Here is a 54,682-nt window from a genome sequence, read left to right as displayed (position 1 = left end):
GCGAAGCTCGACGGAGTGGGGGTCGAACCTTACCCCGAATTACTCACCGCCCCAAACACCGGCGTCGCAATCCCTTCCATCCGCGCCTTGATCTGCAGCGCCACATATTTCGAGTAAAACCGCGACAGCGCCAGATTGCCGCCGTGGAACCACAGCGCGTCCTGCGCCGTCGGCTTCCACATGTTGCGCAGCTCGCCTTGCCAAGGACCGGGATCGCCCTTGACGCCGGAGCCGAGGCCCCAGCATGGCCCGACCTTGTCGGCGACCTCGCGCGAGACGATGGCCGCCACGGTCTCGTTCATCGACTGGTAGCCGGTACAGGCGACGATCGCATCGACGGCCAGCTCGCTGCGGTCGTCGAACAGGATGCCGGTCGGCGTCAATGAACTGATGCCGACGCCGCTCTTCACTTTGATCTCGCCATTGATGATCAGTTCGCAGGCGCCGACATCGATGTAGTAGCCGGAGCCGGTGCGGTAGGCCTTCATCAACAGCCCGGTCTCGTCCTCGCCGAAATCGATGGCGAAGCCGGCGGCGCGTAGCTGGTCGTAGAAGTCTGCGTCGCGTGCCTTGATCACCTCGTAAAGATCCCGCTGGCCCTTGGGTACAAGCGCGAACGGCGTGGACGCGACGATCAGGTCGGCCTTGTCGGTGCTGATGCCGCGCGCCAGAGCCTTTTCCGAGAAGATCTCGAAGCCGACTTCCATCAGAGTGTCGGATTTCACCACTGTCGTCGGCGACCGCTGGATCATGGTGACGTCTGCGCCGCTCTCCCAGAGGTCGACGCTGACATCGTGCCCCGAGCTTGCCGCGCCGATGACAGCGACACGTCTGCCGCGGAATTTCTCGCCGCTTGCATACTGGCTGGAATGCAGGAGTTCGCCCTTGAAGGTCTCGGCGCCGGGCAGCGCGATCTGGCGTGGCGGGCCATAGGCGCCGGTGGCAAAGACAATGTGCTTCGGCTTCAGCGTGATCTGCCGGCCGACGCGGTCGACCACCAAAGTCCACACCTTCTCGGCCTCGTCATAGCTGGCGCTGACGCATTTGGTGGCGACCCAGTAGTTGAGCTCCATCACCCTGGTGTACATCTCCAGCCAGTCGCCCATCTTGTCCTTGGGCGTGAACACCGGCCAGTTCTCCGGGAACGGAATGTAGGGCAGATGGTCGTACCAGACCGGATCGTGCAGCACGAGCGAGCGATAACGGTTGCGCCAGGAATCGCCGGGGCGCGCATTTTTCTCGATGATGATGGTGGGCACGCCGAGCTGCCTCAGCCGCGCGCCGAGCATGATGCCGCCCTGCCCGCCGCCGATCACCAGGCAATAGGGCTGCTCGGTGGCGCCGAGGTCACGCGTCTCGCGCGCCCGCGCCTCCGCCCAGGTTTCGCGCTTCGGATCGGCCTTGTGACGGATGCCTAGCGGCCGCGCCGGTCCCTTTTTCTCCTCGAACCCTTTGAGCTCCCGCACCGCCGTGAACAAGGTCCGGCAGCGGCCGTCCGTGAGGCGCACAATCCCTTCGCCCCGCGCGACCGACGTTTCGAACGTGAACCAGGCCTCGACGGTGCCCTCATCCGAGGTCGCCTCGCCAGACAGCGTCCAGTGTGAGGGCTTCGCTTCCGCCAGCGTCGCTTGCAGCATGTCGCGGATCGCACCGCGGCCTTCCATCGTGGTGATGTTCCAGGTGAAAGCCAGCAGATCGCGCCAGTAGCAATCCTCGACGAACAGGTTGGCGGCCGCCTCGGCGTCATCAGCTTCCAGCGCCCGTGCAAGCGCGCAAAGCCATGTCGCCGCCTGTTTCGATGGTGCCATGTCGAGCATCTGTTTTTCCCTCGTTTTGCGTTCCCATTGTTTCGAAAGACGGCGGCGCCGCAAGAGGGGTCGCGATATCATGGCCTCGGTTTCTAGCGGCCCGGAACGGAGCCATCTCCCGGAAATCTTTATAGGAATTTTATATCTTTCCTCCGCGGCCCGTCTCGAACCTTTATGGCGATCGGGTCCATATTCCACTTCGAGCAAAACGCTCCGGGCGCCGTAGCCATCGAAGCTACGGCGGGTCGTTCTCATGGAATTTACGGCCTGCCAGCAACTGACGCCAAGTACAAGCAAGGACCAACACAATGGACATTGTCGTCATCGGGATCGAGGTTTTGTTTTTCGCCCTTTCCCTCGCCTACATCAAAGCCTGCGACGCTCTTTAAGCGGAAGGATCGCAACATGTTTGTCGATTACATCCTCGGTGGCGGCGTGACCTTGTTCCTGCTCGTCTACCTCACATACGCCCTCGTTCGCCCAGAACGCTTCTGAAGCAAGGCACGGAAAGCCATGACACTCAACGGATGGATACAGATCCTGGTCTATTGCGGGATCGTCGTTTTGCTGGTGAAGCCGCTCGGCGGCTACATGTACCGCGTCTTCAATGGCGATCGCACCTTTCTCTCGCCCATACTCGGGCCCGTTGAGCGCGGCCTCTACCGCATTTCGGGAACCAGCGAGCTCGAGGAGCAGCACTGGACCGCCTATGCGGCCGGCATCATCTTCTTCAGCCTTGCCAGTTTCCTGGTGCTGTACTTTCTGCAACGCCTGCAGGGCGTCCTGCCTTACAATCCGGCCGGGATGGCATCGGTCGAACCCAATCTCGCCTTCAACACTGCCGTCAGCTTCGTCACCAACACCAACTGGCAGAATTACGGCGGCGAAAGCACGTTGTCCTACCTCGTGCAGATGGCCGGCCTGACTGTTCAGAACTTCATGTCCGCCGCCGTCGGCATTTCCATTGCGGTGGCGCTGATCCGCGGCTTCGCCCGCGCCTCGGCCAAATCGATCGGCAATTTCTGGGTCGATATGACCCGCTGCACGCTCTACATCCTGCTGCCGCTCAGCATCGTGCTCACCCTTGTCTATGTCTGGCTCGGCATGCCGCAGACGCTCGGGCCTTATGTCGACGCCACCACGCTCGAAGGCGCCAAGCAGACGCTCGCCCTTGGGCCGGTCGCCTCGCAGGTCGCCATCAAGATGCTCGGCACCAATGGCGGCGGCTTCTTCAACGCCAACGCCGCGCATCCTTTCGAAAACCCGGACGCGATCTCCAACATGATCCAGATGGTGACGATCTTCGCGCTGGGTGCCGCACTCACCAACGTCTTCGGCCGCATGGTCGGCAACCAGCGCCAGGGCTGGGCGATCCTGGCCACGATGGGTGTGCTGTTCATCGCTGGCGTCGTTATCTGCTACTGGGCGGAAGCCGCGGGCAATCCGCTGGTCCATGCGCTGGGCGTCGACGGCGCCAACATGGAAGGCAAGGAGAGCCGCTTCGGCATTGCCGCTTCGGCACTATTCGCCGTCATCACCACGGCTGCGAGCTGCGGTGCGGTGAACGCCATGCATGACTCGTTCACAGCACTTGGCGGCCTGGTCCCGATGCTCAACATGCAGCTCGGCGAAGTCATCGTCGGCGGCGTCGGCGCCGGCTTCTACGGCATCGTCATGTTCATCGTCATCACCGTGTTCGTCGCCGGCCTGATGGTTGGCCGCACGCCCGAATATCTCGGCAAGAAGATCGAGGCCAAGGAGGTCAAGATGGCAATGCTCGCCATCCTAGCTCTGCCGCTGGTCATGCTGGTCTTCACGGCAATAGCGGTCGTGCTGCCAAGCGCCGTCGCCTCGATGGCCAATGGCGGTCCGCATGGCTTCTCCGAGGTTCTTTATGCCTACACTTCGGCGGCGGCCAACAACGGCTCGGCCTTTGGCGGCCTTTCCGGCAACACGCCCTGGTACAACATCACGCTCGGCATCTCCATGTGGGTGGGTCGCTTCTTCGTCATCATTCCAGCGCTTGCCATTGCCGGCTCGCTAGCGACGAAGAAGACGGTTCCGGCTTCCGCCGGCACCTTCCCGACCGACGGCCCGCTGTTCGTCGGCCTGCTCGTCGGCGTCATCCTGATCGTCGTCGGCCTGACCTTCTTCCCGGCACTGGCGATCGGACCGATCGTCGAGCACCTGGCTGCCATCAACGGCCAGACATTCTGAGGCTTGTCATGTCCTGGTTCTACCCAAAACGCATGAAGGCCCGGCCGCGAGCCGGCCCACGAGCCGGCAATGAGGGGGAGGAAACGCCCCCTCCCTTCCCCAGCGTATCTACCTTCCTCGGCCTCGCGGCAGTCATGATCGTGATCTGGCTGCTGGCCTATGGTCCGCCGCCCCTCTTTTCGGCATCCGATCGGTCGGTGCCGGCCAACAGTTCAGATTCTGGAGCCATCAAATGAGCCAGTCCAAATCCGCGGTCATCATGGATGCCCGCATCCTGTGGCCGGCCATCGGCGGCGCCTTCAGGAAACTCGACCCCCGCACGCTGGTCAGGAACCCGGTGATGTTCGTCGTCGGCATCGTCTCGCTTCTTACCACGGTCCTGTTCGTCAAGGATCTCGTCACCGGCGGCGGCGATTTCGGCTTTACGCTGCAGATCATCATCTGGCTGTGGTTCACCGTGCTGTTCGCCAACTTCGCCGAGGCCGTCGCCGAAGGCCGCGGCAAGGCGCAGGCCGATTCGCTGCGCAAGGCGCGCACCGAAACCCAGGCCAAGCTGCTTGCCGGCGAAGACCGCTCCAGGTTCAAGCTGGTGCCCGGCACCAGCCTGAAGGTTGGCGACATCGTGCTGGTCGAAGCCGGCGACATCATCCCGTCCGACGGTGAAGTGATCGAAGGCGTGGCCTCGGTCAACGAGGCGGCAATCACCGGCGAGTCCGCACCCGTCATTCGCGAATCCGGCGGCGACCGTTCGGCGGTCACCGGCGGCACGCAGGTTCTGTCCGACTGGATTCGCGTGCGCATATCAGCCGCCTCCGGCCACACCTTCCTCGACCGCATGATCTCGCTGGTCGAGGGTGCCTCGCGCCAGAAGACGCCCAACGAGATCGCGCTCAACATCCTGCTCGTCGGCATGACGCTGATCTTCGTGCTGGCCACCGCCACGATCCCGAGCTTTGCCTCCTATTCCGGTGGCTATATCCCGGTGACGGTGCTGGTCGCGCTGTTCGTCACCTTGATCCCGACCACCATCGGCGCCCTGCTGTCGGCCATCGGCATTGCCGGCATGGACCGCCTGGTGCGCTTCAACGTGCTGGCCATGTCCGGCCGTGCCGTCGAAGCGGCGGGCGACGTCGATACGCTTTTGCTCGACAAGACCGGCACCATCACGCTCGGCAACCGCCAGGCCACCGAATTTCGGCCGGTCAAGGGCGTCACCGAACAGGAACTGGCCGATGCCGCGCAGCTCGCCTCGCTCGCCGACGAGACGCCTGAGGGACGCTCGATCGTCGTGCTGGCCAAGGAGAAATACGCCATCCGCGCCCGTGACATGGCAACCTTGCATGCCAGCTTCGTGCCCTTCACCGCGCAGACCCGGATGAGCGGCGTCGACATCGATGGCTCGTCGGTGCGCAAGGGCGCCGTCGATTCGGTTCTCGCCTATGTCAGCCAGTCGACATCGGCCACTCACGGCACGCGCCCCGGCAGCGACACCGTCAAGGATCTCCAGGCGATCGCCGACGAGATCGCCAAGTCGGGCGGCACGCCGCTGGCCGTCGAGCGTGACGGCCGCCTGCTCGGCGTCGTCCACCTCAAGGACATCGTCAAGGGTGGTATCCGCGAGCGCTTTGCCGAACTGCGCAAAATGGGCATCCGCACCGTGATGATCACCGGCGACAATCCGATGACTGCGGCGGCGATCGCAGCCGAAGCCGGCGTCGACGATTTCCTCGCCCAGGCCACGCCCGAGGACAAGCTGAAGCTGATCCGCGACGAACAGGCCAAGGGCAAGCTGGTCGCCATGTGCGGTGACGGCACCAACGACGCGCCGGCCTTGGCGCAGGCGGATGTCGGCGTCGCCATGAACACCGGCACGGTTGCCGCCCGCGAGGCCGGCAACATGATCGACCTCGATAGTGACCCGACCAAGCTGATCGAGATCGTCGAGATCGGCAAGGCGCTGCTGATGACGCGCGGCTCGCTGACGACCTTCTCGATCGCCAACGACGTCGCCAAATACTTCGCCATCATCCCGGCCATGTTTGCCGTCTTCTACGTTGCGCCGGGACATACAATCGGCCCCCTGCAAGCGCTCAACATCATGCATCTGGCGACGCCGCAGAGCGCCATCCTGTCGGCCATCATCTTCAACGCGCTGATCATCATCGCTCTGATCCCGCTGTCGCTTAAAGGCGTCAAATACCGCGCCATCGGCGCCGGCGCGCTGCTCAGCCGCAACCTGCTGGTCTACGGCCTCGGCGGCATCATCGTTCCCTTCGTCGGCATCAAGGCGATCGACATGATCGTCACCGGCCTCGGCCTCGCTTAAGGAAATACGTCCATGCTCACTCAGATAAGACCCGCTGTTATCATGATCGTCTTTTTCACCGTTTTGACCGGCCTGATCTATCCCCTGGGCATGACCGGCATCGCCCAGGCGCTGTTTCCGCACAAGGCCAATGGCAGCTTGATCGAGAAAAACGGCACGGTCATCGGCTCCGAACTGATCGGCCAGGGCTTTGCCGACGACAAGTATTTCCATGGCCGCCCCTCGGCTGCCGGCGACGGATACAACGCCGCAGCGTCCAGCGGCTCCAATCTCGGTCCAACCAACCCCAAGCTGATCGACCGCATCAAGGGCGATGTTGCAAAGCTGAAGGCGGAGAACCCGAACCAGCCGGTGCCGATGGATCTGGTGACGACGTCCGGCAGCGGCCTCGACCCCGCCATCAGCCCGGACGCCGCCTATTTCCAGGTCGCTCGGGTGGCCAAGGCCAGGGGCTTCGACGAAGCCAAGGTCAAGGCGCTTGTCGACAGCCATGTCGAAGGCCGCGAACTCGGCTTCCTCGGCGAGCCGGTCGTCAATGTGCTGGCGCTCAACCTGGCACTGGACGATACCAAGCAGTGAGAGACAATCTCTGAAGCCAGGGGCCAGGGATCGACACGATCCTCGGCGCCGTTCATGATCGAGCCTGATGCCGGACGCCAGAAGCAACTATACCAGACCCTCTCCGGACGCGCTGCTCGAGCATGCGGAACGGGAAGAGCGCGGCCGCCTGCGGATATTTCTGGGTGCTGCACCCGGTGTCGGCAAGACCTACGAAATGCTGATGGCCGGCCGCGCCATGCTTGCCGACGGCATCGACGTGGTCATCGGCATCGTCGAAACCCACGGCCGCAAGGAAACCCTGGCGCTGGTCGAAGGCTACGAGGTCATCCCGCGCCAGAAGGTCGACTACAAGGACCGCGTGCTGAATGAGATGGACATCGACGCCATCCTCGCCCGCCGGCCGGCGCTGGTGCTCGTCGACGAACTCGCCCACACCAACGCACCCGGCAGCCGCCACCCCAAGCGCTATCTCGACGTCCAGGAAATCCTTGCGCGCGGCATCGACGTCTACACCACGCTCAATATCCAGCATGTCGAGAGCCTGAATGACGTCGTGGCGCAGATCACCCGCGTCAGGGTGCGCGAAACGGTCCCGGACTCCATCATCGACCAGGCCGACGACATCGAGATCATCGACCTCACGCCCGACGACCTGATCAAGCGGCTGAAAGAGGGAAAGGTCTATTTCCCCAACACTGCCCAGCGCGCAGTCGAAAACTATTTCTCGCCGGGCAATCTGACCGCGCTTCGGGAATTGGCGCTGCGCCGCACCGCCCAGCGCGTCGACGAGCAGTTGCTCAACCACATGCAGTCGCACGCCATTCCCGGCCCCTGGGCGGCGGGCGAAAGGGTGCTCGTCTGCGTCGATGCGCGTCCGGGCGGAGCGTCTCGTGTCCGCTATGCGCGCCGGCTGGCCGACCGGCTGCGCGCACCGTGGACGGCGCTGCATGTCGACACGCCGCGTTCGGCCGCCATGTCGGAGGAAGATAAGGACCGGCTGGCCACGCTCTTGCGCCTGGCCGAGCAGCTCGGCGCCGAGGTGACGACCATTCCGGGCCAGAACGTCGCCCAGGACATCGTCCGCCACGCCATGGCCAACAACTTCACCCATATCGTCGTCGGCAGGCCGACCCGCTCGCGCTGGCGCGAACTGATCGAGGGTTCGCTCACCTACGATCTGATCCGCAATGCCGGCGATATCAGCGTCCATGTCATTTCAGGAACGGAGCGCGACCACGAGGCCACGTCGAGGGTCAAGGCGGCGGCCGAGCAGACGCCATTTCAAATCTGGCCTTATCTTTTCTCGACCGTCTATGTCGCCGGCGCGCTTGCCGTCAGCGCCGTTCTCGATCAGTTCCTCGACGTTCGCAACCTTGCCAGCGTGCTGCTGCTGGCGGTGCTGACATCGGCAGTGACCTTTGGCCTGTGGCCGGCGCTGTACGCCTGTTTCCTCAGCGCCATTGCTTTCAACTTCTTCTTTCTCGAGCCGCGCTACACGATGACGATCCGCGATCCGGAGAGCATCGTTGCCTTCGCCGTCTTCCTCGTCGTTGCCGTCATCGCCAGCAATCTGACGGCGCGTGTGCAGCGTCAGGCAGCCGCCGCCCGTTCACGCGCCCGGGCCACCGAGGACATCTACCTCTTTTCAAAGAAGCTCGCCGGCGCCGGCACGCTCGACGACGTTTTGTGGGCCACAGCCTTCCAGATCGCCTCGATGCTGAAGCTGCGGGTGGTGCTGCTTTTGCCGGAAGAAGGCACGATCACCGTCAAGGCCGGTTATCCCCCCGATGACACGCTGGCCGAGGCCGACATAGCGGCTGCACGCTGGGCTTGGGAACACAACCGGGCTGCCGGCCGTGGCGCCGATACCCTGCCCGGGGCAAGACGGCTCTACCTGCCCTTGCGGACCGGCCGTACCGCCATCGGCGTCGTCGGCCTCGACAATGACAAGCAGGGGCCGCTCTTGACGCCCGAGCAACAGCGCCTGCTCGACGCGCTGGCCGACCAGGCGGCGGTTGCCATCGAGCGCATCCAGCTGGTCGCCGATGTCGATCGCGCCAGGCTGGCGGCCGAGGCCGACCGCTTGCGCTCGGCACTGCTGACGTCGATCTCGCATGATCTGAAGACGCCGCTGGCGGCCATCATGGGCGCGGCCGGCACGCTCAGGGAATTTGCGCCGGCACTGCCCGAGAACGATCGGGCCGAGCTGCTGACCACCGTGCTCGACGAGTCCGAACGGCTGAACCGCTTCATCGCCAATCTGCTCGACATGACCAAGATTGAATCGGGCGCCATGGAACCGAATTTCGCCCTGCACTATGTCGGCGATGTCGTCGGCTCGGCCTTGCAACGGGCGCGCAAGATCACTGCCGGACACAAGACCGAGGTTGATATTCCGGCCGACCTGCCGATGCTGAAGCTCGATCCCGTGCTGTTCGAACAAATGTTGTTCAATCTGTTCGACAATGCCGCGAAATACGCGCCACCGGGATCGACAATCCGGCTGCAGGGCTGGGCCGACAATGGCTCCGTCGTGCTGCAGATCATGGATGAGGGACCGGGCATTCCGCCCGCCGACCTGGAGCGCGTCTTCGACAGCTTTTACCGGGTGCGCAAGCGCGATCAGGTCCAGGCCGGCACCGGGCTCGGCCTGTCGATCTGCCGGGGCTTCATCGAGGCGATGGGCGGCACGATCATGGCGGCGAACCGCAGCGATCGCCCGGGCGCAGTCCTCACAATCCGCATGCCGAGGTTGGTACAATCGTCCGATACGGACGTATCAGGTGTGGACGAGCAAGCATCTGGTGATCCGGCATGACAAATTCCAACGTCAGCATACTGGTCGTCGATGACGAGCCGCCGATCCGCAAACTGCTGCGCGTCGGCCTCGGCAGCCAGGGTTATGCGGTCAGCGAAGCGCCCAACGCCAACGCTGCGATCGAACTCGTCGACGCGCAAAAGCCGGATCTGATCCTGCTCGATCTCGGCCTGCCCGGCATGGGCGGCCTCGACCTCCTGCGCAAATGGCGCGGCGACGGCCTCGACGTGCCCGTGGTCATCCTGTCCAGCCGCACCGACGAAGCCGGCATCGTCGCGGCGCTCGAACTCGGCGCTGACGACTACATCACCAAGCCGTTCGGCATGAACGAGCTGGTCGCCCGCATCCGCGTCGCGCTGCGCCACAAATTCCAGCAGCAGGGCGAAAAGCCGGTGTTCCACACCGGCGATCTCAGCGTCGACCTGGTCAAGCGCATCGTCAAGGTCGAAGGCAAGGAGATAAAGCTCTCCCCCAAGGAGTACGACATATTGCGCATTATGGTGCAGCATGCCGGCAAGGTGCTGACCCACCATTTCATTCTGAAGCAGGTGTGGGGCGATTCGACCGACGTGCAGTATCTGAGGGTCTATGTCCGCCAGCTCCGGCAGAAGATCGAAAAATCACCCGACCAGCCGCGCTACATCACCACCGAAACCGGGGTGGGGTACCGGCTGCGCGAGGTTGAGTGACCGGACGTTTTCCGCTCAGTCCGCCGAGAGTTCCGCGGTCCGTGCCAGTGCGCCGCCGAAGCCGTTGAGCGGGATAGTGAAACTCACCGCTTGACCGGTGTCGGCCGCGAAGGCGTCGATCTTCAGCGTGGTGGCTGCCTTGAGCAGCGGCGTGACGCTGGCATCGAACGCCACCGGCACCAGGCAGCCGACGGCCTGGCAGGTGTTGAACGGCAAGCTGCCTTCCAGCTTCTGGTCGTCGATGGTCAGGCTGACTCCTTTGGCGAGCGCCAGGCCGAACGGCAGCGCCAGCGTTCCGGCGGCATCCTCGCCGCTCTTGCTCGACAGCTCGATCGCCAGCAGGCGCTGGTTGGACTGCTTGTTGAACTGCTGATGCGACAGGCTGCAAACCTTGGCCGTGCCGGTTACCTGGCAATTGACCGTCCAGTCGCCATGTGTCTCGGACAGCGCCGAGGCGCCGCCAGGCAATGTCGGGCCGGCAGCAGGGGCGGGCGCTGCGGCGGCAGGCGCCGCCTTGTCGGTCTTGGTTTGCGCCGCGACTGCCACCGGGCCAAGAATACAGATGCTGCCCAGTAGCGCCGCGAAATATACTTGCCTGCTTTTCATCAATATGCTCCCGATTGTGCCTCGAGTCAGCAGCGATTGAGCCCGAGATCCGCGCCCGATAGAGCGGTCAATCGATCTTTTCTGTCAAGTGCGGCCGGGCCGCTTCCTCAGGGATTTCGCCAACCCGTGGCAGATCGGCCCATGGCAGACCGGCCCATGGCAGATCGAGACGAACGCCCTATATAGAGAGGAGGTTATATCTGTACGGGAATGAACTGATGTCGACGCTTCGCCTATCGACAGTTCTCATGTCGGCAATGCTGGCGGCGGCAACGCTCGCCGGCATCATGCAATCTGCTGCGGCTCAGTCCGTCAATCCCAGCGCCAACCGGCTGATCCAGCAGAACCAGCTGCAGCAATTGCGCAACAGCCTGCAGCGGCAGCAGTTCCAGCAACAGCAGCAGCAATATCGCGAGCAGGACCGTCGGATCGTGCCGCAGCCGCGCCCCGAAGTGCCCGTCGTCCGGCAAGCTTGTCCGATTCAGATCGTCAACAACCAGATTGTGCGTGTTTGCCGTTGATATCGGTCGCTTGCGATTTACTTAGTCGACTTATTTACTAAAAATGCTCATTGCCTCGCGGGCATATCAGGGTTTGCAGGCGGCGTGCGGCGGTGCGCCCGCCGACCGGATTTTCAGCACATGGCGACGACGAAGAAAAAGGCGGTACGCAAGGCAAGGCGAGGCGAACGCATTCGCCAGGTCGCCGCCATTCCCTTTCGTCTGGACGTTTCAGGCAATTTCGAAGTGATGCTGGTGACGTCGCGAGCGACGAAGCGCTTTATCGTGCCCAAGGGCTGGCCGATGAAAGGAAAGAGCGGGCGCAAGGCCGCCACCATCGAGGCGCGCGAAGAAGCCGGCGTGCTCGGCAAGACCCGCAAGGCGCCTGCCGGCAGCTATTCCTACTGGAAACGGCTGGAGCACAATTTTGTGCGCGTCGACGTCGTCGTCTATCTGTTGGAGGTGTCCGAGGAACTGGCCAACTGGCAGGAGGCCAAGAGCCGCCAGCGGGCATGGCTCAAGCCGCAGGACGCGGCGTTGCTCATCGATGAGCCGGATCTCTCGACGCTGATGGCCAACCTGGCGCCGCCTCAGCCGGCAGTGCCGGACCCGGCCTGACCAACCTCACTTGCCCTCGTCCCCTTCAGCGGGACCCTCATCCCCCTCAGCGGGAAATGGCCGCAGCGGCGTGCCCGTATAGGCCCACAGCCATTCGCGCGGCAGCGGCCCTTTGTTGCGCTCGCTTTGCTGCGACTGTTCCCATGCATGCGCCAGGATGCCGACCGAGCGCGAGAGCACGAACAGGCCGCGCGTCAACGGCGGCGGAAAGCCGAGCTCGCCATAGATGACGGCGGTGGCGCCGTCGATGTTGAGCGGTATTTTCTTCCCCTTGCGCCGTGCCACCTCTGATTCGACGGCCTCGGCGATGTCGGCAAAGCGTCCGCTGACGACGCCGCGCGCGGCAAACTCGCGCGTCACTGCGATCAGGCGCGGCGCGCGCGGATCGACCGGGTGGAAGCGATGGCCAAATCCCGGCACATAGCCTTTCTCCTCGGCGAAGAAACGGTCGAGCCGTGCGGCTACGGCTTGGTCCAGCGCAACACCCTGGTCAAGTGCCACGGCAATGTTGCCATAGAAGGACAGCGCCTGTTCGCCGGCGCCGCCATGCACGTCACCCAGCACGTTGACGGCGGACGCCATGGCGCTGTTGATGCCGACGCCGCAGGTGATGGCCATGCGGGCAATGGCGATCGACGGCGCCTGCGGCCCGTGGTCGACGGCCGCCCCCAGCGCAATGCCGAGCAGCGCCGCCTGCTCCTTGCTCGGCAATTCGCCGCGCAGCATCAGCCAGATCGTTGCCGGAAAGCTGACGCGGCCGATCAGCTCCTGGATTTCATAGCCGCGCAGCCGGATGATGCCGGGGCTCATCTCGATGATGCCGGTCTGCCACCACTCCTCGCCGCGCTCGCGGCCGGTTTTTCTCTCGCTCACGCGCTTCTCCTGGCGCGCGGCGGCAGGGTGGAAAAAACCTCGTCCATATGCTCACCCAGCACCGGTGGCGGCAGGACCGGCAAGGGTGCCGCGCCATCGACCATGAAGCCGCCGCGCACCACGGTCAGCGGCTGCGCCATGCCGGGCAGACCCTGGAAACGCGTGGTCATGTCGCGCTCGACGACCTGGCGCTCGCCAAGCACCTGCGGGATCGTCAGCACCCGGCCCGCCGGCACGCCGGCGCGGTTGAATTTTTCCTCCCAGGCTGCGGCCGAGGCGCTCGCCAAGGCCGTCTCGATCAGCACCTTCAGCACAGCGCGGTTCTGCTTGCGCGTCTCGCGCTCGGCAAAGCGCGGATCGTCGGCCAGTTCCGGCTGGCCGATCAGCCGGCAAAGCGTGACGAACTGCTCCTGCTTGTTGGCGGCGATGTTGAGCAGGCCGTCGCCGGTGCGAAACGCGCCGGAGGGCGCAGCCGTCATGTTCTCATTGCCCATCGGCTGCGGCTCGACACCGGCGGTCAAATAGTTGGACACCGGCCAGCCCAGCGCCGACAGCGTGCATTCGAGCATCGAGACATCGAGAAACGCGCCCTCGCCCGAGGTCTTCTGCTTGACCAGCGCCGCGGCGATTGCGAAGGCCCCGACCAGCCCGCCCAGCGTGTCGGCGACGGGATAGCCGACCCGCAAGGGTGCTGTCTCCGGCGTGCCGGTGATGCTCATGATACCGGACAGCCCCTGGATGATCTGGTCGTAGGCCGGATTGTCGCGCATCGGCCCGCTCTGGCCGAAACCGGATATGGCGCAATAAACGAGACCGGGGCGGACCGCTTTCAGCACCTCATAGCCGAGACCCAGCCGCCCCATCACGCCCGGTCGAAAATTCTCGACCAGCGCGTCGGCCGAGGCGACGAGATCGAGGAAGCGTTCGCGGTCGGCTTCGCTTTTGAGATCCAGCACCACCGATCGCTTGCCGGCATTCTGCGCCAGGAACGACGCGCCCATGCCGGCTTTGTTGAGCGCCGGCGAGGCGCCGAGCTGGCGCGCCAGATCGCCGCCTTGCGGCGTCTCGACCTTGATGACATCGGCGCCGAGCAGCGCCAGCTGGTAGGCGCAATAAGGGCCCGCCAGCACATTGGTCAGGTCGAGGATGCGGATGCCGGCAAGCAGATCGGTCATGATGCTCCAGGTCGCTCAGGCATCGCCCGGCACATGCTCCGGCCCGCGCCGGCGCCGATGCTCGATGAAGGCCCAGATATGCGGACCGGCGAGCCCGATGAAGGCAAGGATCAGCAGCACCAGCGACAGCTTGTGTGTGTAGAACACCGACCAGTCGCCGTTCGAGATCGTCATCGCCCGGCGGAACTGCGTTTCGGCGAGCGGCCCCAGGATCATGCCGATGATGACCGGCGCGGTCGGGAAATCGAAGCGCCGCATCAGGAAGCCGGCGGCCCCCAGGAGATAGAGGATGACGAGGTCGATCGGCGATTGCGAGATGCCGTAGGTGCCGACGGTCGCGAACACCAGGATGCCGGCATAGAGCTGCGGCGCCGGGATTTTCAACAGCCGTACCCACAGCCCGATCAGCGGCAGGTTGAGGACGACCAGGATGACGTTGGCGATGAACAGGCTGGCGATCAGGCCCCAGACCAGATCGGCCTGCGTCGTCAACAGCAGCGGTCCCGGATTGATGCCGTAGCTCTGGAAGGCCGACAGCATGATTGCGGCGGTCGCCGAGGTCGGCAGGCCAAGGGTGAGCATCGGCACCAGCACGCCGGCGGCAGACGCATTGTTGGCGGCTTCCGGTCCGGCAACGCCCTCGATGGCGCCGACCGTGCCGAACTCCTCCTTGTGCTTCGACAGCTTCTTTTCGATGGCGTAGGACAGGAAGGTCGGGATCTCGGCGCCGCCGGCAGGCATGGCGCCGATCGGGAAGCCGATGAAAGCGCCGCGCAGCCATGGCTTCCACGAGCGCCCCCATTCGGCCGCGGTCATGTAGAGCGAGCCCTTGAGCGGCACGATCTCGTCCTTGCCGGCATAGCGGCGCGATGCCATGTAGAGCGTCTCGCCGACGGCAAACAGGCCGACCGCGGCAATGATGACATCGACGCCATCGAGCAGTTCGTTCATGCCGAAGGTGAAGCGCGGCTGTCCCGTCTGCAGGTCGACGCCGATCATGCCGATGACGAAGCCGAGGAACAGGCTGGTGAGGCCGCGCACCGATGACGAGCCGAGCACCGCCGACACCGTGATGAAGGCAAGCACCATCAGCGAGAAATATTCGGCCGGCCCGAAGGCGAGCGCGAACTTCACCACCACCGGCGCCAGGAAGGCGACGCCCATCGTGCCGATGGTGCCGGCGACGAAGGAGCCGATCGCCGAGGTCGCCAGTGCCGCGCCGCCGCGACCCGAGCGGGCCATCCTGTTGCCTTCCAGCGCGGTGACGATGGTGGCGCTTTCGCCCGGCGTGTTGAGCAGGATCGAGGTCGTCGAGCCGCCATACATGGCGCCGTAATAGATGCCGGCGAACAGGATGAAGGAAGCCTCCGGCGCCACCTGGTAGGTGATCGGCAACAGAAGCGCGATGGTCAGCGCCGGCCCGAGGCCGGGCAGCACGCCGATGGCGGTGCCGAGCGTGGTGCCGACCAGGCACCACAGCAGGTTCATCGGCGAGAAAGCGACGGAAAATCCGTGGGCGAGATGGCCGAGCGTCTCCATGGCGTCAGCCCCTCACAGTGGCGATGATCGCGTCGATCACCGTGTTCAGCTGGTTTTCGATGAAGCCGGCGCCAATGTTGACGCCGAGCGCCCTGGCAAAGCCGAAATAGGCGGCAAGCGCCAGGATCAGGCCGGTCAGCGCATCGCGCAGCGTGTGCTTGCTGCCGAAGCCATAACAGACGAGCACGAACATGATGACCGAGGCGGCGGTGAAGCCGAGCGGCTGGATCAGCACCAGATTGGCGACCAGGCCGGCAACGACGATGCCCATCGCCTTCCAGTCGGTCGGCGTCTCCTTTTCTTCCTGCGGCTGCCAGCCGCCGCGCAGCGCGGCGACGATGAGCAGCAGCGAAAGCACGATCATGCCTGTCATGGTGATGTAGGGAAAGACGGTCGGCCCGACCTTGGAATAGAGCGGCGAAACCGGGATCGCCAGGGTCTGCCAAGCCACGGCCGCGGCACAGGCGAGAAGCCCGATGCCGATCAACAATTCGGGCATGGCAAGGCGCGGGGGCGCCGGCTGCTGGTCGCTGGTGCTCATCGATGTCCTCCCGAGATGGCCGGCATCCTCCCGCCGGCCGCATCCGCAGTTTCACTCCCAGCGCATGATATGTCCATGCCGCAGGCGAATGTCGGAAGGGGCGGCCGTGGCCGCCCCTGAAGACATCAGGCGAGGCCGAGATCCTTGAGGATCGCGGTGATGCGGGCGGTGTCGTCGACGAGGAATTTCGCATAGTCGTCGCCGGTGAGCAGGATGGGCGTCCAGTTGCGGTTCTTGCATTCGGCTGCCCAGGCATCGCTCTTGGCCATGGTCTCGATCATCGTGACCATCGCCGCCTTGTCGGCGTCGGAGACGCCTGGCGGTGCGAAGACGCCGCGCCAGTTGAACAGTTCGACGTCAATGCCGGCTTCCTTCATCGTCGGTGCGTCGATGCCGTCCTGGCGCTTGTCGGCGGAGATCGCCAACAGCCGAAGCGCGCCCGCCTTGACCTGCTCGGAGAACTCGCCGAAGCCGGAAATGCCGGCCGCCACCTGGTTGCCGAGCAGCGCCGACAGCGCCTCGCCGCCGCCGGCGAAAGGCACATAGGAGAGGTTGGTTGCCGGAACGCCGACCGTCTTGGCGATCAGCCCGAACAGGATGTGGTCGGAGCCGCCGGCCGAGCCGCCGGCCACCGGAACCTTGGTCGGATCCGCTTTGAGCGCCGCAACGAAATCGCCGGCCGTCTTGAACGGCGAATCCGCCGGCACTACCAGCGCCTCGAACTCGCCGGTGAGGCGAGCGATGGGCGTCACTTCGGAGAGGTTGTTGGCCGATTTGTTGGCGATGATGGCGCCGACCATGACCATGCCGGCCACCATCAGCGAATTGCCCTTGCCCTTCCATTGGCTGATGAACTGCGGCAGGCCGACCGTGCCGCCGGCGCCGCCGACATTGGTGATCTGCGAGCCGGAGATCAGTTTTTCACTGCGCAGCACCTGGTCGATGGTGCGCCCCGTCTGGTCCCAGCCACCGCCGGGCGCGGCCGGCACGAAGATCTGGATCTGCGGTGCATCCTGAGCGAAAGCGGGCGTCAAATGCGTTGCAACGAATCCGGCAGCGCCTGCGGCCGCGGTGCTCATCAAAAATCTGCGTCTGTTCAGCATGGGATTCCTCCAAATCACGACACCTCCTCCGGTGCCTGCCAGAAACGTAGCCTGAAAACAGACCCGCTCGGCAAAAATTCATGCCGATTTCGGTACGTTCTGTCAACAGGAACGCTGTTCTACTAGACAGAACCATGGATGTGCGGCACAATCGCTTCGGCCGGCCTTTGTCCGAGCAGGTAAACTGGAATGAAACTGTTCGTGAGATGACCGAAGCGCGATCCCAGCCGTTGCCGGCCGATGGTGTTGCCGCGCTCGACCGCGCGATCGCCATTCTCGACGCGTTCGCGACCGCCGACCGCTCGCTCAGCCTGGCCGAGATCGCGGCGCGCACCGGGCTCTACAAAAGCACCATTTTGAGGCTGGCGAACTCATTGCTGCGCGGGCAGTTGCTGGAGCGGCTCGACGATGGCCGCTACCGCATCGGACCCGCCACCTTCCGGCTTGGCGCGCTTTACCAGCGCTCGGTCGTGGCGGTCGACATCCTGCTGCCGATCATGCGCGATCTTGCCGAACGCAGCTGGGAAAGCGTGGCGTTCTATGTCCGCTCGGGCGACGCCCGCACCTGTCTCTACCGCGTCGAATCCAAGCACCCGATCCGCTACACGATCCGGGAAGGCGACCTGCTGCCGTTGCTCACCGGCTCTGGCGGCCGCGTGCTGGCAGCGTTTTCAGGCCAGCCGGGCGAACCATACGAGACCATCCGCAACGCCTGCCACTATCTGTCGATCGGCGACCGCGACCCTGAGACGGCGGGCGTCTCGGTGCCGGTGTTCGGACCGGGCCGCGTTCTGCTCGGCGCCTTGACGCTCGCCGGCCCGTCGACACGCGTTGACACGGCGTTCCTGCGCCGCATGACACCGGACCTGCTGGAGGCCGCCGCTCGCGCCACCCGCGCCTTCGGCGAGGATGCCTCGATGCTGGAGCAGGCAGCGCGCCTAGCCGGCGCTGAAACCCTGATCGGCCTCAGTTCGCCTTGACCAGCACCACGCGGCGGTTCTTGGCGCGGCCGGTTTCGCCGTCATTGCTGGCGACGGGCGCCATCATGCCGGCGCCGGCGGCGGTCAGCCGGCCGCCATCGATGCCGTATTTCGAGACCAGCGCCGCCTTCACCGACTGCGCCCGCCGCGACGACAGATCGATATTGTAGTCGAAGGCGCCCTGGTTGTCGGTATGACCGACGACGATCACCGCCATGCCGGGCTCGTTGGTCAGAAGCGTCGAGATCTCCTTCAGCGTCGGTTCCGATTCCGGCTTGATGTCGGCCTTGTCGGTGTCGAAGAAGATGCCGTAGAGCGAGATGGAGCCGGTGGCCGACAGCGAATCCGCCATCTTGGCGGCTTCGACCACCACCATCTTCTTGTCGCGCGCCTTGGGCTCCAGCACCTGAACGACGGCGATGGTGCGGCCGTTGAGTTCCTTGCAGTAGAGGTCGTCGATCAGCGAATAGGCCTGAACAGTGACATAGGCGTCGCCGCCATCCTGCGGCACCTTGGCAGCGAAGAAGCGCTGGTCGTTGATACCGGTGGTTACCGCACAGGCGCCATTGGAAAAGGCCGCGTCCTTGACGTCGCTTTCATGGAAGAAATACATCATCAGGCTCATGTCGCCGCCGCCACCGCTCGACGACCGGTCGGCGGCGCCGCCGCACTCTTCCTTCTTGCATTCGAACAGGACTTCGCCGCCGGCGGCCGCGATCACATCCTGGTAGTTGCGCAGCACTTCGAGCGGGGAGCGCTCGGCCGGCAGCACATAGACGATGCGGGTCAGCGCGCCTTCGACCTCGGCCTTCTTGTCCGGCGCGAACACACGGTTGTTCATCGTGTCACGGGCATCCGGATCGGCGCTCGGCTTCAGCGGCGACAGCGGCACTGTAAAATCGGTATAGGCGAATTTTTCGTAGGAGACGATGAACGACCCCTCATAGCGCTTGGCCAGATGATTGTCGGCACCGTCCTCGATGTCGGCGGTCGGCACCGTCGCATCGGCGCCCGCCAGTTGCACGGCCGCCAGGAGCAGCAGCCCCGCCCAGAAAAGCTTCAGAAATATCGCATTGATCGCACGCATGGTCGGCTCCCCCAAAGAGCAATTCCAGGAAAAGTGTGAGCGGTTTTCCCACAGGAATTGCGTAGCTAGATTAGAATAGCCAACCCTAGCAGAACGTGGAAATTGCGTCGATGAAGCGCTTCACACCCGCCGTTCGAGCAGGATCGTCGGCCCATCGTGATAAGTGGTTTCCAGGACCTTGGTGTAGCCGCACTTTGCCGCGACGTTCAACGAGCCGGTGTTTTCCGGATCGATGATGCAGACGGTTCTCGCGCCGGCAAAGGTTTCGTCGCCCCAGGCCAGGGCCCTTCTGACGACTTCGCTGGCAAGACCCTTGCCATGCGCTTGCGGCGCCAGCGCCCAGCCGGCTTCCGGAATGCCCTCGAGCGACGGCTCGATGTCGCGCTTCAGATCGTGGAATCCGGCCTCGCCGATGAAGCGACCGCTGGCCTTGTCCTCGACCGCCCAGAAGCCGTAGCCAAGCAGCGACCACAGGCCGGCATGCCGCAGGAACCGCATCCAGCTTTCCTCCCGCGTCCGCGGCTTGCCGCCGATGAAACGGGTGGTGACGGGGTCGGCCCACATGACAGCATAGTTGTCGAAGTCTTCGATCCGGTGCGCCCGCATGATGGTCCGTTCCGTTTGGAGAACCGGGACGCCGGCTGTTTTTGGACTGCCCATGAAACTCTGCCTCCGTTGAAGGTCAGCGCTTAGCAACCAGCGCGCCCGGACAAGGGCCAAGCCGGATCATCATTCAGCCAGGGAAGCTTCCGAACGGCCTGGCGCGACCAGGCGGTCGAAGCGAACAGCGTCGGCTTACTTTCAGCCGTGCCAGACCATCTTCATGTAGAGCCCACCGCGCCGCAATTCGTCCAGCATCTGGTCGAGCCGCTTCTGCCTGGTGTCGCTGCGTTTGGCGCGGGCGACCCAGCCGAGATAATCGTTCTTCTGGTAGTCCGGCCGCGCCTCGTAGGCCGCTGTCAGTGCTTTTTCGGTCAGGGCGATGCGGATGTCGTCCGGCATCGGGTTCAGGGCGCGCTTCAGTCCGCTCATTTCAGAAAACCCCAGCTGTCAGGATGGCGACGCCGATGGTCCAACCCAGGTCCGCCTCTGGGAATTCTGCCGAACGATGCTACCTTTCGCAACCGGTCCGGCAAGGGCCGGTCTCGATACCGCCAATGGGAGGAGAACGCCATGGACACCACCGATCTCGTGCTTGCCATTTTCCATCATCTGCTGGTGTTCTCGCTGGCCGGCATCATTGGCGCCGAATTTGTCCTGATCCGCGGCGACCTCTCCGCCGCCACGCTGAAGCGGCTTGCCGGCATCGACCGCCACTACGGCATCCTCGCGATGTCGATCATCATCGTCGGCATCTGCCGCGTCATCTACGGCCTGAAGGGCTGGGAGTTCTATGTCTACAACTGGGTGTTTTGGACCAAGATGGCGGCATTCGGCATCGTTGGCTTGCTGTCGATCATCCCGACCATCCGCTTCATCTCCTGGAACCGGCAAGCCAGTGCAAATCCCGGCTTTCAGGTGCCGGTTGCGGAACTCGCCTCGGTGAAGACCTATGGCGCGCCGAAGCCTTCATCTTCCTGCTGATCCCGATCTTCGCGGCGGCGATGGCGCGCGGCTACGGTTATTGAAGCAACGCCAACACCAAACCCATCTCCTCCGGGCATACTCCCCACTGATCGCCATGGTTGCGCACGACTGTATTTTGCAGTTTGCGTCAGGCGACAATCTGTTAGCTTGCCTTTGTTGCACCCTCGCTGCCTGACCTGCACAGCGATCGGAGATTGATATCCTGGGAGGAGAATTACGATGAGGAAAATTGTAGCCGCCCTGGCCGCCGCCGCAGCCGTCACGCTTTATTCGTTCACCGCCAGCGCACAGACCTATCCCGAGCGCACCATCACCGTCGTCGTGCCGTTTGCGGCCGGCGGTCCGACCGACACGGTTACGCGGCTCGTCGCCGAAGCCATGTCGAAGGATCTCGGCCAGCAGATCATCGTCGAAAATGTCGGCGGCGCCGGCGGCACGCTGGGCGCCGGCCGCGTCGCCAACGCCGACCCGGATGGCTACACGCTGCTCCTCCATCACATCGGCATGGCGACCAGCGCGACCCTCTACAGAAAACTCGCCTACGACACGCTGAACGCCTTCGAGTATGTCGGCCTCGTCACCGAGGTGCCGATGGCCATCGTCGCCCGCAAGGATCTGGAGCCGGCCGACCTGAAAGGGCTGGTCGAATACGCCAAGACCAACAAGGACACCATCACCGTCGCCAATGCCGGCATCGGCGCTGCCTCGCATCTGTGCGGCATGCTGTTCATGAGCGCCATCGGCACGCCGCTGGTCACCGTGCCCTACAAGGGCACCGGTCCGGCCATGACCGACCTTCTCGGCGGCCAGGTCGACATTATGTGCGACCAGACCACCAACACCACCAAGCAGATCCAGGGCGGCACGATCAAGGCCTATGCCGTCACCACGCCGGAGCGCCTCGACGTGCTGAAGGACGTGCCGACGACCATCGAAGCCGGCCTGCCCGCGGTGCAGGTCGGCATCTGGCACGGCCTCTATGCGCCGAAGGGCACGCCGGCCGAGATCACCGGCCGACTGTCGAAATCGCTCCAGGTCGCGCTGAAGGACCCCAACGTCATCGCCCGCTTCGCCGAACTCGGCACCAAGCCGTCGTCCGAGGCCGACGCGACGCCGGCAGCGCTGAAGGCCAAGCTGGAAGGCGAGATCACGCGCTGGAAGCCGATCATCGAAGCCGCCGGCCAATACGCCGACTGAGGCTTGAACGGGGCGCTGCCGGCGCCCGTTTTCGCTTTGACATCCGTTTTCACATTTGCAACGGCAGCCCGTCGCAAGGTCAGGGGAGGACCGCCATGAAACCTTTCGCCATCGACAGGACAAACGGCCTGTGCGCCGCGCTGTTCATCTTTTTCGGCGCCTTTTTCGCGATACAATCGCTCGGCCTCGAAATCGGCACCGCCTTCCGCATGGGACCGGGCTATTTCCCGCTGGTGCTGGCGATCGTGCTGATCGTGCTTGGCGCCATCATCCTCGTCCAGGCGGTGCGCGTCGAGGGCGAACCCATCGGCCCGATCGCCTGGCGCGGCATGCTGTTCATCCTGCCGGCGCCGATCTTCTTCGGCCTGACCGTGCGCGGCCTCGGCTTCGTCCCGTCGATCTTCCTGGCGGCGCTGATCGCCTCTTTTGCCAGCGCCCGCATGAAGCCGCTGACGGCACTTCTGCTGTCGGCCGGCCTGACGCTGTTTTCGGTGCTTGTCTTCAGCTACGCGCTCGGGCTGCCGTTCCAGCGCTTCGGCCCCTGGCTGCCCCAATGGCTGGCATTGTGAGGCGCTGAGATGGACCTCCTCAGGAACCTCGAACTCGGCTTTTCGACGGCCACCACGCCGGCCAATCTGGGTTTTTGCCTCATCGGCGTTCTGCTCGGCACGCTGATCGGCGTCCTGCCCGGCATCGGCGCCACCGCAACCATCGCCATGCTGCTGCCGATCACCTTCCAGATCGGCGACCCGGTCTCGTCCCTCATCATGCTGGCCGGCATCTACTACGGCGCCCAGTATGGCGGTTCGACCACCGCCATTCTCATCAACATGCCCGGCGAATCCTCCTCGGCCGTGACCGCCATCGACGGCTACCAGATGGCCAGGAACGGTCGCGCCGGGGCGGCTCTGGCGATCGCCGCGATCGGCTCGTTCTTCGCCGGCACGGTGTCGACCTTCCTGGTCGCCGTCTTTGCCCCGCCGCTGACGGCAATAGCCCTGCAATTCGGCGCGGCCGAATATTTTTCGCTGATGATCGTCGGCCTCGTCTCGTCCATCGCTCTCGCCCATGGCTCGATCGTCAAGGCGCTGGCGATGGTCGTGCTCGGCCTGCTGCTCGGCATTGTCGGCACCGACATCTACACCGGCACGCCGCGCTTCACGCTCGGCATCCGCGAATATGCCGACGGGCTGAACTTCGTGGCGGTGGCGGTCGGCGTCTTCGGCGTCGCCGAGATCCTGCGCAATCTCGAAAACGAGCACGAGCGCTCGGTGATGATCAAAAAAGTCTCCGGCCTGATGCCGACCCGCGACGACTTCAAGGCGATGGCAGCACCCATCGTGCGCGGCACGATCATCGGTTCGGCGCTCGGCATCCTGCCCGGCGGCGGCGCGGTGCTTGCCGCCTTTGCCTCCTACACGGTCGAAAAGCGCGTGTCGAAACACCCGGAGGAGTTCGGCAAGGGCGCCATCGCCGGCGTCGCCGGACCGGAATCGGCCAACAATGCCGGCGCCCAGACCTCCTTCATTCCGATGCTGACGCTGGGCATTCCGGCCAATCCGGTCATGGCGCTGATGATCGGCGCCATGATCATCCAGGGCATCGTGCCCGGCCCCAATGTCGCGATCGAGCAGCCGGCGCTGTTCTGGGGCATCATCGCCTCGATGTGGATCGGCAATCTGATGCTGATCGTGCTGAACCTGCCGCTGATCGGGCTATGGGTGAAGCTGCTGACGATCCCCTATTATGTGCTCTTCCCGATCATCATGGCGTTCTGCTCGATCGGCGTTTACAGCGTCAACACCAACGCCTTCGATCTCTACGCGGTCGCATTCTTCGGCCTGCTCGGCTACATCCTGACCAAGCTGCGCTGCGAACCCGCACCCCTGCTGCTCGGCTTCGTGCTCGGCCCGCTGCTCGAGGAAAACCTGCGCCGCGCCATGATCCTGTCGCGCGGCGACCCCTCGACCTTCGTGACGCGGCCGATCAGCGCCGGCCTGCTGCTCGTCGCACTGGCCGTGCTCGTCGTCGTCTTCCTGCCGTCGGTCAAGAAGAAGCGCGAAGAGGTGTTCGTGGAGGAAAGCTAGTTGTCGGGACGCCGGGCGCCGCGATTTCCACGAGCGGCGCCGGCACGTCTGTCGTCTTCACCTCGGCCTTGCAGAGATCGGCGATGACGCAGGCCGGGCAATCGGGCTTGCGCGCCTTGCAGACATAGCGGCCATGCAGGATCAGCCAGTGATGCGCATGGCGCATATACTCGTCCGGGATGATCCGCAGCAGCCCTTGCTCGACCTGTTCGGGCGTCTTGCCTGGCGCCAGGCCGAGGCGGTTGCCGATGCGGAAAATATGGGTGTCGACCGCCATCGTGTGCTGGCCGAACGCCATGTTGAGCACGACATTGGCGGTCTTGCGCCCGACCCCCGGCAGCTTGACCAACTCATCGCGCTCGCTGGGCACCTCGCCGCCGTAATCGCGTATCAGCGCCTCCGAGAGCGCCACGACATTCTTGGCCTTGTTGCGCCAGAGTCCGATGGTGCGGATGTACTCGCCAACCCTGGCTCCGCCCAGCGCCAGCATCTTTTCAGGTGTGTCGGCGACCTTGAACAACGCCCGCGTCGCCTTGTTGACGCCGGCATCGGTCGCCTGCGCCGACAGCACCACGGCCACCAGCAGCGTGAAGGCGTTGACGTGCTCGAGCTCGCCCTTCGGCTCGGGCCGCTGCACCGAAAACCGCCGGAAGATCTCATGCACCTCGGCGGCGCTGTAGAGCGAACGGAGCCGCGCCGGCCGCGGTCGCGGCTTGGCATTCGAGCCGTCGCGCCGCCCGGGCGGCAGTTCACTTTTGGATAGGGAAAGATTTTTGGACTTGGGGCTGGCCATTTCCCTCCTATAATATCCTGGGATGAGCGACACAAACGCCTCGTTTCAGGCCGACGAGCCATTCTTCCAGGCGCTGCTGACACCGCACCGCTCGCTGGGCCGCACCGGCTTTGCCGTGCTGATGGGCGCGCTGCTGTTCGGCTGGGTGGTGACCGGGGCGTTTTTCCTGTCGCGCGGCGCCTGGCCGGTGTTCGGCTTCTTCGGCCTCGACGTCATCGCCGTCTACATCGCCTTCCGCGCCAACTATCGTGCCGCCCGTGCCCGCGAGGAAGTGTCGGTGTCGCGCACCAGCCTCGACATCCGCAAGACGGCGCCCTCGGGAAAGTCGGAAGCGCATCGCTTCAACCCGTTCTGGGCGCGCTTTTCCGTCGCTCGCCATGCCGAGATCGGCATCACCAGGATGACGGTGGAAGCACAAGGACAGAATGTGCCGATCGGGTCATTCCTGGACCCAGACTCCCGCGAGAGTTTTGCTGTGGCCTTTTCGCGGGCACTGACAAAAGCCAGGACGCGCTAGAGCCGCCGCATTAGAACCGGTAGCGTAAAATCCTGCCGACCTTGCGCAATGCGGGAATGTGTCTCCACAGTCCGATGAACAGTTTCGCGGACCAGCCCATGTGCGCGGTGCGTTCGGCGCTGTAGGCCGAGATATCGTCGACAAAGCGCAGCTTCGGAACGGCACGCTCCAGTACCTGCGGGTCGTCGATCGCCCAGTGAACCTCGGCGCCCGTCGCCCTGATGGTCGGATTGAGGCGCAGCATCTTCAGGCCGAAGTGGCTGTAGGCGTCGAACATCAGCTCGCCGCCGGCAAGATGCGCGACAAGGCGTGACAGCAGCCGTGGCCCCTCCTCTACCGGGAGATAAGGCGTCAACCCCTCCATCACCACGACGGCCGGACGATTGCTCGGCACTTCTGCCAGCCAGTCTGGGTCGGTTACCGAAGAGCCGACGAGGTGGTAGTGGTCCCGGGACGGGTAAAGCTTGCGCCGGAGCGCGATGACATCCGGAAAATCGACATCGAACCACTCCACGCCTTCGGGTGGATCGACACGGAAAATGCGCGTATCGAGCCCGCAGCCGAGATGCAGCACGATGGCGCCGGGATTTCTGGCGATGAAGTCCTGAACGCGGACATCATACGTCTTGGCCCGGATCGCCAGGCCGATGCCGAGATTGGTGTCGACCTTGAGGCGCGAGAAATCATAGTCGATCTTGCGCACGGCCTCGTCGGCGAAGCGATCCCCGAGCAGCGAATGCGGCAGCCGGCTTTCCAGTGCCTTGCCATAAAGCGTCATCAGCAAGGTCTCCCTTGCTCCGCTCAGATTCACCCTTTCGCCGGCCATTGGCATCTCCCGGGGCGCAATCCAGTATTTATCTGGGAACAGGCGGCAACAAGGCAAGTTTCGGGTGGTTGCAAGGGGCGGAAAGACCGATATTCGCGGTCAAGGAGATATTGCCATGAACGCCCAGATGACCATGAATACGCAGATGAAACCGACAGCGATCCTGCAGCACGACATCACCCCCAACGGCAGCGACTACGAGGTCGTGCGCCGCGCCATCGAGAAGATCAGCCTCGACTATCGCGACCAGCCCTCGCTGGAAGCCTTGGCCGCTGATGTCGGCGAGACACCCACGGGCCTGCAAAAGCTGTTCACCCGCTGGGCCGGCCTGTCGCCAAAAGCCTTCCTGCAGGCGGTCACCCTCGACCATGCCCGCAAACTGCTCGATTCCGGCATGCCGCTCCTCGAAACATCGTTCGAACTCGGCATGTCCGGCCCCGGCCGGCTGCACGATTTGTTCGTCACCCACGAGGCGATGTCGCCGGGCGACTACAAGACGCGCGGCGCTGGCCTGACCATCCGCTACGGCTACCACATCTCGCCCTTCGGCATCGCCCTGATCATGGTCACCGACCGTGGCCTTGCGGGGCTCGCCTTCAACGATCCGGGCGGCGAGCGGGCGGCGTTCGCCGACATGTCGGGCCGCTGGCCGAACGCCACCTATGTCGAGGACATGAGCGCCACCCAGCCCTATGCGGCGCGCATCTTCGATCCGACATTGTGGCGCGCCGACCAGCCGCTGCGCGTGGTGATGATCGGCTCCGACTTCCAGCTGCGCGTCTGGGACGCGCTGCTCAGGATCCCGATGGGCAAGGCCTGCACTTATTCTTCGATCGCCTCCAGGATCGGCGCGCCAAACGCCAGCCGGGCGGTGGGGGCGGCGGTCGGCGCCAACCCATTGTCCTTCGTCGTCCCTTGCCATCGGGCGCTGGGCAAGTCCGGCGCACTCACCGGCTACCACTGGGGCCTGACCCGCAAACGCGCCATCCTCGGTTGGGAAGCGGGCCAGACCGCGTCCTGAAGCTGCCCGCATCAAACAACACCGGCGAAATCCCTTCGCCGGTGTTTTTCTTTTTGCGAGCTCCCGGCGCAAAACATCCGCACGCTCTGGCAAGCCGCCGGCTTACAGGTTAGCTTCCCGCGCATTCCGCAGGAGGCTTTCTTGATCATCGTTGTCGGCTCGATCAACCTCGACCTTATCGCCAATGTCGACCGCCTGCCTTCGCCGGGCGAGACGGTCCGCGGCTCCGGCTTCACCACCGCGCCCGGCGGCAAGGGCGCCAACCAGGCGCTGGCTGCGGCGCGCGCCGGCGCCAAGGTGCGCATGGTCGGCGCCGTCGGCAAGGACAATTTCGCCACTGAGGCGCTGGCTTTGCTGGTGGCCGGCAAGGTCGATCTCTCCGGCGTCGGCCAGAGCTTCGCCTCCACCGGCACGGCGCTGATCCTCGTCGGCGCCGATGGCGAGAATGTCATCGCCGTCGTGCCGGGCGCCAATGATTCGGTGCTGCCCGGCGATCTCGCCAAGGCTTTCCTTGCGAAGGGCGACGTCGTCCTGCTGCAGCACGAGATCCCGTTGCAGACTGTCGATGCAGCGCTTGACGCCGCACGCGCCGCCGCCGCGGTCACCGTGCTCAACACCGCGCCGTTCCGTAGCGAGGCGGCAGCGTTGCTCGGCAAGGCCGACTACGCCGTCGCCAACGAAACCGAATTCGACCTTTACGGCGAGGCGCTGTCGCTGAAAGGCCGAGACCGCCCGGCGCGCATGCGCGACTTCGCCGGCAAAACCGGCCGCACCATCGTCGTCACGCTCGGCGGCGACGGCGTGCTGGCGGCGACCCCGGAGGATTTCCTGACCGTGCCGGCGCTGAAGATCACGCCGGTCGACACGGTCGGGGCCGGCGATACTTTTTGCGGTTATCTCGCCGCCGGGCTGGCGTCCAACCTGCCGCTGGAGCAGGCTCTCACCCGCGCCGCAGCCGCCGGCTCGCTCGCCTGCCTGAAGCCCGGCGCCCAGCCGGCCATCCCGCTGGCGGCGGATGTCGACACCGCCCTGCGCAACAACGCCGGATGACAGCCCTGCGCCCCGCAACGAAGCACGCCGTGCCCCCCGCCGGCGACATCTGCCAGATGTCCGCTGTCGACCTGGCCGAGGCGATCCGGCTGCGCCGCCTGTCCGTGCGCGAGTTGGTCGCCGCATTCCTCGACCGCATCGACGCGGTAAACCCGCTGGTCAACGCCATCGTCTCGTTGCGCGAGCGCTCCGACATCCTGCGCGAGGCCGACGCGGCGGACGCGCATCTAGCGCAAGGCGGGCCGGCCGGCTCGCTGTTTGGCCTGCCGATGGCGATAAAAGACCTCGCCATGACGCGCGGCTTGAGGACCAGTTTCGGCTCGCCGATCTTTGCCGATTTCGTGCCGCAGGAGGACGATTTCTTCGTCGAGCGCATCCGCAAGGCCGGCGCCATCATCATCGGCAAGACCAATGTTCCCGAATTCGGGCTGGGATCCAACACCTACAACAACGTGTTCGGCCCGACGCTGAACGCCTTCGATCCGGCGCTCACCGCAGGCGGGTCGAGCGGCGGCGCTGCGGTCGCCCTTGCACTCGACATGGTTCCGGTCGCCGACGGCAGCGATTTCGGCGGCTCGCTGCGCAATCCGGCGGCGTGGAACAATGTCTATGGCTTCCGCCCGTCGCAGGGCCTTGTCCCCGGCGGGCCGGATCTTGAAGTCTTTCATGCCCAGATGGGCATAGACGGACCGATGGGCCGCAGCATCAGCGACATGGCGCTGCTGCTCGATGTGCAGGCGGGCTACCATCCGCATGCGCCCTTGTCCTGGGAAAAGCCTGGTTCGTTCCTCGAAGGGCTGGCAACGCCGGCAAGCGGCGGCCGCGTCGGCTGGCTCGGTGATCTCGGCGGTCACCTGCCGGTAGAGCCTGGCATCCTCGACCTGTGCGAGGCCGCACTCGGCCGCTTCGCGGAGGCATCCTTCCTGACCGAGCCCTTGCTGCCGGATTTCGATTTCGAGGCACTGTGGCAAGCCTTCGTGACGCTGCGGCAGGCGAGCAGCGGCTCGGCGCTGAAAGTCCATTATGACGACCCACACAAGCGCGCCCTGCTGAAGCCGGAAGCCGTCTGGGAGGTGGAGAACGCCATGCGACTGACGGCGCCGCAGATCCGCGCGGCCTCGGTCATCCGCACCTCCTGGCACCGGACGCTGCTGTCGCTGTTCGAGCACTTCGATCTCATCGCGCTGCCGACGGCGCAGGTGTTTCCTTTCGAAGTCGGCACGCATTGGCCAAGTGAGGTCGCCGGACGGACGATGGACAGCTACCATCGCTGGATGCAGGTTTCGGCCTTCGCCACGCTCGGCGGCTGTCCGGCGCTCAACGTGCCCGTCGGCTTCGACGACAAAGGCCGCCCCTTGGGCATGCAGCTGATCGGCCGGCCGCGCGGCGACCTCGCCGTGCTCAGGGCCGGAGCGGCCTATGAGGCGACCTTGCCTTGGCAGGCTGGGGCGTCCTGACGCGAGGGGCGGCACGGTCTGCGACCGGCTTGCACCAGCCCCCGCCGCCATGCATTGATTGCAGCCAGCCGCCTAAGCGCATCCTCGAGGAAATCCCCATGTCGCTGGAACTCTACGCTGCCTATGTCCTTGCCTGCATCGTCATCATCCTGGTGCCCGGTCCGACTGTCACGCTGATCATCGCCAACAGCATCCGCCATGGCTACCGCGCCGGCCTTGCCAATGTCGCCGGCACGCAGGCTGGGCTCGCCGTGATGATCGCCATTGTCGGCATCGGCCTCAACACGCTGATATCGGGCATGGGCCACTGGTTCGAATGGGTACGCCTGATCGGCGCCGCCTATCTGATCTGGATGGGGGTGCAGATGTTCCGTTCCAAGGGCGCGCTGAATGCCGACGGCACCGCGAGAAAGCCGCGCGGCGGCTTCTTCCTGCAGGGCCTGCTGGTGGCGCTGAGCAACCCCAAGACCCTGGTGTTCTTCGGCGCCTTCTTCCCGCAATTCATCGCCCCGCAGGGCAATTACACCCTGCAGATCGTCGTCATGGGCCTCACCGCCATGATCTTCGCCGCCGTCTCGGATTCCACCTATGCTCTCGCCGCCAGCCGCGCCGGCCGCCTGCTCTCGGCCAGCCGCATCAAGCTGATGTCCAGGATCAGCGGCAGCTTTCTGGTCGGCGGCGGCCTGTGGCTGGCTTTTTCGAAGGCGAAGTAACAACCGTGGACGGGTATCCCGATGCAGTATGAGCCGGAATAGAAAGGCTGATTGAAAGTCTGCCTTTACGCCACCACATGAATCGGCGTGGGGGATTCACGTCGATGTCATGGACTTACGCTGGCATAAAAAGGGACGCGCCCGGCGTGGTCCTGATCGTCGTCCTGTTTGCGGTGATGGTTCCTTCGGCTCTCTACAAATGGACGAATGATGCGAGCCCCATCCGGTCCATCGAGCCAATCGACGCAACGGTCAAAAGTACCCATTCAGACAACGGCCGCACGCTTTATCTGGTTGCACTCGAAACCGGTTCGTCCATTCTGGTCGAAGACGACCTCCCGCATCTGATCGGCGCGCCGGCAAGATTGGAGCGCGTCACGCGCGAGAATGGAATGGTCTTCTATCGATTTGCAAAGTGAACGGCGGCGGCGCCTTCCTTCTCCCCTGTGGGAGAAGGTGGATCGGCGCGATAGCGCCGAGACGGATGAGGGGTGTTCCAGCGGAGTGAGACGTGGGCGTTCCCTGGAACACCCCACATCCGTCGCCTTCGGCGACACCGCCCGGGGGCGAGCCACTTGTCTCGCCCCGTCCCTTCGGAACCCACAATGGGGAGAAAGGAAAGACAGAGCTAAAGCCGAGCCAACCGCTCCACCAGCAGCGCGAAAAAGGCGTCATGGTCGATGTCGCGCATCACCATGGCGTTCTTCGGCCGCTTGGTCACGCCCCACCAGTCGATCACGGTCATGCCCATGGTGAGTTCGGAGGTGGTTTCGACGGTGACGTTGCAGTTGCGGCCCTTGAACAGCTCCGGCTTCAACAGATACGCGATGACGCAGGGGTCGTGCAGCGGGCCGCCATCGGTGCCGTATTTCTCCTCGTCGAAGCGCTCGAAGAACTCCAGCATCTCGGCCGTCGCGGTGCCGACCCGGGTGCCGAGCTGGCGGATGGCCTGCGTGCGCTTGGCCGTGGTCAGCGCCTTGTGTGTAACGTCGAGCGGCATCATGACGATCGGAATGCCGGATTTGAACACCAGGTCGGCGGCTTGCGGATCGACATAGATGTTGAATTCTGCGGTCGGCGTGACATTGCCGCCTTCGAAGAAACCGCCGCCCATCAGTACGATTTCCTTGATGCGCGGCGCGATCTTCGGCTCACGGATCAGCGCCAGCGCGACATTGGTGAGAGGGCCGAGCGCGCACAGCGTGATCGTGCCGGCCTCTTCCTTCATCAGCGTCTCGACGATGAAGTCGACCGCATACTGGCCCTGCAGCTTCATCTTCGGATCGGGCAGTTGCGGGCCGTTGAGGCCGGTCTTGCCATGCACTTCCTCGGCGGTGACCAGCTCGCGCGCCAACGGGCGGATGGCGCCTGCATAGACCTTGATGTCGGGCCGGCCGGCCAGTTCGCAGATTTTCCTGGCGTTCTTTTCGGTCAATTTCAGCGGCACGTTGCCGGCAACAGCAGAGATGCCGACGATCTCCAGCTCGGCGCTGCCGAGCGCCAGCAATATGGCGACGGCATCGTCCTGGCCGGGATCCGTGTCGATGATGATCTTGCGGGTCTGGGGCATTTCATTTCCTTATGCGGGGGAGTCTTTTTGGCGGGGGTGTTCGGCGGCTTGAACTTGGCCGCGGCGCGGACCATATCAAGACCATCGGGAAAAATGCCATCCGGGTTTTTCCAGTTTATGTCGCTCCAAAGAGGACAGTGTAACATGAGCCGAATGACGCCCTTCTCCAGCCCGCTTCTCCTTGGTTTCGATGCCATGGAAAAGACCCTGGAACGACTGGCGAAATCCGGTGACAGTTATCCTCCCTACAACATCGAGCGCCTCAGCGGTGCTGACGGCAAGGCCGAAAGGCTGCGCATTACGCTGGCTGTCGCGGGTTTCGCCGAAAGCGATCTCGATGTCACCACGGAGGAAAACCAGTTGGTCGTGCGCGGCCGTCAAACCGACGACACCGAGCGCGAATTCCTCCACCGCGGCATCGCCGCGCGCCAGTTCCAGCGCTGTTTCGTGCTGGCCGACGGCATGCGGGTGATCGCAGCGGAACTGAAGAACGGCCTTTTGTCGATCGATCTCGATCGGCCGGATACCGAACGGCTGGTACGGAAAATAAATATATCGGTGAAAGACTGATCTTTACCGATGGCTCTCATGCGGGATGGCCTTGAGCGGCGTCCTCGCGCCAAGGAGGCTTGAAATGACCAGAACTGACGAAACCATCACCATGACCAGCGGCGAATTCGCCCATCTCGGCGAAGGCTCGGTCGCTTATCTCCGCAAGGTCTCGAGCGACGAGCTGCTCGGGCGCTTCCCCAACCTCGGCGAAATAGCGCCTGGTATGGTCCTGTGGGCCCTGTTTGCCGCCAACGGCCAGCCGATCCTGCTTTCGGATGCGAAAGACCGGGCTTTGGCCGGCGCCATGGAAAACGACCTGACCACTGTCGCCATTCACTAAGGCGACTGCTGGCGGTTGAAATGGAGAGGGCCGCCTTCGGCGGCCCCTGGAAGACTTAAATCCGAAGAACTTCAGGCGGCGTGCGAGGCCTGCGTGTCCGAAAGCAGTGCGTGGATGGCGACCGCGTCGCGCGTGCCTCTGATCTTGGCCACCGTGTCGGCGTCGCGCAAAACCCTGGCGATGCGCGACAGTGCCTTGAGGTGATCGGCGCCGGCGCCTTCCGGGGCCAGCAGCAAAAACACCAGATCGACCGGCTGGTCATCCAAGGCCTCGAAATCGACCGGCGTCTCCAGCCGGGCAAAGACGCCGGCGATGCGCTTCACCCCGGCGAGCTTGCCGTGCGGAATGGCGATGCCGTTGCCGACGCCGGTGGAGCCCAGCCGTTCGCGCTGCAGGATGGTGTCGAACACTTCGCGCTCCGGAATGCCGGAAATCGCCGCCGCTCTCTCGGACAGCAACTGCAGAAGCTGCTTTTTGGAGTTCGCCTTCAACGCCGGCAAGATCGCCGGAACGTTGAGAAGATCGCTCAGATCCATATTTGAAATCCCTTATTCGCCTGCCGTCGCCAGTCCTCGCCCCTCGCGCGGCTGGCTATTATCCCTGTGCGACCATTGCCGTCACCTGTGCGACCATTGTCGTTGTCGTCACGCCTGTGCGACTTTGGTCGTCGACGGGTCGATCCAGCCGATATTTCCGTCCGGCCGCCGATAGACGATGTTGAGGTGGTCGTTTCCGGCGTTGCGGAATACGAAAACCGGGCTGTCCTTGGTGTCGAGTTCGATAACCGCCGACGCCACCGACATGGTCTGCAGCGTCATGGTTGATTCGGCGACGATGGCCGGGGCGTAGTCCTCCGGAATGTCCTCATCGTCATCGGTCAGCGGCGCCATTACCGTATAGGCGATGTCGGTGATTTCGCCATTTCCATTGCCTGAATTGTGCGATTTCAGACGGCGTTTGTAGCGCCGCAGCCTGGTTTCGAGGCGGTCCGCGGCCGCCTCGAAGGCAAGTGTCGGATCCTGGGAATCGCCGGTTGCCTGCAGCGAAGCGCCGGAATCCAGCCTGATCATGCAATCGGCCGAGTAACGCGACCCCGATTTGATGACCGTGACGTGCCCTGAAAAACCGCGATCGAAATATTTTCCAATCGCCTCGCCGACACGATCGGTAATGCGCGTACGCAACGCATCGCCGATATCCATGTGTTTACCCGATATGCGCAATTTCATCTGAAAACTGACCTTCCTTGCTCAGGCTTCAAACTGGCCAGAGTTTATACTCGTGATCCGTGCGCACAAGCTTTGCGGCGTCAACTCGCGCCGATTTTAGATCCGAACTTTCCGGTTGATCACAATCCGCCTTCTTGGCCGTCCCGTGGCCTTCATCGTGACGGACCATCCGCATGCGGGCCGCGAGCCCGTCTCATGCGGGCGGGCTTCTAGACACTTCATTGCAGCTTGTCAATTAATGCATGTCGCCCAGAAGTGCGCTGCGGTTCTGGGACAACGACATGCATCAAAACAAAGACTTAAAGCGCGTCGTATGAATCCGTTTCAGCGCGATGCGCTTTAAGGTCGGAAAGTTGTGGAATCCAGCCATAGCAAAAGCCTTGCCGGGCAAGCAGACCTAGCGCCCCGCGCTCGCCAGAGCGCGCTTTTCACGCCGCCGCTGCACCGACGAGGGAATATTCATACCCTCCCGGTACTTGGCCACCGTGCGCCGGGCAATATCGACGCCGCTTTCCTTCAACATATCGACGATTGCGTCATCGGACAGCACATCGGCGGGCTTTTCCTCGTCGATCAGCTGCTTGATGCGGTCGCGCACCGCTTCCGAGGAATGCGCATCACCGCCGCCCGACGCCGCGATCGAAGCCGTGAAGAAATAGCGCAGCTCGAACACGCCACGCGGCGTCAGCATGTATTTGTTAGCCGTCACCCGGCTGACGGTCGATTCATGCATGCCGATGGCATCGGCCACCGTGCGCAGGTTGAGCGGCCTGAGCTGGCGCACGCCATGGACGAGAAAGGCGTCCTGCTGGCGCACGATTTCCGACGCCACTTTCAGGATCGTCTTTGCCCGCTGGTCGAGACTGCGCGTCAGCCAGTTGGCATTCTGCAGGCATTCGGCCAGGAAATCCTTCTCCGCCTGATTCTTCGCATGCGGCGAGACCTGGGCGAAATAGATGTGATCGACAAGCACGCGCGGCAGCGTCTCGGCATTGAGCTCGACCGTCCAGCTACCGTCATTGGCGGCGCGGACTTCGACATCGGCGACGATGGCGTCGCTGGCGCCGCCCGAAAACGCCATGCCCGGGCGCGGGTCGAGCGCGCGGATTTCAGCCAGCATGTCGAGGAGATCCTCCTCGTCGACCCCGCAAAGCCGCTTCAGCGTCTGGAAATCGCGCCGCGCCAGGAGTTCTAGGTTGCCGATCAGCGTCTTCATCGCCGGATCGAGACGATCGCGCATGGCAAGCTGCAGCGACAGGCATTCGGCAAGGTCGCGCGCAAACAGGCCGACCGGCTCGAATGTGTGGCAGGCTGCCAGCACATTGGCCACCATCGCCTGATCGGCGCCGAGCCGTTTGGCGATCTCGGCGGGATCGGCGCGCAGATAGCCGGCCTCGTCCAGGCCGTCGGCCAGTTCGGCTGCGATCAGCCTTGCGGCCGGATCGGCAAAGGCAAGCGCGATCTGCTCGCCAACATGCTGGCGCAGCGTGATCGCCGCGGCTGCCATGTCGCCGACATCGAAGCCTTCGGAAGAACCGGACGAACTATTGCCGGTGGCCGACTTCCACTGCGCCGTCAGGTCCGGGCCGAGCCGCTCGCTGGTGCCGGGATCGTCGGGGAACAGATTTTCCAGCGAGCTGTCGAGCTTGTCGGAGATCGCTTCGGCGCTCCACGCCGTCTCGTTTTCGAACCAGTCGCCATCGGCGGCAGGCTCAGGAGCGGCATCGCCCTTCTGCACCTGGTCGCTTGCGGCGTCATCCTGGGGCTCGGCGCGCTCCAGCAGCGGATTGCGCTCGATCTCGTCGTCGATGAAGTGGTCGAGCTCGACATGGGTGAGCTGCAACAGCCTGATCGACTGCATCAGCTGCGGCGTCATCACCAGCGACTGGGATTGTCGTAGCTGTAGTTTCGCCGCCAACGCCATGGTTCGGTTTCAAACGCCCTTCTGCACCCGGAAGCCTACACATCAGAAGCTGCCGGAAAATGAATTTTTCCGACCTTCCATAGAAACTGGCCCGGCTTTTGCTTGTCAAGGCGAACGATGGCAAAAGGCCCTACCGAAGCATTATCTCACGCAAAATCGGAGAAAAAAGCCCGGCGGGGCGGCAAAAATCACGTCAGGAAACAAATTTCACGCTCAGAGCGTGAAACCTTCGCCGAGGTAGAGCCGGCGCACATCGGAGTTCGCCACCACCTCGTCGGCACGGCCATGAGTCAGCACCTGGCCGGCATGGATGATGTAGGCGCGGTCGATGAGGCCGAGCGTTTCGCGCACATTGTGGTCGGTAATCAGCACGCCGATGCCGCGCGCCGTTAGATGACGAACCAGCTGCTGGATGTCGGCGACGGCAATCGGGTCGATGCCGGCGAACGGCTCGTCGAGCAGCATGTAGGCCGGGCGCGTCGCCAAAGCGCGGGCGATCTCAAGACGCCGCCGCTCGCCACCCGACAGCGACATGGACGGCGACTTGCGCAGATGGCTGATGTGAAATTCCTCGAGCAGTTCGTCGAGATTGCGCTCGCGCACCTTGCGGTCCTTCTCAACCACTTCGAGCACGGCGCGGATGTTCTGCTCGACATTCAGGCCGCGGAAGATCGAGGCTTCCTGCGGCAAATAGCCGATGCCGAGGCGGGCGCGGCGGTACATCGGCATCGAGGTGACGTCGAAACCGTCGATCTCGATCGTGCCCTCATCGACCGGCACCAAGCCGGTGACCATGTAGAAACAGGTGGTCTTGCCGGCGCCGTTCGGCCCGAGCAGCCCGACAGCCTCGCCGGCGCGCACGCCGATGGTGACACCGCTGACCACCTTGCGGCCCTTGTAGCTCTTGGTCAGACCCTTGGCGATCAGGGTCCCCTTGAACTTCGCGGAATCGACGGTGACTGTGGCCGGTGCAGCAAGTTTACTGGCCGCCCGTCCCGGAAGGCGGGTCAGCAGCGAAGATACGCCAGTCATTCGGGCTTCGGGGCCTCGGATTTCGGCGGCGGCGTCATCGACATGATGACGCGCCCGCCGCAGCCATCGACCTGAGCCAGGCCGCTTTTCATCTGCACGGTGAGCTTGCAGCCCTTGAGGACGTTGGGTCCTTGGGACAAGACGACCTCCTTGCCCGACAGAACAAGCACCTGCGTCTTCATGTCGAACGTGGCGTTGTCGCCGGTGGCGATCTGGTCATTCGACTTGATGTAGACTTTGTTCTTGACCACCAGATGGTCGATATTGGCCGAACCGGTCATCGCCGAAGCGCCGGCGGCAGCACCTTTGGCGGCGTTGGGGTCCTTGACGTAGTAGACCTCCATGCTGCCGGCCTTGAGCAGCGTTGGCCCTTGCGTGACGGTGACGTTGCCGCTGAACAGCGCCATGCTGTCGGCTTGGCGGACCTCAAGTTTGTCGCTCTCGATCTGGATCGGCTGGTCGCCCGACAGTTTGAGCCCGGACTGGCTGCTGGCGCTGGACTGAGCCCAGGACGGCGCCATACCCAGCAACAGCAAGGCCGAAGCTGCGGCGACAAGCCGTGCCGAATTACTGGGACGCATTCGTTTCTCCGCTCTTTGCCTCTGCCGCCTTCATAGTGGCCGGATCGATGTGAACGCTTACCTTGTTCTCGAAAACGATGACCTTGCCATTGTCTTCGACCGACATTGAACCCGCGGTGATCCGCGAGCCGTTACGGCTGACATCGACCGCATCACCTGTCTTCATAGAGCCTTTGCCCATATCGAGGAAGACCGATTTGAAGATGGCAGCGACGCCGTCGGTGGTGGTGACGGTAACGTCGCTGGTCATGTCCATCGTGTTGGCGTTTCTGTTGTAGATCCCGCGCTTGGCGTCGACGGTCGCCACATTGTCGGCCGTCAGCGGCAATTTGGCATGGATGCCTTCGAGTTCGATGATGTCCTGCTTGCCGACATCCTGGATGGCGCGCAAGGCCGTCAGCGAATAGGGCAGCTTGTCCTTGGTGAAGCCGTTGAGCTTCGGATTGGCCATCACCAGCTTGCCATCCGCGAAAGCGGTGCCGTCTGCCTGTATCGAAATGTTGATCGGCGCCGCCAGATAGGAATAGACCGGAAACGCAACCGCGATCCCGGCGGCAAGCACCGGCACGGCAAACTTAAGCACGCGCACGCGGCGCGAGTGGCGCTGGGCGCGGTCGAAGGCGTCGCCGCGCGTGCCCGCTGGCGCCGTGGGCGCCAAGGCCGCATCGGCATTGGTCGGTTCGTTCGATCGCGCAAGCATGACTGACTTCTAATAAACCCTTGTCCGCCAAAACACCTGCTATAGGTGGGTTGCCGGCCCCCGCAAGCAAGCACAAGCGGAGGAAAACCGCAAAAATGTGACGGCCGCTGTTTTACAGACGGAACTCAGGCGACACAATTTCGTCACTTCATAGCAGAAACGAACGCGCCGCGTCATTTTTTCCTGAAATGCCTCCGTCGTGAAGGTCGCTTCGTCGCAGGCCCTTGAGGAAGAGGTAGCCGGGCGCGGACGCTTGCTTTAAAAGCATCGCTTCCCACCGACTGTGAGGCAGACCATGGCACTGAGAGCCGACGACCTGATCGACCGCCGCCGCTTGCGGCGCAAGCTGACCTTCTGGCGCGGCGCCGCCATTGCCGTCGTGGCCCTTGGGGTGATTGCGCTTGCAAGCTGGTTCTATGGCGGCGACCTCGGCGGTTCTTCCGTCGACCACATCGCCAAGGTCAGGATCGAAGGCACAATCACCGAGGACGAGGAACTGATCAAGCGGCTGGAAACCATCCGCACGTCCTCGCAGGTCAAGGGCGTCATCCTGGCGATCGATTCGCCCGGCGGCACCACGGTCGGCGGCGAATCGATCTACGAGGAGGTGCGCAAGCTTGCCGCCGACAAGCCGGTGGTGGCCGAGGTCGGCACGCTGGCCGCATCGGCCGGCTACATGATCGCCAGTGCCAGCGACCATATCGTTGCCCGCAAGACGTCGATCGTCGGCTCGATCGGTGTGCTCATCCAGTATCCCGATGTCAGCGGTCTGATGGACAAGGTCGGCATCAAGCTCGAGGAAGTGAAATCTTCGCCGCTGAAGGCATCGCCCTCGCCCTTCAAGCCGACCAATGAAGACGAGCGAGCCATGGTCCGCAAGCTCATCCTCGACAGCTATGACTGGTTCGTCGGCATCGTCGCCGAGCGCCGCAAAATGACCCGCGATCAGGCACTGGCCCTTGCCGACGGCTCGATCTTCACCGGCCGCCAAGGCCTTGCCAACGGTCTGATCGACGCTGTCGGCGGCGAGAGCGTGGCGATCGACTGGCTGGCGACCAAGGGTGTCGACGCCAAGCTCAAGGTGGTGGAATGGAAGGACACCGAGCGGCGTGGCGGCTTCCTGTTCTCGAAAGCAATAGCGCGCAGCGTCGGCAGCGCGCTCGGCCTGTCGGAGGCCGGCAGCGACGTGCTTCACGAAATTGGCGCGGATCGCTTGTTTCTTGACGGTCTCGTTTCCGTCTGGCACCCTTGATCTGCCGGTTGGGGCGAGTAAAAAAGCAAATAAAATCATCTTGATAATTTGACCGCAGCGCTTTCACGGGGACCTTTCTGATGATCAAATCCGAGCTTGTGCAGATCATTGCCACGCGCAACCCGCATCTTTTCCTGCGCGACGTCGAAAACATCGTGGGAGCGATCTTCGACGAGATCACCGATGCCCTGGCGGAAGGCAATCGGGTCGAGTTGCGTGGCTTCGGCGCTTTTTCGGTGAAGAATCGCCCTGCCCGCACCGGCCGCAACCCGCGCACCGGCGAATCCGTCGAGGTCGAGGAGAAGTGGGTGCCGTTCTTCAAGACCGGAAAGGAATTGCGTGAAAGGCTGAATGGCGGCAAGTAGGCGCGGACCACGCGCCGACCTTATCAAGGCCTGCCTTCTCCAGGGAATCTCTATGTTGAACCGCTTCATACTTATCGTGGTCTTCGTGCCGCTCGCCGTCATCCTGATTGCGCTGGCCGTCGCCAACCGCGAGCTGGTCGCCTTCACGCTCGACCCGTTCAACCCCGGCAATCCGAAACTGACGCTGACCTTGCCGCTGTTCATCTTCCTGTTCGTGGCGCTCGCCATCGGCATGGTCGTCGGCAGCCTGGCGACCTGGGTCAAGCAGGGCCGCTACCGCAAGCTGGCGCGCCAGCGCGGGGTCGAGGCCGAGAATTTGCGCCAGGCGGTCAGCCGGGTACCCGCCGCACCGCAAGGCTCGGGCCAGGGTCCGGCGCTGCCGAAGCCAACGGCCTGAAGCCGAAGCTTTTGTCTTCGCGGAGTTTTGCATGCTGACCATTTCGGCCGACGCTGTCGACCAGGCGCTGACCTTTCCCGGGCTGGTCGAGACATTGCGCGCGGCCTTCCGCGAGGGTGCTGTGCAACCCGTCCGCCATCATCACGGAGTCGAACGGCCCGACGGTGCCACTTCCACGCTGCTGTTGATGCCGGCGTGGACCGACTTCCATGCGGCCGGCACGTCGGTCGGCGGTCATATCGGCGTCAAGATCGTCACCGTATCGCCCGACAACAACGCCTTCGGCAAACCGGCGGTGATGGGGCTCTATCTCCTGCTCAACGGCGCCACCGGTGAGCCCGAAGCGCTGATCGACGGCCAACGGCTGACACAGTGGCGCACCGCTTGCGCCTCGGCGCTGGCCGTCTCCTATCTCGCCCGCGAGGACGCATCGCGGCTTCTGGTGGTCGGCGCCGGCGCGCTGTCGCCGTTCCTCGCCAAGGCGCACTCCGCGGTGCGGCCGATCAAGACCATCCGCATCTGGAACCGCACGCCCGCCAATGCCGAAAAGGTCGCGGCTGATTTGCGCGCGGACGGTTTCAACGCCGAGGCCGCAAGCGATCTCGACGCCGAACTCGCCGAGGCCGACATCGTCTCATCGGCGACGATCACGACGACGCCGCTGGTCAAGGGTGCGCTGCTCAAGCGGGGCGCGCATGTCGATCTGGTCGGCGGCTTCACGCCGACCATGCGCGAGAGCGACGACGACGCGATCGCGCGCGCCCGCGTCTATGTCGACACCCGCGCCGGCGCCACCAAGGAAGCCGGCGACATCGTCCAGCCGCTCGCCTCCGGCGTGCTGAAGCCGGAAGCCATCGTCGCCGATCTGCATGAGCTGGCGCGCGGGGAAAAACAGGGCCGGCAGAGCCCCACTGAGGTCACGCTGTTCAAGTCGGTCGGCGCCGCCCTCGAAGACCTTGCCACCGGCATTGCCGTCTACAACGCGCTCAAGCAGTAGCGTCTGCCTGCACCGGCGCCGGCGCCGTTCCTGAGACCAAACTTCCTGACCGCCTCCGCGCTGCCCGCGCCTTGGTCCCATCCAAACATTAGGCGTAGAAGACCAAGCGACTGAGAAGCGTGGGGAAGCGGAACAGCGGCTTTCGGGCCAAATCGCCGCTTCGCGTACGTCAGTGGTGACCGACAAATCTACGGGCGTTTGAAAGAAACTAGAATTGTGAAAGCGAGGAGACCCAAGCCAACGCTTATTGGTACGGCTCTTGGCGAAATCCAGTCCATGAGTGACCCGGTTCCAGTCGATCCCATAACGCTGCCTATGGAGTAGGCCAAAGAAAAGCTGGCAGTTCCGGCTACTAACATCCCGCCCTCGAAGCGCTCGCCCAAGATTGTGAGGGCACAAGTGCTCAAGGCGAATGTTGCAACGCCGATTATAGCGAACACCACCAGGATAGCGGCCTCGGATTGCAAAAACGGGATTGCCAGGAACGCGACCGCTCCTAAAAGGCCGCAGCAGATCGTCACACCGGCACGCGATGTCTTGTCCAGCAACCATCCGACCAGAGGCTGGGCAAACGCGGTGGGAAGTGACAGCACGGTAATGGCGTATGCTGCGAAAGCTTCGGAGTGGCCGACGCGAACGAAGTAGACCGCCATGCCTGAAATCGCAGCAATATCGGCAAAGCCGAAGGCCAATTCGATCAGAACCAGAATGGGTGCGGCGCTGATAAATCGGAGCAGCGCGCCTGCCGGCGCGCGTTCAGGCAACGTCGGCTAAAGTTCCCGGCGATCCGCCGCTTTGGGGCAACGGCAGAGCATCTCGAATGTCTCGGAAGCTGCCGCTACCATGGTAGGAATGGCCGGTCAGTCGGCCTTCATGGCAGCGCCCATCGCCTCGGCGATCAGCGCGAAATCATGCGCCGTAATTTCGAACAGCCCAAAGCGCAGTTGATAACCCCAGTTCGATTTGCCCGCGGTGAAGTCGAGCTGCTCGAGCAGCGGCTTGATCGGCGCCTCCTCGGCCTTGGCCCATTCGACATCCCTGCGGAACGGCGTGAAGCCACCGCCCATGTCGCCCTGGTAAGGCTCGCCTTCTCGCACGGTGCCGATTGCCGTGAAGGCCTGCAGGCCGTCCTTCTCGCGCAGAAGTGTGGTCGGCGAGTAGTAGATGATGCCGTCGCCGGGCTTGATGCGGCGCAAAGGTGCCGCCTTGCCGTGGTTGACCTGCATGAAGCCGGCCTCGCGGCCGCGCCGGACATGTTCGGCGGAAGCGACCGCGATCCAGTGCGCACTCATTTCTGTTCTCCATTGGCCTGTTCCCCATTGGCCTGTTCTCCGTCGTTCAGCCAGTAGACGCGCAGCCGGTGCTTGTCGGGATCGAGCGCAACGAAGGTGCGGCCGAAGTCCATGTCGGTCGGCGTCTGCAGAATGGTCAAGCCGCGTCCTGCCCAGTCCGTGTAGGCGGCGTCCACCGCATCAGGCCGGTCCAACGCGAAGACGAGCTCCGCACCGCCGCCCGCGGCCGCGGCCGACGGCTCCACCGTGTGGCGCGACCACAGGCCGAGCTTGAAGCCATTGTCGAGCACGAACAGCACGAAGGTCGGCGACGTCTCCACCGGCTGGCGTCCCAGCAGCGCACCGTAGAAGGCGCCGCTCCGCTCCGGGCTGTCGACATAAAGGATGACGAAATTGGGGGTGTTCATGTCTGCTCTCCAGGGTTTCGATTGGAGGAGCATAGGTGACCCCACTGTCAGATTCTGGCAGCAGCGTCTTGTGGGCGCGTGGAAAGGAGCATTAAGCGCCAGGCTGGCGCTTCGGTGCGTCCAGCGTCGCGCGCCATTCCTTCAGCAGCGCCTGCCGACGACGCGGATAGCGGATATCCGTGGTGTTGAGCCCCGACATCCGGTCGGAGCGAAAATGTCTGAAATCCTGCCGCGTCTCGCACCAGGCCACCACCACCCGCACCTTGTCGAAAAAGCCGAGCGCGAATGGCCAGATCAAGCGCTCGGAGGCGGCGCCGCCGGCGTCGCGGTAAAGAAAGCCGAGTTTTCTCTCGTTGCGGATCGCCTGGCGCACCAGGCCAAGGTCGATGCTTTCGACAGCATCGCCGTGCGGCCCGACCAAAAGCGCGGTCGCATCGAGGTCCTCGCGCAGATCGTCCGGCAGCACAGCGGCGATCTTGGCCAGCGCGTCGGTGGCGGCGGCCGACAGCCGCGTGTCCGGTTGTCTGGCAACCCAACGCGACCCCAGAACGATGGCCTCGATCTCCTCGTCGGTGAACATCAGCGGCGGCAGCATGAAGCCGGGTTTCAGCACATATCCCAGCCCAGCCTCGCCCTCGATCGGCGCGCCTTGCCCCTGCAGCGTGGCAATGTCGCGGTAGAGCGTTCGGATCGAAACGTCCATCTCGCCGGCAAGAGTGCGACCGCTCACCGGCCGGCGATGCCGGCGCAGGATCTGGATCAAGTCGAGCAGGCGTTCGGAACGGGACATGATTCCAGATTTGCCTGTTTCCTCAGCGAGGTCCACCACCTCAGACATTCGCACGCTGGACCATTTTGTTTGCGCAGCCGGTGACCCTATGTCAAAAGCGGCCTGCCGCCTCCGGAGACGCTCCTGCTTGAAGTCCTTTCGCGACAAACGCCGCGACAACCGTCCGCCCTCAAAGGGCAGGACCGAACACGCGCGGCCGCAGCCGGGCACCGTACCAGTCCGACCCGAAGCCAGACAGCCACGCCGCGAAACAAAACCGGACGACCGGTCTGATCCGAAGCCCGCCCCCCGTATCCTGGCGCGTCGCGAAGGCGTCCTGCCCACTGAGCGCCTGCCGGTGATCCTCGAAGTTGCGCCCAATCAGGATTATGCACTGCTCGACAGCGGCGCCGGCGAAAAGCTCGAACAATACGGCCCCTACCGCATCGTGCGGCCCGAGGGACAGGCGATCTGGCAAAAGGCCTTGCCCGCCAGGGACTGGGACCGAGCCGACGCCATCTTCACCGGCGACACCGACGAGGAAGGCATCGGCCGCTGGCGGTTCCCGAAGGTACCGCTGGGCGAGACCTGGCCGATGAAGCATGACGGCATCGACTATCTCGGCCGCTTCACCTCGTTTCGCCATGTCGGCGTCTTCCCCGAGCAGGCTTCGCACTGGGACCATATGGCCAGCCTGATCGCGGCGGCCAAGCGCCCGATCAAGGTGCTGAACCTGTTCGGCTATACCGGGCTCGCGTCTCTGGTGGCCGCCCGCGCCGGCGCCGAGGTCACCCATGTCGATGCCTCCAAGAAGGCGGTCGGCTGGGCGCGCGAAAACCAGGAAATGGCCGGTCTCGGCAGCAAGCCGATCCGCTGGATCGTCGACGATGCAGTGAAATTCGCCGAGCGCGAAGAGCGCCGCGGCAGCCGCTACGACATCATCCTGTTCGACCCGCCTGCCTATGGCCGCGGACCCAAGGGCGAGGTCTGGCAGTTGTTCGAGGACCTGCCCGGCCTGACCGACCTTTGCCGCGCGATCCTGACGCCGAAACCGGTCGCCATAGTGCTGACCGCCTATTCCATCCGCGCCTCCTTCTTCGCCATCCATGCCTTGATGCGCGACACCTTTGCCGGCATGGGCGGCACCGTTGAATCAGGCGAACTGATCATCCGCGAGCAATCTGCCGGCCGGGCGCTGTCGACATCGCTGTTTTCGCGCTGGGTGGCCTGAATGCCCGGGAGTCCCGAATGAATGAGCGGCACGCAGGTGCGCCCGGGCAGGTCAAGGAAGTCACCAGCCTTGCCAATCCGCTGATCAAGGACATCAAGGCGCTCGCCCAGAAGAAATTCCGCGACCAGCACAACGCCTTCATGGCCGAAGGGCTGAAGCTGGTCATCGACGCCCTCGACCTCGGCTGGTCGATCAGGACGCTGGTTTTCGCCAAGGCCGGACGCGGCAATGCGGCGGTCGAAAAGGTGGCGGCGCGCACGGTTGCCGCCGGCGGCACCGTGCTCGAAGTGTCCGAAAAAGTGCTGGTCGCCATCACCCGCCGTGACAATCCGCAAATGGTGGTCGGCGTCTTCCGGCAAAAACTGCTGCCGCTAAGAGACATCCGCGCTCACGACGGCGACGTCTGGGTGGCGCTCGACCGGGTGCGCGATCCCGGCAATCTCGGCACCGTCATCCGCACCGTCGATGCCGTCGGCGCCAAGGGCGTCATCCTGGTCGGCGAGACTACCGATCCTTTTTCTGTCGAGACCGTGCGCGCCACCATGGGCTCGATCTTCGCCGTGCCGGTGACCAAGGCGACGCCGGAAGCATTTCTGGCTTGGCGAAACAGCTTCTCGGGCCTGGTGGTCGGCACCCATCTGAAGGGTGCGGTCGACTACCGCTCGGTCGATTTCTCCCGAGGACCGGTGCTCTTGATGATGGGCAATGAGCAGCAGGGCCTGCCCGACAATCTGGCGGAAAGCTGCGACCGGCTGCTGCGGATTCCGCAGGCCGGCCGCGCCGATTCACTCAATTTGGCGGTCGCCACCGGAATCATGCTGTTCGAGATCCGGCGCGGCGCGCTGAAACTTGCCCCCGAGGACGCCACATCGTGAAATCATGGTCTCCCTATGCGCTGCTGGTGGTGGTGGCAATCGCGCTCGACCAGTGGATAAAGCATCTGATCGAGACCGGCCTCGTCTTCCAGGAAAAGCTCGACCTGGTGCCATTCCTGGCGCTGTTTCGCACCTACAATACCGGCATCGCCTTCTCGATGTTCTCGTCCTTCGGCGACACCGGCCTGGTCGTCATCGCGGTCGTGGTCGTTGCCTTCGTGCTTTATCTGGCGACGCGCACGCCCTCCGGCCATGTGCTGGCCCGCATCGGCTTTGCCCTGATCATCGGCGGCGCGATCGGCAATCTGATCGACCGCGCCGTCTACGGCCACGTCATCGACTATATATTGTTCCACACGCCGGTATGGTCCTTCGCCGTCTTCAACCTTGCCGATGCCTTCATTTCGGTCGGCGCGGCGCTGGTCGTCTTCGACGAGTTCATCGGCTGGCGGCGCGAGGCCAAGCCGCAAGGCCCAGAAGCCTGACGGCCCGACTCTTTTGACCAATTGACCTCGCCGGACGGTCGCCGCACAGTTCGGCCAGAGCCAGCCAATGCCGACCGCCAGCCTTTGCGAAGCCGAGGAGAAGAGATGCCTGAAACCTTCAAAGCCATCCTCGTTTCGCGCGACGCCGAAAAGAAGCAATCGGTCGAGATCGTCGATTTCAGCGAAGCCGATCTGATGGAAGGCGACGTAACTGTCGCGGTCGAGGCGACGACGGTCAACTACAAGGACGGGCTGGCCATCACTGGGAAAGCGCCAGTGATCCGCCGCTGGCCGCTGGTGCCGGGCATTGATTTCGCCGGAACCGTCCTCTCCTCATCGCATGCCGACTGGCGCAAGGGCGACAAGGTCATCCTCAATGGCTGGGGCGTCGGCGAGACGCATTTCGGCGCCTATGCCGGGCGCGCGCGCGTCAACGGCGACTGGCTGGTGCCGTTGCCCGACGGCATCAGCGCGCACGATGCGATGGCGGTCGGCACCGCCGGCTATACGGCCATGCTCAGCGTCATGGCGCTGGAGCGGCACGGCATCCTGCCGGATCGCGGCCCGGTGGTGGTGACGGGTGCAGCCGGCGGCGTTGGGTCGGTCGCGGTCTCGATCCTGTCCAGCCTTGGCTATCACGTCATCGCCTCGACCGGCCGCAACGCCGAAAGCTCCTATCTGATCGACCTCGGTGCCGCCGAAGTGATTTCGCGCGAGGAACTCTCCCAGCCGGCCAAGCCGCTGGCCAAGGAGCGCTGGGCCGGCGGCATCGATGCCGTCGGCAGCCACACGCTGGCCAATGTGCTGTCGATGACCGCCTATGGCGGCGCGGTCGCCGCCTGCGGCCTGGCGGGTGGCATGGATCTGCCGTCGAGCGTCGCCCCGTTCATCCTGCGCGGCGTCTCGCTGCTCGGCATCGATTCGGTGATGGCGCCCAAGGCCGTGCGCCTCGAAGCCTGGCGCCGCATCGGCAGCGATCTCGATCTGCAAAAGCTCGCCGGCCTGTCGACGACCATCGGCTTCGACGACATCATCGCCGCCGCCCACGACATCGTCGAGGGCAAGATCAGGGGGCGCATGGTCGTGGATATGTGAGGCCCCGAAGCCGCCAGAACGGGCGGCAAAAATGCATGACCGCTAAAATTCGAACGATCCGCCGCGCTTTTCCATAATCTCTATCTGGCAAGGATTTCCGCATGATCGCGGAGTCCGCCAGGAAAGAGAAGAGCCGCGCCGAAAGCATCGACGGGCCGAACCCGGCGACGCCCAAGCGGCAGCATGTTGCTGCGCCGCCGCTGGCGCCGGATTTTCCGCGCGCCACGCACGAGGGCCTGCTGTTCCTGACGGTCGTCGCCAGCGTCGTGCTGGCGGGCCTGTCTCACCTCACCGGCGCGCCGATCTTCATCACGTTCGGTCTGCTGGCGACCGGCCTTGCCGGCGTCGCCATGCACCTGCGCAACCGCCGCACCGTCCACCGCGCGACGGCCTTGCTCGACGAAACCGCCGCGCGCAGCCGCGCCGAGATCGAGACGCTGGCCGACCGCATGTGGGAGATGCAGGAGAGCGAGGAGCGTTTTCGCGGGCTGATCGATGCGCTCGGCGATCTCGTCGTCCACCGCGACCGCGACGGCCACATCGTCTATGCGAACATGGTTTTCGCCGGCCTCGTCGGAACCGATCAGCGCGACCTTGCCGGCAGGACTCTGGCCGACCTCGGCATCGATGTCGGTATCGTTCCCGACGCCGCCTTTTCCGATCATGAATGCCTGAGTTCCACCGACGTCTCCATACGTACCCCGAACGGTCCGCGCTGGTTCTCATGGATCGAACTGTCGGTGCGCGACAAGGATAGCGGCGCCGTCTCGCACCGGGCGATTGCCCGTGACATCACCGCCCGCAAGCGCGCCGAATCCTCGTTGATCACCGCGCGTGAGCGCGCCGAATATGCCAGCCAGGCCAAGTCGCGCTTCCTCGCCACCGTCAGCCATGAGATCCGCACGCCGATGAACGGCATCATGGGCATGGCCAAGCTTCTGGCTGACACCAATCTGTCGCCCGAGCAGCGCACCTATGTCGGCGCTGTCTCGACCTCGGCCAGCGCCCTTTTGGCGCTCATCGAGGATTTGCTCGACTATTCCAAGATAGAGGCCGGCCGTTTCGACCCGGAGCCGCAGCCGACATCGCTGCGCGAAATCGCCGACAACATCATCGAACTGATGGCGGCGAAAGCCTTCGCCAAGAACATCGGCCTCGGCTGTCATGTCGAGCCCGACGTGCCACAGATGATCATGGCCGATCCCGGCAGGGTCAGGCAGGTGCTGCTCAACCTGATCGGCAATGCGATCAAGTTCACCGACACCGGCGGCGTGCTGGTTTCGGTTGCACGGGCCCGCACCGAGACCAGCGACCGCATCTGCTTCACCGTCGCCGACACCGGCCCTGGCCTGCGCGAAGAGGATATGGAGCGCATCTTCGAGGAGTTCGAACAGTCCGACGGCACCTCGACCCGCACCCATGGCGGCGCCGGCCTCGGTCTGGCCATATCGAGGCGCCTGGTCGCCGCCATGGGCGGTGCCATTTCGGTGTCGAGCCGGCTTGGCGAGGGATCGGAATTCGTCTTCGAGATCCCGGCCGCAGGAGCAACCGAGGCACCGCAGAACCGGCAGAACATCCTGGCCGGCCGGCGCGCCGTGATCGTGTCGAAGAACGCCGTCGAGGCCGACGCCATCGCCCGCACCATCCGCGCCCATGGCGGCGCCGTCGACGTCGCCGCAACCGCTTCCCAGGCGACGCCCTTCGCCGAACATTGCGATGTGCTGTTGATCGACGCGGCCCTGGAGGACGGCGACGGCAGACTGCTCAAGCGCCTGCGCCAGAGTGGCTTTGCCGATTGCGAGGCGATCACGCTGATCGCGCCGACCGACCGCGGCATGCTTGGCGAATTCCGCGCCAGCGGCTACGCCACCTTCCTGGCAAGGCCGGTGCGCGGCGAAACGCTGCTGCGCGTGCTGTTGACCAATCACGCCCCTGCCTTGCCCCAGCCCAAGCCGGAAAAGAGCGGCGTGTCCGCCCTTCGTGTCCATGGCGGGCGCCGGCAAGGCTTGTCGGTGCTGATCGCCGAAGACAACGACATCAACGCCATGCTTGCCCGCGCCACGCTTTTGAAGGCGGGACATCGCGTGAAAGTGGTCGGCAATGGCAAGGCCGCGGTCGAGGCGGTGACCGAAGCCGGGCTGAAAAACCGCTTCGATGTGGTGCTGATGGATCTGCACATGCCGGTCATGGACGGGCTGGACGCGATCGCCGCCATCCGCCGCCACGAGGAGGAAATGGCTGTGCCGCCGGTTCCGATCATGGTGCTTTCGGCCGACAGCCAGGAAAAGACCCGCCACACCGTGCTCGCCCATGGCGCCAGCGGCTTTGTCACCAAGCCGCTCGATCCCGACGCGCTGGTCCATGCCGTCGAGGGCCAGGTGGCCGCCTGAATTCATGTCGCTCGAAAATGGCCCCGGTTTTGAGAAGACGACATGCACAAAACAAAGACTTGAAGCGCGTCGCGTGAATCGTCCCAGCGCGACGCGCTTCAAGGTGACGCTGGCGCAATCCTCGCGTCACGTAGGTAGCCGAATGAGGGTTTTCGCCAGCCGACGAAGTATTGCCCGTCGCGCCGTATCACGGTACTGTCACAATCCTGTTGCACCTACACCGTATCCCCGTGCCAAGAGGGATGGCTCGAAGGAGAATCACTCGTGCATACAGTTATGCCGGAATGTGACACTCGGCCCAGCGCAGGCGGCGCTTTGCTCGCCGCGCGGAACGCCGATGCCGTCGCAACAGGCGCACCGCTGGGCCGTATCGGCAATCTCGAAGTGCGGCTTGCCCGCAATGAGGCCGAGATCGCCGCCGCGCAGGAAGTGCGCTACCGGGTGTTTTATGACGAGCTTGGCGCCAGGAAGGACCTGTTCCAGGCGCAGGACCGGCGCGACGCCGACCGCTTCGACCCGCTGTGCGACCATCTGCTGGTGCTTGACACCTCGATCTCCGGCCCCGAGCATCGCCGCATCGTCGGCACTTACCGCCTGCTGCGGCAAGAGATTGCGGCGACCGCCGGCGGCTTCTATTCCGAAGGCGAGTTCGAACTGACCAAGCTGATCGCCCGCCATCCCGGCCAGCGCTTCCTTGAGCTCGGCCGCTCCTGCGTGCTGCCGGAATACCGCTCGAAGCGCACCATTGAGGCGCTGTGGCAAGGCATCTGGGCCTACATCAACCACTATGAGATCGGCGTGATGACCGGTTGTGCCTCGTTCCCTGGCACGGTGCCGGCTGCGCATGCCGAGGCGCTCACCTACCTTGCCCATCACTGCCGGACCAACTCCGCCTGGGATGTGCGGGCGGTCTCCGGCCGCTATTGCTCGATGGATCTGATGCCGATCGAGGCGGTCAACGCCAAGGCGGCGATCGCGGCCATGCCGCCGCTGGTCAAGGGCTATCTGCGCGTCGGCGCCCGCATCGGCGACGGCTGCGTCATCGACCGTGAGTTCTCCACCGTCGATGTGTTCGTGGTGATGCCGGTCAAGGAAATCGGCGCCCGCTACGTCAACTATTATGGCGGGGAAGCGCAGCGCTTTGCGGCGTGAGGCAGTAGGCAGTAGGCAGTAGGCAGTAGGCAGTAGTGAAGGCTGCCGCGAATTGCTGACTATTCCCTATTCCCTATTCCCTATTCCCTATTCCCTCTCCCTACGGAATATCCTCCGGTCGCCGTCCCGGGCGGCTCTTGTAGGACGGAAAGGTCCAGCCGAATTTCAGCGCGCCGCCGCGCACCAGGAAAGCCGCGACGAAGCCGGCAATATCCGAGGCGAGCGGCGGCAGGCCGGCAAGATCGCCAAGTGTGTAGAGGCCGGCGCCCGCGAGTGCGGCGGTGACGTAGATTTCGGGCCTGAGCAGCACCGATGGCTCGCCGGCCAGCAGATCGCGCAGGATGCCGCCAAATGTGGCGGTCAACACGCCCATAACAACGGAGACGACCGGCGAGCCGGTGATGGCCAGCCCCTTGGCCGCGCCCATTACGGAAAAGGCCGCCAATCCGATGGCGTCGAGCCAGAGCAGCCATTTCCAGCGGGATTCGACGCGGTGGGCGATGAAGAAGACCAGCACCGCAACCGCCGCGCAAACCAGCACATAGCCGGAGTTGGCGACCCAAAAGACGGGCAGGTTGAGGATGACGTCGCGAAGCGTGCCGCCGCCAATGCCGGTGACGCTGGCCAGAAACAGGAGGCCGATAATGTCGAGCTGCTTGCGCGAAGCCGCCAACGCCCCGGTCGCGGCAAAGACGGCGACGCCGGCATAGTCGAGGAGGTCGATGGGTGTCAGGGACATGAGGTAGTAGGGATTGGGAATTAGGGAAAGTATGAATAACACGAAGCCGCGCGATTGATACGCCTGCCTATTCCCTATTCCCTATTCCCTATTCCCTATTCCCTATTCCCTATTCCCTATTCCCTACTGCCTACCCTACTCACGCATCCTTCTCGGCCTGCTCGTTCACCGGCCCCGGCTCGACCGGCGCTTCGGTGGCCGCGATCTTGGGGCCGCCCTTGGCGACCCCGACCATGGCCGGCCGCAGCACGCGCTCGCCGATCGAATAGCCCGGCTGCACGACCTGGACGACGGTGTTGGCCGGCACATCGGGATTGGGCACTTCGAACATCGCCTGGTGGAAATTCGGGTCGAACTTCTCACCTTCCGGTTCGAGCTTCTTCACCCCATGCCGTTCCAGCGTCGACAGCATGGCGCGCTCGGTGATCTCGACGCCGTCGATCAGCGCCTTGAAGCCGGCATCTCCGGCCGCTTTCGCCTCGGCGGGGATAGCATCGAGCGCGCGGCGCAGATTGTCCGACACCGACAGCATGTCGCGGGCGAAATTGGCCACCGCATAGGCGCGCGCATCATGCACGTCGCGGGCGGTGCGGCGGCGCAGATTCTCCATCTCGGCTGCGACGCGCAGCGCGCGGTCCTTCAGCTCCTCGTTTTCCTTCAGCAACCGCACCAGCGCTTCATAGTCGCCGTCGATGCCGCCTTGCGTGCGCTCGGCCTCGGCCGTTTCGATATCCTCGGGCGCGCGTTCGTCTTTTGTCTGGTCGCTCATCGCCATTTCCCGTCATTCGAATGGTTTGGATTTGCGCCCGATATCGAGGTTTGGCGGCCAAAAATCAAGGGGCAAGCCCAGGAGGACGCCCCACAGCAGGCAATGTTGCGGGCAGCCCGTCGGACTTGGTGTGGGGCGCAAGGACGTTCAAAATTAATTCAAACTTTACCGTAACGGCAGCCTTTGCTTGCCAATACCCCGCTATGGGGAACCATTCAAAGCTTGGAGGAGTTTTGAAACCGACACAGGATTTGAGACAATGGACCGCAATACTGGCAACAGAAGCGAAGAGCTCGCCGCCGACATCAGGCGCCAGTTCGGCACCGAGGCGACGACGCGCTTCTTGCGCACCTTGCCGGCCTTCCGCACCGAGGCCGACATTCCCGCCCGTTTCCGGGACCTGCTCGACCGGCTGGACGGCATAGAAGCCAGCATGGCCGGCGGCCAACGCCGTCAATAGCGATGCTATCGCGCGACAATTACGCGCAGTAATTTTGCGTGAGCTTTTCCTTGCGGCAGCGGGACGCCCCGCCTATGCTTCCTGATGAACATGATTTCCCCCGAGACGGCCGCCAACAGCAAGCGCGCCTGGTTGAAGATCCTGGCGCGCTACAAGAAGCCCGACCGGCGACGCAGCACTCTTGAACTCGCCATCACCCTTATTCCTTTCGTTACGCTGTGGGCGCTGTCTTCGGCAGCCTATTCCTATGGCCACTGGTGGGGCTTGATCCTGATCCTTCCCGCCGCTGGTTTTCTGGTGCGGATCTTCATGATCCAGCACGATTGCGGCCACGGCTCCTTCTTCGCCAACCGCACTGCCGACGACTGGATCGGCCGCGCGCTCGGCGTGCTGACGCTGACCCCTTACGATTGCTGGCGGCGCGCGCACGCCACCCATCACGCCAGCGCCGGCAATCTTGACGAGCGCGGCATGGGCGATATCAGGACGTTGACGGTTGCTGAATACCGGCAGCTGTCTTGGCGGGGACGCCTTGCCTATCGTCTCTACCGCCATCCCCTGGTGATGTTCGGCCTTGGCCCGATCTGGCTGTTCATCTTCGAGCAGAGGCTGCCGGTCGGCATGATGCGCGGCGGCCTGACGCCCTGGGTGTCGTCGATGACCACCAATCTCGGCATCGCGGTCGCGGCAGCGCTGCTTATCTGGCTGGTCGGCCCCGGCGCTTTCCTGATCGTCCATTTGCCGATCGTGATCCTGGCCGGATCGGCCGGAATCTGGCTGTTCTACGTCCAGCACCAGTTCGAGGAGACGGAATGGGCGAAGGACGAAGAGTGGGAATTCCAGCGTGCCGCCCTGCACGGCTCGTCCTATTATGATTTGCCGCCGGTGCTGAACTGGTTCACCGGCAATATCGGCGTCCATCACGTGCACCATCTCTCGGCCAAGGTGCCGGGTTACCGGCTGCAGGAAGTGCTGCGCGACTATCCCGAACTGCGCGGCATCGGCCGCGTCACGCTTCTCGACAGCCTGCGCTGCGTCAAGCTGGCGTTGTGGGACGAGAACCGCCGCAAGCTGATCTCGTTTCGCGAAGCGCGGGCCTTGGCCTGAAAGCATTCCAGCAAAGTGTGATGCGGTTTTCCCGGGAAAAGCGCGCAGCGCTTTCCCTCGGGATCGCATAAAACAAGAAATAAACCGCCGCACCAAAGGCGCGGCTGCATCTCCCAGAAGATCTGCTCAGGTGGCCTTGCGCTCCTCGCGCATCAGGACCTTGCAGCCCTGATCACGTCAGCCGCCTTTTCGGCGATCATGATGGTCGCTGCATTGGTGTTGCCGCCGATCAGCGCGCCTTCCTCCCTGGCGGATACTTCCGTCCGGACAGCCAAGAGATCAT

General features: G+C 63.9%; 59 protein-coding genes. 33 read left to right on the top strand and 26 right to left on the bottom strand.

The window, feature by feature from the left end; all coding sequences use genetic code 11:
- Positions 1-29: 29 nt before the first annotated feature.
- Entirely contained in the window at positions 30-1,817 is a 1,788-nt protein-coding gene (locus tag NKJ77_RS01975; protein WP_352534084.1) for a flavin-containing monooxygenase, read from the bottom strand.
- A gap of 396 nt (positions 1,818-2,213) precedes the next feature.
- Here NKJ77_RS01975 and NKJ77_RS01970 point away from each other — a divergent pair, with 396 nt between their 5' ends.
- From NKJ77_RS01970 to NKJ77_RS01945, 6 genes are all read left to right on the top strand, one after another.
- On the top strand, positions 2,214-2,303 hold the full coding sequence (locus NKJ77_RS01970) for a K(+)-transporting ATPase subunit F (RefSeq protein WP_023691936.1): 90 nt from the start codon (positions 2,214-2,216) through the stop codon (positions 2,301-2,303).
- An 18-nt stretch (positions 2,304-2,321) separates the two neighbouring features.
- Positions 2,322-4,025, top strand: a complete 1,704-nt coding sequence (gene kdpA, locus NKJ77_RS01965) for a potassium-transporting ATPase subunit KdpA (protein ID WP_352534082.1) — start codon at positions 2,322-2,324, stop codon at positions 4,023-4,025.
- 232 nt (positions 4,026-4,257) lie between these two features.
- Entirely contained in the window at positions 4,258-6,351 is a 2,094-nt protein-coding gene (gene kdpB / locus NKJ77_RS01960; protein WP_023828336.1) for a potassium-transporting ATPase subunit KdpB, read from the top strand.
- A gap of 12 nt (positions 6,352-6,363) precedes the next feature.
- Entirely contained in the window at positions 6,364-6,930 is a 567-nt protein-coding gene (gene kdpC / locus NKJ77_RS01955; RefSeq protein WP_023710827.1) for a potassium-transporting ATPase subunit KdpC, read from the top strand.
- 67 nt (positions 6,931-6,997) lie between these two features.
- Complete coding sequence (locus tag NKJ77_RS01950; RefSeq protein ID WP_352534080.1) at positions 6,998-9,730, top strand: DUF4118 domain-containing protein; 2,733 nt, start codon at positions 6,998-7,000, stop codon at positions 9,728-9,730.
- Positions 9,727-10,419, top strand: a complete 693-nt coding sequence (locus tag NKJ77_RS01945; RefSeq protein ID WP_023704189.1) for a response regulator transcription factor — start codon at positions 9,727-9,729, stop codon at positions 10,417-10,419. The genes NKJ77_RS01950 and NKJ77_RS01945 overlap by 4 nt, the downstream gene beginning before the upstream one ends.
- A gap of 15 nt (positions 10,420-10,434) precedes the next feature.
- Here the strand turns inward: NKJ77_RS01945 and NKJ77_RS01940 are convergent, their stop codons facing one another.
- Complete coding sequence (locus NKJ77_RS01940; RefSeq protein ID WP_023669715.1) at positions 10,435-11,025, bottom strand: invasion associated locus B family protein; 591 nt, start codon at positions 11,023-11,025, stop codon at positions 10,435-10,437.
- 248 nt (positions 11,026-11,273) lie between these two features.
- On the opposite strand from NKJ77_RS01940, the gene NKJ77_RS01935 reads away from it, so the two are divergent.
- Positions 11,274-11,546 carry a hypothetical protein gene (locus tag NKJ77_RS01935; RefSeq protein WP_023669716.1) on the top strand — a complete coding sequence of 91 codons (273 nt, stop codon included), beginning with the start codon at positions 11,274-11,276 and terminating at the stop codon, positions 11,544-11,546.
- A 120-nt stretch (positions 11,547-11,666) separates the two neighbouring features.
- Entirely contained in the window at positions 11,667-12,143 is a 477-nt protein-coding gene (locus NKJ77_RS01930) for an NUDIX hydrolase (RefSeq protein WP_023669717.1), read from the top strand.
- Positions 12,144-12,149: 6 nt separating this feature from the next.
- On the opposite strand, the gene NKJ77_RS01925 is transcribed toward NKJ77_RS01930, so the two are convergent.
- The 5 genes from NKJ77_RS01925 to NKJ77_RS01905 all read right to left on the bottom strand — a co-directional run bounded on the left by NKJ77_RS01925 (position 12,150) and on the right by NKJ77_RS01905 (position 17,374).
- Complete coding sequence (locus tag NKJ77_RS01925) at positions 12,150-13,016, bottom strand: citryl-CoA lyase (protein ID WP_352534078.1); 867 nt, start codon at positions 13,014-13,016, stop codon at positions 12,150-12,152.
- A complete protein-coding gene (locus NKJ77_RS01920; RefSeq protein ID WP_031262138.1) occupies positions 13,013-14,191 on the bottom strand; it encodes a CaiB/BaiF CoA transferase family protein in 1,179 nt (392 codons plus the stop codon). Before NKJ77_RS01920 ends, NKJ77_RS01925 begins: the two co-directional genes overlap by 4 nt.
- 15 nt (positions 14,192-14,206) lie before the next feature.
- On the bottom strand, positions 14,207-15,730 hold the full coding sequence (locus tag NKJ77_RS01915) for a tripartite tricarboxylate transporter permease (RefSeq protein ID WP_023733580.1): 1,524 nt from the start codon (positions 15,728-15,730) through the stop codon (positions 14,207-14,209).
- A gap of 4 nt (positions 15,731-15,734) precedes the next feature.
- Positions 15,735-16,271, bottom strand: coding sequence for a tripartite tricarboxylate transporter TctB family protein (locus tag NKJ77_RS01910; RefSeq protein ID WP_023700086.1), 537 nt, complete (start codon positions 16,269-16,271; stop codon positions 15,735-15,737).
- 125 nt (positions 16,272-16,396) lie between these two features.
- Positions 16,397-17,374 (bottom strand): Bug family tripartite tricarboxylate transporter substrate binding protein, encoded by a 978-nt coding sequence (locus NKJ77_RS01905; RefSeq protein ID WP_023691946.1) that lies wholly within the window; start codon positions 17,372-17,374, stop codon positions 16,397-16,399.
- 206 nt (positions 17,375-17,580) lie between these two features.
- On the opposite strand from NKJ77_RS01905, the gene NKJ77_RS01900 reads away from it, so the two are divergent.
- A complete protein-coding gene (locus NKJ77_RS01900; RefSeq protein ID WP_352534075.1) occupies positions 17,581-18,354 on the top strand; it encodes an IclR family transcriptional regulator in 774 nt (257 codons plus the stop codon).
- On the opposite strand, the gene NKJ77_RS01895 is transcribed toward NKJ77_RS01900, so the two are convergent.
- The 3 genes from NKJ77_RS01895 to NKJ77_RS01885 all read right to left on the bottom strand — a co-directional run bounded on the left by NKJ77_RS01895 (position 18,341) and on the right by NKJ77_RS01885 (position 20,473).
- Positions 18,341-19,441, bottom strand: coding sequence for an OmpA family protein (locus NKJ77_RS01895; RefSeq protein ID WP_352534073.1), 1,101 nt, complete (start codon positions 19,439-19,441; stop codon positions 18,341-18,343). The genes NKJ77_RS01900 and NKJ77_RS01895 overlap by 14 nt on opposite strands.
- Before the next feature lie 120 nt (positions 19,442-19,561).
- On the bottom strand, positions 19,562-20,101 hold the full coding sequence (locus tag NKJ77_RS01890; protein WP_352534071.1) for a GNAT family N-acetyltransferase: 540 nt from the start codon (positions 20,099-20,101) through the stop codon (positions 19,562-19,564).
- A 141-nt stretch (positions 20,102-20,242) separates the two neighbouring features.
- Positions 20,243-20,473 (bottom strand): YdeI/OmpD-associated family protein, encoded by a 231-nt coding sequence (locus tag NKJ77_RS01885; protein WP_352534069.1) that lies wholly within the window; start codon positions 20,471-20,473, stop codon positions 20,243-20,245.
- Between the two features lie 141 nt (positions 20,474-20,614).
- On the opposite strand from NKJ77_RS01885, the gene NKJ77_RS01880 reads away from it, so the two are divergent.
- The 4 genes from NKJ77_RS01880 to NKJ77_RS01865 all read left to right on the top strand — a co-directional run bounded on the left by NKJ77_RS01880 (position 20,615) and on the right by NKJ77_RS01865 (position 24,312).
- On the top strand, positions 20,615-21,025 hold the full coding sequence (locus tag NKJ77_RS01880) for a DUF2214 family protein (protein ID WP_352534067.1): 411 nt from the start codon (positions 20,615-20,617) through the stop codon (positions 21,023-21,025).
- Between the two features lie 222 nt (positions 21,026-21,247).
- On the top strand, positions 21,248-22,225 hold the full coding sequence (locus NKJ77_RS01875; RefSeq protein WP_023814702.1) for a tripartite tricarboxylate transporter substrate-binding protein: 978 nt from the start codon (positions 21,248-21,250) through the stop codon (positions 22,223-22,225).
- Between the two features lie 95 nt (positions 22,226-22,320).
- The gene (locus NKJ77_RS01870) at positions 22,321-22,794 is read left to right on the top strand and encodes a tripartite tricarboxylate transporter TctB family protein (protein ID WP_023751403.1); all 474 of its coding nucleotides are present in this window, start codon (positions 22,321-22,323) and stop codon (positions 22,792-22,794) included.
- 9 nt (positions 22,795-22,803) lie between these two features.
- Entirely contained in the window at positions 22,804-24,312 is a 1,509-nt protein-coding gene (locus NKJ77_RS01865) for a tripartite tricarboxylate transporter permease (protein ID WP_023683079.1), read from the top strand.
- On the opposite strand, the gene nth is transcribed toward NKJ77_RS01865, so the two are convergent.
- Positions 24,272-25,105 (bottom strand): endonuclease III, encoded by an 834-nt coding sequence (gene nth / locus NKJ77_RS01860; protein WP_023683078.1) that lies wholly within the window; start codon positions 25,103-25,105, stop codon positions 24,272-24,274. The genes NKJ77_RS01865 and nth overlap by 41 nt on opposite strands.
- A 22-nt stretch (positions 25,106-25,127) precedes the next feature.
- Here nth and NKJ77_RS01855 point away from each other — a divergent pair, with 22 nt between their 5' ends.
- Complete coding sequence (locus NKJ77_RS01855) at positions 25,128-25,622, top strand: DUF2244 domain-containing protein (protein ID WP_023831691.1); 495 nt, start codon at positions 25,128-25,130, stop codon at positions 25,620-25,622.
- Between the two features lie 10 nt (positions 25,623-25,632).
- Here NKJ77_RS01855 and NKJ77_RS01850 read toward each other — a convergent pair whose 3' ends face one another.
- Positions 25,633-26,448: a class I SAM-dependent methyltransferase gene (locus NKJ77_RS01850; RefSeq protein WP_023831690.1), complete on the bottom strand. Its 816-nt coding sequence runs from the start codon at positions 26,446-26,448 to the stop codon at positions 25,633-25,635.
- Positions 26,449-26,563: 115 nt separating this feature from the next.
- Here NKJ77_RS01850 and NKJ77_RS01845 point away from each other — a divergent pair, with 115 nt between their 5' ends.
- From NKJ77_RS01845 to NKJ77_RS01825, 5 genes are all read left to right on the top strand, one after another.
- Positions 26,564-27,469, top strand: a complete 906-nt coding sequence (locus tag NKJ77_RS01845) for a methylated-DNA--[protein]-cysteine S-methyltransferase (RefSeq protein ID WP_031192912.1) — start codon at positions 26,564-26,566, stop codon at positions 27,467-27,469.
- Positions 27,470-27,610: 141 nt separating this feature from the next.
- Positions 27,611-28,519 carry a ribokinase gene (locus NKJ77_RS01840; protein ID WP_023714115.1) on the top strand — a complete coding sequence of 303 codons (909 nt, stop codon included), beginning with the start codon at positions 27,611-27,613 and terminating at the stop codon, positions 28,517-28,519.
- Positions 28,516-29,976, top strand: coding sequence for an amidase (locus tag NKJ77_RS01835; RefSeq protein ID WP_031195527.1), 1,461 nt, complete (start codon positions 28,516-28,518; stop codon positions 29,974-29,976). Before NKJ77_RS01840 ends, NKJ77_RS01835 begins: the two co-directional genes overlap by 4 nt.
- Before the next feature lie 98 nt (positions 29,977-30,074).
- Positions 30,075-30,689 (top strand): LysE family translocator, encoded by a 615-nt coding sequence (locus tag NKJ77_RS01830; protein WP_023669737.1) that lies wholly within the window; start codon positions 30,075-30,077, stop codon positions 30,687-30,689.
- A 146-nt stretch (positions 30,690-30,835) separates the two neighbouring features.
- Positions 30,836-31,108, top strand: coding sequence for a hypothetical protein (locus tag NKJ77_RS01825; RefSeq protein ID WP_245266146.1), 273 nt, complete (start codon positions 30,836-30,838; stop codon positions 31,106-31,108).
- 209 nt (positions 31,109-31,317) lie between these two features.
- On the opposite strand, the gene NKJ77_RS01820 is transcribed toward NKJ77_RS01825, so the two are convergent.
- Positions 31,318-32,259 carry a nucleoside hydrolase gene (locus NKJ77_RS01820; protein ID WP_023698210.1) on the bottom strand — a complete coding sequence of 314 codons (942 nt, stop codon included), beginning with the start codon at positions 32,257-32,259 and terminating at the stop codon, positions 31,318-31,320.
- A 144-nt stretch (positions 32,260-32,403) separates the two neighbouring features.
- Here NKJ77_RS01820 and NKJ77_RS01815 point away from each other — a divergent pair, with 144 nt between their 5' ends.
- Positions 32,404-32,829 carry an Hsp20 family protein gene (locus NKJ77_RS01815; protein WP_023669741.1) on the top strand — a complete coding sequence of 142 codons (426 nt, stop codon included), beginning with the start codon at positions 32,404-32,406 and terminating at the stop codon, positions 32,827-32,829.
- 64 nt (positions 32,830-32,893) lie between these two features.
- Complete coding sequence (locus tag NKJ77_RS01810) at positions 32,894-33,151, top strand: BQ00720 family protein (protein WP_023683072.1); 258 nt, start codon at positions 32,894-32,896, stop codon at positions 33,149-33,151.
- Positions 33,152-33,222: 71 nt separating this feature from the next.
- Here the strand turns inward: NKJ77_RS01810 and ptsN are convergent, their stop codons facing one another.
- From ptsN to lptC, 6 genes are all read right to left on the bottom strand, one after another.
- The gene (gene ptsN, locus NKJ77_RS01805; protein ID WP_023669743.1) at positions 33,223-33,687 is read right to left on the bottom strand and encodes a PTS IIA-like nitrogen regulatory protein PtsN; all 465 of its coding nucleotides are present in this window, start codon (positions 33,685-33,687) and stop codon (positions 33,223-33,225) included.
- A 108-nt stretch (positions 33,688-33,795) separates the two neighbouring features.
- Positions 33,796-34,380, bottom strand: coding sequence for a ribosome hibernation-promoting factor, HPF/YfiA family (gene hpf, locus NKJ77_RS01800; protein WP_023751408.1), 585 nt, complete (start codon positions 34,378-34,380; stop codon positions 33,796-33,798).
- A gap of 397 nt (positions 34,381-34,777) precedes the next feature.
- Positions 34,778-36,304: an RNA polymerase factor sigma-54 gene (gene rpoN / locus NKJ77_RS01795; RefSeq protein ID WP_023683070.1), complete on the bottom strand. Its 1,527-nt coding sequence runs from the start codon at positions 36,302-36,304 to the stop codon at positions 34,778-34,780.
- Positions 36,305-36,517: 213 nt separating this feature from the next.
- A complete protein-coding gene (lptB, locus tag NKJ77_RS01790; protein WP_023831686.1) occupies positions 36,518-37,336 on the bottom strand; it encodes an LPS export ABC transporter ATP-binding protein in 819 nt (272 codons plus the stop codon).
- On the bottom strand, positions 37,333-37,917 hold the full coding sequence (locus NKJ77_RS01785; RefSeq protein WP_023683069.1) for an LptA/OstA family protein: 585 nt from the start codon (positions 37,915-37,917) through the stop codon (positions 37,333-37,335). The genes lptB and NKJ77_RS01785 overlap by 4 nt, the downstream gene beginning before the upstream one ends.
- Complete coding sequence (gene lptC, locus NKJ77_RS01780; RefSeq protein WP_023669748.1) at positions 37,904-38,617, bottom strand: LPS export ABC transporter periplasmic protein LptC; 714 nt, start codon at positions 38,615-38,617, stop codon at positions 37,904-37,906. The genes NKJ77_RS01785 and lptC overlap by 14 nt, the downstream gene beginning before the upstream one ends.
- Positions 38,618-38,912: 295 nt before the next feature.
- Between lptC and sppA the strand changes: the two genes are divergently transcribed.
- From sppA to lhpI, 4 genes are all read left to right on the top strand, one after another.
- A complete protein-coding gene (gene sppA / locus NKJ77_RS01775) occupies positions 38,913-39,869 on the top strand; it encodes a signal peptide peptidase SppA (protein WP_023820573.1) in 957 nt (318 codons plus the stop codon).
- Positions 39,870-39,949: 80 nt separating this feature from the next.
- Entirely contained in the window at positions 39,950-40,234 is a 285-nt protein-coding gene (locus tag NKJ77_RS01770; RefSeq protein WP_006200394.1) for an integration host factor subunit beta, read from the top strand.
- 52 nt (positions 40,235-40,286) lie between these two features.
- The gene (locus tag NKJ77_RS01765) at positions 40,287-40,631 is read left to right on the top strand and encodes a lipopolysaccharide assembly protein LapA domain-containing protein (RefSeq protein ID WP_023698203.1); all 345 of its coding nucleotides are present in this window, start codon (positions 40,287-40,289) and stop codon (positions 40,629-40,631) included.
- Between the two features lie 31 nt (positions 40,632-40,662).
- Complete coding sequence (gene lhpI, locus NKJ77_RS01760) at positions 40,663-41,628, top strand: bifunctional Delta(1)-pyrroline-2-carboxylate/Delta(1)-piperideine-2-carboxylate reductase (RefSeq protein ID WP_023831685.1); 966 nt, start codon at positions 40,663-40,665, stop codon at positions 41,626-41,628.
- 188 nt (positions 41,629-41,816) lie between these two features.
- Here lhpI and NKJ77_RS01755 read toward each other — a convergent pair whose 3' ends face one another.
- The 4 genes from NKJ77_RS01755 to NKJ77_RS01740 form a co-directional block, all read right to left on the bottom strand.
- Positions 41,817-42,392 (bottom strand): MFS transporter, encoded by a 576-nt coding sequence (locus NKJ77_RS01755; RefSeq protein WP_023824626.1) that lies wholly within the window; start codon positions 42,390-42,392, stop codon positions 41,817-41,819.
- Between the two features lie 96 nt (positions 42,393-42,488).
- Positions 42,489-42,920, bottom strand: coding sequence for an EVE domain-containing protein (locus NKJ77_RS01750; protein ID WP_023831684.1), 432 nt, complete (start codon positions 42,918-42,920; stop codon positions 42,489-42,491).
- Positions 42,917-43,327, bottom strand: coding sequence for a VOC family protein (locus tag NKJ77_RS01745; RefSeq protein WP_023698200.1), 411 nt, complete (start codon positions 43,325-43,327; stop codon positions 42,917-42,919). Before NKJ77_RS01745 ends, NKJ77_RS01750 begins: the two co-directional genes overlap by 4 nt.
- 91 nt (positions 43,328-43,418) lie before the next feature.
- Positions 43,419-44,117: a helix-turn-helix transcriptional regulator gene (locus NKJ77_RS01740; RefSeq protein ID WP_023804615.1), complete on the bottom strand. Its 699-nt coding sequence runs from the start codon at positions 44,115-44,117 to the stop codon at positions 43,419-43,421.
- A 127-nt stretch (positions 44,118-44,244) separates the two neighbouring features.
- Here NKJ77_RS01740 and NKJ77_RS01735 point away from each other — a divergent pair, with 127 nt between their 5' ends.
- The 6 genes from NKJ77_RS01735 to olsB all read left to right on the top strand — a co-directional run bounded on the left by NKJ77_RS01735 (position 44,245) and on the right by olsB (position 51,324).
- Entirely contained in the window at positions 44,245-45,327 is a 1,083-nt protein-coding gene (locus NKJ77_RS01735; protein WP_352534063.1) for an RsmD family RNA methyltransferase, read from the top strand.
- Positions 45,328-45,344: 17 nt separating this feature from the next.
- A complete protein-coding gene (locus NKJ77_RS01730) occupies positions 45,345-46,202 on the top strand; it encodes a TrmH family RNA methyltransferase (protein WP_352510275.1) in 858 nt (285 codons plus the stop codon).
- Positions 46,199-46,687, top strand: coding sequence for a signal peptidase II (gene lspA / locus NKJ77_RS01725; RefSeq protein ID WP_023669760.1), 489 nt, complete (start codon positions 46,199-46,201; stop codon positions 46,685-46,687). Before NKJ77_RS01730 ends, lspA begins: the two co-directional genes overlap by 4 nt.
- Before the next feature lie 105 nt (positions 46,688-46,792).
- Positions 46,793-47,782: an acrylyl-CoA reductase (NADPH) gene (acuI, locus tag NKJ77_RS01720; RefSeq protein WP_023669761.1), complete on the top strand. Its 990-nt coding sequence runs from the start codon at positions 46,793-46,795 to the stop codon at positions 47,780-47,782.
- Positions 47,783-47,883: 101 nt separating this feature from the next.
- Positions 47,884-50,172, top strand: a complete 2,289-nt coding sequence (locus NKJ77_RS01715) for a response regulator (RefSeq protein WP_023669762.1) — start codon at positions 47,884-47,886, stop codon at positions 50,170-50,172.
- Positions 50,173-50,448: 276 nt separating this feature from the next.
- A complete protein-coding gene (olsB, locus tag NKJ77_RS01710) occupies positions 50,449-51,324 on the top strand; it encodes a l-ornithine N(alpha)-acyltransferase (RefSeq protein WP_023683057.1) in 876 nt (291 codons plus the stop codon).
- Between the two features lie 100 nt (positions 51,325-51,424).
- Here the strand turns inward: olsB and NKJ77_RS01705 are convergent, their stop codons facing one another.
- Both NKJ77_RS01705 and grpE read right to left on the bottom strand, forming a co-directional pair.
- Positions 51,425-52,057, bottom strand: coding sequence for a trimeric intracellular cation channel family protein (locus NKJ77_RS01705; protein WP_352534135.1), 633 nt, complete (start codon positions 52,055-52,057; stop codon positions 51,425-51,427).
- A gap of 145 nt (positions 52,058-52,202) precedes the next feature.
- On the bottom strand, positions 52,203-52,832 hold the full coding sequence (gene grpE, locus NKJ77_RS01700) for a nucleotide exchange factor GrpE (RefSeq protein ID WP_023691975.1): 630 nt from the start codon (positions 52,830-52,832) through the stop codon (positions 52,203-52,205).
- A 259-nt stretch (positions 52,833-53,091) separates the two neighbouring features.
- On the opposite strand from grpE, the gene NKJ77_RS01695 reads away from it, so the two are divergent.
- A complete protein-coding gene (locus NKJ77_RS01695) occupies positions 53,092-53,292 on the top strand; it encodes a hypothetical protein (protein ID WP_023669766.1) in 201 nt (66 codons plus the stop codon).
- Positions 53,293-53,376: 84 nt separating this feature from the next.
- Positions 53,377-54,399, top strand: a complete 1,023-nt coding sequence (locus NKJ77_RS01690) for a fatty acid desaturase (protein ID WP_023691976.1) — start codon at positions 53,377-53,379, stop codon at positions 54,397-54,399.
- Between the two features lie 152 nt (positions 54,400-54,551).
- Here the strand turns inward: NKJ77_RS01690 and NKJ77_RS01685 are convergent, their stop codons facing one another.
- On the bottom strand, positions 54,552-54,674 hold the full coding sequence (locus tag NKJ77_RS01685) for a hypothetical protein (protein WP_023726457.1): 123 nt from the start codon (positions 54,672-54,674) through the stop codon (positions 54,552-54,554).
- Positions 54,675-54,682 lie beyond the last annotated feature (8 nt).

This window comes from Mesorhizobium sp. M0052, assembly GCF_040323255.1.
Classification (GTDB): Bacteria; Pseudomonadota; Alphaproteobacteria; order Rhizobiales; family Rhizobiaceae; genus Mesorhizobium.
The sequence above is the reverse complement of the archived record's forward strand: the minus strand, read 5'-3'. Positions and strand labels throughout refer to the sequence as shown.

Bases quoted from the DNA above. Each gene is read 5' to 3' on its own strand.
- NKJ77_RS01900 (WP_352534075.1), top strand. From the start codon at position 17,581: ATGACCGAAGCGCGATCCCAGCCGTTGCCGGCCGATGGTGTTGCCGCG.
- NKJ77_RS01695 (WP_023669766.1), top strand. From the start codon at position 53,092: ATGGACCGCAATACTGGCAACAGAAGCGAAGAGCTCGCCGCCGACATC.
- nth (WP_023683078.1), bottom strand. From the start codon at position 25,105: ATGGCCAGCCCCAAGTCCAAAAATCTTTCCCTATCCAAAAGTGAACTG.
- NKJ77_RS01905 (WP_023691946.1), bottom strand. From the start codon at position 17,374: ATGCTGAACAGACGCAGATTTTTGATGAGCACCGCGGCCGCAGGCGCT.
- NKJ77_RS01730 (WP_352510275.1), top strand. From the start codon at position 45,345: ATGAATGAGCGGCACGCAGGTGCGCCCGGGCAGGTCAAGGAAGTCACC.
- rpoN (WP_023683070.1), bottom strand. From the start codon at position 36,304: ATGGCGTTGGCGGCGAAACTACAGCTACGACAATCCCAGTCGCTGGTG.
- NKJ77_RS01850 (WP_023831690.1), bottom strand. From the start codon at position 26,448: ATGGCCGGCGAAAGGGTGAATCTGAGCGGAGCAAGGGAGACCTTGCTG.
- NKJ77_RS01890 (WP_352534071.1), bottom strand. From the start codon at position 20,101: ATGGGCAGTCCAAAAACAGCCGGCGTCCCGGTTCTCCAAACGGAACGG.
- NKJ77_RS01830 (WP_023669737.1), top strand. From the start codon at position 30,075: ATGTCGCTGGAACTCTACGCTGCCTATGTCCTTGCCTGCATCGTCATC.
- NKJ77_RS01690 (WP_023691976.1), top strand. From the start codon at position 53,377: ATGAACATGATTTCCCCCGAGACGGCCGCCAACAGCAAGCGCGCCTGG.
- NKJ77_RS01975 (WP_352534084.1), bottom strand. From the start codon at position 1,817: ATGCTCGACATGGCACCATCGAAACAGGCGGCGACATGGCTTTGCGCG.
- kdpB (WP_023828336.1), top strand. From the start codon at position 4,258: ATGAGCCAGTCCAAATCCGCGGTCATCATGGATGCCCGCATCCTGTGG.
- ptsN (WP_023669743.1), bottom strand. From the start codon at position 33,687: ATGGATCTGAGCGATCTTCTCAACGTTCCGGCGATCTTGCCGGCGTTG.
- NKJ77_RS01930 (WP_023669717.1), top strand. From the start codon at position 11,667: ATGGCGACGACGAAGAAAAAGGCGGTACGCAAGGCAAGGCGAGGCGAA.
- NKJ77_RS01945 (WP_023704189.1), top strand. From the start codon at position 9,727: ATGACAAATTCCAACGTCAGCATACTGGTCGTCGATGACGAGCCGCCG.
- acuI (WP_023669761.1), top strand. From the start codon at position 46,793: ATGCCTGAAACCTTCAAAGCCATCCTCGTTTCGCGCGACGCCGAAAAG.
- NKJ77_RS01865 (WP_023683079.1), top strand. From the start codon at position 22,804: ATGGACCTCCTCAGGAACCTCGAACTCGGCTTTTCGACGGCCACCACG.
- NKJ77_RS01880 (WP_352534067.1), top strand. From the start codon at position 20,615: ATGGACACCACCGATCTCGTGCTTGCCATTTTCCATCATCTGCTGGTG.
- NKJ77_RS01845 (WP_031192912.1), top strand. From the start codon at position 26,564: ATGAACGCCCAGATGACCATGAATACGCAGATGAAACCGACAGCGATC.
- NKJ77_RS01770 (WP_006200394.1), top strand. From the start codon at position 39,950: ATGATCAAATCCGAGCTTGTGCAGATCATTGCCACGCGCAACCCGCAT.
- NKJ77_RS01910 (WP_023700086.1), bottom strand. From the start codon at position 16,271: ATGAGCACCAGCGACCAGCAGCCGGCGCCCCCGCGCCTTGCCATGCCC.
- NKJ77_RS01885 (WP_352534069.1), bottom strand. From the start codon at position 20,473: ATGAGCGGACTGAAGCGCGCCCTGAACCCGATGCCGGACGACATCCGC.
- NKJ77_RS01820 (WP_023698210.1), bottom strand. From the start codon at position 32,259: ATGCCCCAGACCCGCAAGATCATCATCGACACGGATCCCGGCCAGGAC.
- grpE (WP_023691975.1), bottom strand. From the start codon at position 52,832: ATGAGCGACCAGACAAAAGACGAACGCGCGCCCGAGGATATCGAAACG.
- NKJ77_RS01895 (WP_352534073.1), bottom strand. From the start codon at position 19,441: ATGCGTGCGATCAATGCGATATTTCTGAAGCTTTTCTGGGCGGGGCTG.
- NKJ77_RS01970 (WP_023691936.1), top strand. From the start codon at position 2,214: ATGTTTGTCGATTACATCCTCGGTGGCGGCGTGACCTTGTTCCTGCTC.
- NKJ77_RS01935 (WP_023669716.1), top strand. From the start codon at position 11,274: ATGTCGGCAATGCTGGCGGCGGCAACGCTCGCCGGCATCATGCAATCT.
- NKJ77_RS01875 (WP_023814702.1), top strand. From the start codon at position 21,248: ATGAGGAAAATTGTAGCCGCCCTGGCCGCCGCCGCAGCCGTCACGCTT.
- NKJ77_RS01810 (WP_023683072.1), top strand. From the start codon at position 32,894: ATGACCAGAACTGACGAAACCATCACCATGACCAGCGGCGAATTCGCC.
- lptB (WP_023831686.1), bottom strand. From the start codon at position 37,336: ATGACTGGCGTATCTTCGCTGCTGACCCGCCTTCCGGGACGGGCGGCC.
- NKJ77_RS01855 (WP_023831691.1), top strand. From the start codon at position 25,128: ATGAGCGACACAAACGCCTCGTTTCAGGCCGACGAGCCATTCTTCCAG.
- kdpA (WP_352534082.1), top strand. From the start codon at position 2,322: ATGACACTCAACGGATGGATACAGATCCTGGTCTATTGCGGGATCGTC.
- NKJ77_RS01715 (WP_023669762.1), top strand. From the start codon at position 47,884: ATGATCGCGGAGTCCGCCAGGAAAGAGAAGAGCCGCGCCGAAAGCATC.
- kdpC (WP_023710827.1), top strand. From the start codon at position 6,364: ATGCTCACTCAGATAAGACCCGCTGTTATCATGATCGTCTTTTTCACC.
- NKJ77_RS01835 (WP_031195527.1), top strand. From the start codon at position 28,516: ATGACAGCCCTGCGCCCCGCAACGAAGCACGCCGTGCCCCCCGCCGGC.
- NKJ77_RS01940 (WP_023669715.1), bottom strand. From the start codon at position 11,025: ATGAAAAGCAGGCAAGTATATTTCGCGGCGCTACTGGGCAGCATCTGT.
- NKJ77_RS01765 (WP_023698203.1), top strand. From the start codon at position 40,287: ATGTTGAACCGCTTCATACTTATCGTGGTCTTCGTGCCGCTCGCCGTC.
- NKJ77_RS01915 (WP_023733580.1), bottom strand. From the start codon at position 15,730: ATGGAGACGCTCGGCCATCTCGCCCACGGATTTTCCGTCGCTTTCTCG.
- NKJ77_RS01745 (WP_023698200.1), bottom strand. From the start codon at position 43,327: ATGAACACCCCCAATTTCGTCATCCTTTATGTCGACAGCCCGGAGCGG.
- NKJ77_RS01870 (WP_023751403.1), top strand. From the start codon at position 22,321: ATGAAACCTTTCGCCATCGACAGGACAAACGGCCTGTGCGCCGCGCTG.
- olsB (WP_023683057.1), top strand. From the start codon at position 50,449: ATGCCGGAATGTGACACTCGGCCCAGCGCAGGCGGCGCTTTGCTCGCC.
- lptC (WP_023669748.1), bottom strand. From the start codon at position 38,617: ATGCTTGCGCGATCGAACGAACCGACCAATGCCGATGCGGCCTTGGCG.
- NKJ77_RS01750 (WP_023831684.1), bottom strand. From the start codon at position 42,920: ATGAGTGCGCACTGGATCGCGGTCGCTTCCGCCGAACATGTCCGGCGC.
- NKJ77_RS01785 (WP_023683069.1), bottom strand. From the start codon at position 37,917: ATGCGTCCCAGTAATTCGGCACGGCTTGTCGCCGCAGCTTCGGCCTTG.
- NKJ77_RS01950 (WP_352534080.1), top strand. From the start codon at position 6,998: ATGCCGGACGCCAGAAGCAACTATACCAGACCCTCTCCGGACGCGCTG.
- NKJ77_RS01815 (WP_023669741.1), top strand. From the start codon at position 32,404: ATGAGCCGAATGACGCCCTTCTCCAGCCCGCTTCTCCTTGGTTTCGAT.
- NKJ77_RS01740 (WP_023804615.1), bottom strand. From the start codon at position 44,117: ATGTCCCGTTCCGAACGCCTGCTCGACTTGATCCAGATCCTGCGCCGG.
- sppA (WP_023820573.1), top strand. From the start codon at position 38,913: ATGGCACTGAGAGCCGACGACCTGATCGACCGCCGCCGCTTGCGGCGC.
- lhpI (WP_023831685.1), top strand. From the start codon at position 40,663: ATGCTGACCATTTCGGCCGACGCTGTCGACCAGGCGCTGACCTTTCCC.
- hpf (WP_023751408.1), bottom strand. From the start codon at position 34,380: ATGAAATTGCGCATATCGGGTAAACACATGGATATCGGCGATGCGTTG.
- NKJ77_RS01920 (WP_031262138.1), bottom strand. From the start codon at position 14,191: ATGACCGATCTGCTTGCCGGCATCCGCATCCTCGACCTGACCAATGTG.